Origin of the sequence: Enteractinococcus helveticum (assembly GCF_001657475.1) — a bacterium.
GTDB classification, from domain to species: Bacteria; Actinomycetota; Actinomycetes; order Actinomycetales; family Micrococcaceae; genus Yaniella; species Yaniella helvetica.
Genome location: NZ_LXEY01000004.1, coordinates 1 through 57,671, shown reverse-complemented (window position 1 = coordinate 57,671; position 57,671 = coordinate 1). Strand labels below are relative to the sequence as shown.

At 57.3% G+C, this 57,671-nt stretch carries 50 protein-coding genes (1 of these 50 running past the window's edge); 20 read left to right on the top strand and 30 right to left on the bottom strand.

The annotated features are described in order from the left end of the window. Nucleotides 1-323 carry the 3' end of a PucR family transcriptional regulator gene (locus A6F49_RS00555; RefSeq protein WP_043055908.1) on the top strand. It extends 877 nt beyond the left edge of the window, so only the last 323 of its 1,200 coding nucleotides appear in the window; the start codon falls outside the window, past its left edge; its stop codon occupies nt 321-323. 17 nt (nt 324-340) lie between these two features. On the opposite strand, the gene A6F49_RS00550 is transcribed toward A6F49_RS00555, so the two are convergent. Beyond that, nucleotides 341-1,126, bottom strand: coding sequence for an IclR family transcriptional regulator (locus tag A6F49_RS00550; protein ID WP_150119315.1), 786 nt, complete (start codon nt 1,124-1,126; stop codon nt 341-343). Nucleotides 1,127-1,229: 103 nt separating this feature from the next. Between A6F49_RS00550 and A6F49_RS00545 the strand changes: the two genes are divergently transcribed. Then, nucleotides 1,230-3,179 carry an FAD-dependent monooxygenase gene (locus tag A6F49_RS00545; RefSeq protein WP_043055909.1) on the top strand — a complete coding sequence of 650 codons (1,950 nt, stop codon included), beginning with the start codon at nt 1,230-1,232 and terminating at the stop codon, nt 3,177-3,179. A gap of 53 nt (nt 3,180-3,232) precedes the next feature. Here A6F49_RS00545 and A6F49_RS00540 read toward each other — a convergent pair whose 3' ends face one another. The 10 genes from A6F49_RS00540 to A6F49_RS18670 form a co-directional block, all read right to left on the bottom strand. Next, nucleotides 3,233-4,123, bottom strand: coding sequence for a LysR family transcriptional regulator (locus tag A6F49_RS00540; protein ID WP_043055910.1), 891 nt, complete (start codon nt 4,121-4,123; stop codon nt 3,233-3,235). 89 nt (nt 4,124-4,212) lie between these two features. Further along, nucleotides 4,213-4,947, bottom strand: a complete 735-nt coding sequence (locus A6F49_RS00535) for a PspA/IM30 family protein (protein ID WP_043055911.1) — start codon at nt 4,945-4,947, stop codon at nt 4,213-4,215. Nucleotides 4,948-5,027: 80 nt separating this feature from the next. Continuing rightward, nucleotides 5,028-7,061 (bottom strand): TPM domain-containing protein, encoded by a 2,034-nt coding sequence (locus tag A6F49_RS18255; RefSeq protein ID WP_052504649.1) that lies wholly within the window; start codon nt 7,059-7,061, stop codon nt 5,028-5,030. Nucleotides 7,062-7,296: 235 nt separating this feature from the next. Further along, nucleotides 7,297-7,842 carry a hypothetical protein gene (locus A6F49_RS00525; protein WP_043055913.1) on the bottom strand — a complete coding sequence of 182 codons (546 nt, stop codon included), beginning with the start codon at nt 7,840-7,842 and terminating at the stop codon, nt 7,297-7,299. Between the two features lie 11 nt (nt 7,843-7,853). Continuing rightward, nucleotides 7,854-8,546, bottom strand: coding sequence for a hypothetical protein (locus tag A6F49_RS00520; RefSeq protein ID WP_043055914.1), 693 nt, complete (start codon nt 8,544-8,546; stop codon nt 7,854-7,856). Next, nucleotides 8,543-9,148, bottom strand: coding sequence for an alternate-type signal peptide domain-containing protein (locus A6F49_RS00515; protein WP_052500003.1), 606 nt, complete (start codon nt 9,146-9,148; stop codon nt 8,543-8,545). Before A6F49_RS00515 ends, A6F49_RS00520 begins: the two co-directional genes overlap by 4 nt. Next, the gene (locus A6F49_RS00510; RefSeq protein WP_052500004.1) at nt 9,132-9,731 is read right to left on the bottom strand and encodes a signal peptidase I; all 600 of its coding nucleotides are present in this window, start codon (nt 9,729-9,731) and stop codon (nt 9,132-9,134) included. The genes A6F49_RS00515 and A6F49_RS00510 overlap by 17 nt, the downstream gene beginning before the upstream one ends. 61 nt (nt 9,732-9,792) lie before the next feature. Continuing rightward, a complete protein-coding gene (locus tag A6F49_RS00505; protein WP_043055915.1) occupies nt 9,793-10,452 on the bottom strand; it encodes an alternate-type signal peptide domain-containing protein in 660 nt (219 codons plus the stop codon). Between the two features lie 126 nt (nt 10,453-10,578). Next, nucleotides 10,579-12,447: a DUF7507 domain-containing protein gene (locus tag A6F49_RS00500; protein ID WP_161485742.1), complete on the bottom strand. Its 1,869-nt coding sequence runs from the start codon at nt 12,445-12,447 to the stop codon at nt 10,579-10,581. Nucleotides 12,448-12,735: 288 nt separating this feature from the next. Then, nucleotides 12,736-15,552, bottom strand: a complete 2,817-nt coding sequence (locus A6F49_RS18670) for a helix-turn-helix transcriptional regulator (protein ID WP_052500005.1) — start codon at nt 15,550-15,552, stop codon at nt 12,736-12,738. A 440-nt stretch (nt 15,553-15,992) separates the two neighbouring features. Between A6F49_RS18670 and A6F49_RS00490 the strand changes: the two genes are divergently transcribed. After that, nucleotides 15,993-16,412 carry an acyl-CoA thioesterase gene (locus A6F49_RS00490; protein WP_043055917.1) on the top strand — a complete coding sequence of 140 codons (420 nt, stop codon included), beginning with the start codon at nt 15,993-15,995 and terminating at the stop codon, nt 16,410-16,412. Nucleotides 16,413-16,497: 85 nt separating this feature from the next. Here the strand turns inward: A6F49_RS00490 and A6F49_RS00485 are convergent, their stop codons facing one another. The 3 genes from A6F49_RS00485 to A6F49_RS18665 all read right to left on the bottom strand — a co-directional run bounded on the left by A6F49_RS00485 (nt 16,498) and on the right by A6F49_RS18665 (nt 21,333). After that, complete coding sequence (locus tag A6F49_RS00485) at nt 16,498-19,032, bottom strand: ABC transporter permease (protein WP_052500006.1); 2,535 nt, start codon at nt 19,030-19,032, stop codon at nt 16,498-16,500. A gap of 2 nt (nt 19,033-19,034) precedes the next feature. Then, nucleotides 19,035-19,784: an ABC transporter ATP-binding protein gene (locus A6F49_RS00480; protein WP_043055918.1), complete on the bottom strand. Its 750-nt coding sequence runs from the start codon at nt 19,782-19,784 to the stop codon at nt 19,035-19,037. A 109-nt stretch (nt 19,785-19,893) separates the two neighbouring features. Continuing rightward, nucleotides 19,894-21,333, bottom strand: a complete 1,440-nt coding sequence (locus A6F49_RS18665; RefSeq protein WP_043055949.1) for a YeeE/YedE thiosulfate transporter family protein — start codon at nt 21,331-21,333, stop codon at nt 19,894-19,896. A 233-nt stretch (nt 21,334-21,566) separates the two neighbouring features. On the opposite strand from A6F49_RS18665, the gene A6F49_RS00470 reads away from it, so the two are divergent. Together A6F49_RS00470 and A6F49_RS00465 are read left to right on the top strand one after the other, a co-directional pair. Further along, on the top strand, nt 21,567-23,006 hold the full coding sequence (locus A6F49_RS00470) for an L-lactate permease (RefSeq protein ID WP_043055919.1): 1,440 nt from the start codon (nt 21,567-21,569) through the stop codon (nt 23,004-23,006). Between the two features lie 52 nt (nt 23,007-23,058). Then, nucleotides 23,059-23,496 (top strand): hypothetical protein, encoded by a 438-nt coding sequence (locus A6F49_RS00465; protein WP_043055920.1) that lies wholly within the window; start codon nt 23,059-23,061, stop codon nt 23,494-23,496. 7 nt (nt 23,497-23,503) lie between these two features. On the opposite strand, the gene A6F49_RS00460 is transcribed toward A6F49_RS00465, so the two are convergent. The 7 genes from A6F49_RS00460 to A6F49_RS00430 form a co-directional block, all read right to left on the bottom strand. After that, nucleotides 23,504-23,758, bottom strand: a complete 255-nt coding sequence (locus A6F49_RS00460; protein ID WP_043055921.1) for a hypothetical protein — start codon at nt 23,756-23,758, stop codon at nt 23,504-23,506. A 29-nt stretch (nt 23,759-23,787) separates the two neighbouring features. Then, nucleotides 23,788-24,462, bottom strand: a complete 675-nt coding sequence (locus tag A6F49_RS00455; protein ID WP_043055922.1) for a response regulator — start codon at nt 24,460-24,462, stop codon at nt 23,788-23,790. An 8-nt stretch (nt 24,463-24,470) separates the two neighbouring features. Continuing rightward, nucleotides 24,471-25,733 carry a sensor histidine kinase gene (locus A6F49_RS00450; RefSeq protein ID WP_052500007.1) on the bottom strand — a complete coding sequence of 421 codons (1,263 nt, stop codon included), beginning with the start codon at nt 25,731-25,733 and terminating at the stop codon, nt 24,471-24,473. Between the two features lie 98 nt (nt 25,734-25,831). Next, nucleotides 25,832-26,863 carry an NAD(P)H-dependent flavin oxidoreductase gene (locus A6F49_RS00445; RefSeq protein WP_043055923.1) on the bottom strand — a complete coding sequence of 344 codons (1,032 nt, stop codon included), beginning with the start codon at nt 26,861-26,863 and terminating at the stop codon, nt 25,832-25,834. A 193-nt stretch (nt 26,864-27,056) separates the two neighbouring features. Next, nucleotides 27,057-27,368 carry a type II toxin-antitoxin system death-on-curing family toxin gene (locus tag A6F49_RS00440; RefSeq protein WP_201120190.1) on the bottom strand — a complete coding sequence of 104 codons (312 nt, stop codon included), beginning with the start codon at nt 27,366-27,368 and terminating at the stop codon, nt 27,057-27,059. After that, the gene (locus A6F49_RS00435; RefSeq protein WP_043055924.1) at nt 27,365-27,607 is read right to left on the bottom strand and encodes a type II toxin-antitoxin system prevent-host-death family antitoxin; all 243 of its coding nucleotides are present in this window, start codon (nt 27,605-27,607) and stop codon (nt 27,365-27,367) included. The genes A6F49_RS00440 and A6F49_RS00435 overlap by 4 nt, the downstream gene beginning before the upstream one ends. 92 nt (nt 27,608-27,699) lie before the next feature. Next, on the bottom strand, nt 27,700-28,848 hold the full coding sequence (locus A6F49_RS00430; RefSeq protein ID WP_043055925.1) for a class I SAM-dependent methyltransferase: 1,149 nt from the start codon (nt 28,846-28,848) through the stop codon (nt 27,700-27,702). A gap of 142 nt (nt 28,849-28,990) precedes the next feature. Between A6F49_RS00430 and A6F49_RS17925 the strand changes: the two genes are divergently transcribed. Then, nucleotides 28,991-29,452, top strand: coding sequence for a ParB family protein (locus A6F49_RS17925; RefSeq protein WP_235604790.1), 462 nt, complete (start codon nt 28,991-28,993; stop codon nt 29,450-29,452). Here the strand turns inward: A6F49_RS17925 and A6F49_RS18660 are convergent. Beyond that, nucleotides 29,449-32,271 (bottom strand): helix-turn-helix transcriptional regulator, encoded by a 2,823-nt coding sequence (locus tag A6F49_RS18660; protein WP_052500008.1) that lies wholly within the window; start codon nt 32,269-32,271, stop codon nt 29,449-29,451. The genes A6F49_RS17925 and A6F49_RS18660 overlap by 4 nt on opposite strands. Nucleotides 32,272-32,443: 172 nt before the next feature. Further along, nucleotides 32,444-33,025: a helix-turn-helix domain-containing protein gene (locus tag A6F49_RS00415; protein WP_201120188.1), complete on the bottom strand. Its 582-nt coding sequence runs from the start codon at nt 33,023-33,025 to the stop codon at nt 32,444-32,446. Between the two features lie 48 nt (nt 33,026-33,073). Between A6F49_RS00415 and A6F49_RS18250 the strand changes: the two genes are divergently transcribed. Then, complete coding sequence (locus tag A6F49_RS18250) at nt 33,074-34,459, top strand: methyltransferase (protein WP_201120186.1); 1,386 nt, start codon at nt 33,074-33,076, stop codon at nt 34,457-34,459. After that, complete coding sequence (locus A6F49_RS18565) at nt 34,419-34,958, top strand: FAD-dependent oxidoreductase (protein ID WP_201120185.1); 540 nt, start codon at nt 34,419-34,421, stop codon at nt 34,956-34,958. The genes A6F49_RS18250 and A6F49_RS18565 overlap by 41 nt, the downstream gene beginning before the upstream one ends. Here A6F49_RS18565 and A6F49_RS00405 read toward each other — a convergent pair. Then, on the bottom strand, nt 34,955-35,611 hold the full coding sequence (locus tag A6F49_RS00405; RefSeq protein WP_043055926.1) for a response regulator transcription factor: 657 nt from the start codon (nt 35,609-35,611) through the stop codon (nt 34,955-34,957). The genes A6F49_RS18565 and A6F49_RS00405 overlap by 4 nt on opposite strands. Continuing rightward, a complete protein-coding gene (locus A6F49_RS00400; RefSeq protein ID WP_082911500.1) occupies nt 35,608-36,960 on the bottom strand; it encodes a sensor histidine kinase in 1,353 nt (450 codons plus the stop codon). The genes A6F49_RS00405 and A6F49_RS00400 overlap by 4 nt, the downstream gene beginning before the upstream one ends. A 148-nt stretch (nt 36,961-37,108) precedes the next feature. Between A6F49_RS00400 and A6F49_RS00395 the strand changes: the two genes are divergently transcribed. Next, nucleotides 37,109-38,215, top strand: a complete 1,107-nt coding sequence (locus A6F49_RS00395; protein ID WP_043055955.1) for an ABC transporter permease — start codon at nt 37,109-37,111, stop codon at nt 38,213-38,215. A 50-nt stretch (nt 38,216-38,265) separates the two neighbouring features. Continuing rightward, nucleotides 38,266-39,024: an ABC transporter ATP-binding protein gene (locus tag A6F49_RS00390; RefSeq protein ID WP_043055928.1), complete on the top strand. Its 759-nt coding sequence runs from the start codon at nt 38,266-38,268 to the stop codon at nt 39,022-39,024. A 30-nt stretch (nt 39,025-39,054) separates the two neighbouring features. Here the strand turns inward: A6F49_RS00390 and A6F49_RS00385 are convergent, their stop codons facing one another. The 3 genes from A6F49_RS00385 to A6F49_RS00375 form a co-directional block, all read right to left on the bottom strand. Then, a complete protein-coding gene (locus A6F49_RS00385; protein WP_043055929.1) occupies nt 39,055-41,124 on the bottom strand; it encodes an HNH endonuclease signature motif containing protein in 2,070 nt (689 codons plus the stop codon). A gap of 575 nt (nt 41,125-41,699) precedes the next feature. Further along, on the bottom strand, nt 41,700-42,032 hold the full coding sequence (locus A6F49_RS00380) for a hypothetical protein (protein ID WP_043055931.1): 333 nt from the start codon (nt 42,030-42,032) through the stop codon (nt 41,700-41,702). Nucleotides 42,033-42,326: 294 nt separating this feature from the next. Further along, on the bottom strand, nt 42,327-42,908 hold the full coding sequence (locus tag A6F49_RS00375; RefSeq protein ID WP_043055932.1) for a HEAT repeat domain-containing protein: 582 nt from the start codon (nt 42,906-42,908) through the stop codon (nt 42,327-42,329). A 41-nt stretch (nt 42,909-42,949) separates the two neighbouring features. Between A6F49_RS00375 and A6F49_RS00370 the strand changes: the two genes are divergently transcribed. The 8 genes from A6F49_RS00370 to A6F49_RS00335 all read left to right on the top strand — a co-directional run bounded on the left by A6F49_RS00370 (nt 42,950) and on the right by A6F49_RS00335 (nt 53,030). Continuing rightward, nucleotides 42,950-43,909 (top strand): acyl-CoA thioesterase, encoded by a 960-nt coding sequence (locus A6F49_RS00370; protein WP_043055956.1) that lies wholly within the window; start codon nt 42,950-42,952, stop codon nt 43,907-43,909. A gap of 19 nt (nt 43,910-43,928) precedes the next feature. Then, entirely contained in the window at nt 43,929-45,656 is a 1,728-nt protein-coding gene (locus A6F49_RS00365) for an ABC transporter ATP-binding protein (RefSeq protein WP_043055933.1), read from the top strand. Beyond that, entirely contained in the window at nt 45,649-47,454 is a 1,806-nt protein-coding gene (locus A6F49_RS00360; protein WP_043055934.1) for an ABC transporter ATP-binding protein, read from the top strand. The genes A6F49_RS00365 and A6F49_RS00360 overlap by 8 nt, the downstream gene beginning before the upstream one ends. Further along, a complete protein-coding gene (locus A6F49_RS00355; protein ID WP_043055935.1) occupies nt 47,451-48,362 on the top strand; it encodes a CPBP family intramembrane glutamic endopeptidase in 912 nt (303 codons plus the stop codon). Before A6F49_RS00360 ends, A6F49_RS00355 begins: the two co-directional genes overlap by 4 nt. Nucleotide 48,363: 1 nt before the next feature. Then, the gene (locus A6F49_RS00350) at nt 48,364-49,695 is read left to right on the top strand and encodes an MATE family efflux transporter (RefSeq protein WP_043055936.1); all 1,332 of its coding nucleotides are present in this window, start codon (nt 48,364-48,366) and stop codon (nt 49,693-49,695) included. Nucleotides 49,696-49,723: 28 nt separating this feature from the next. After that, the gene (locus A6F49_RS00345; protein WP_043055937.1) at nt 49,724-50,314 is read left to right on the top strand and encodes a hypothetical protein; all 591 of its coding nucleotides are present in this window, start codon (nt 49,724-49,726) and stop codon (nt 50,312-50,314) included. A 186-nt stretch (nt 50,315-50,500) separates the two neighbouring features. After that, nucleotides 50,501-50,914 carry a hypothetical protein gene (locus A6F49_RS00340; RefSeq protein ID WP_043055938.1) on the top strand — a complete coding sequence of 138 codons (414 nt, stop codon included), beginning with the start codon at nt 50,501-50,503 and terminating at the stop codon, nt 50,912-50,914. 583 nt (nt 50,915-51,497) lie between these two features. Then, on the top strand, nt 51,498-53,030 hold the full coding sequence (locus tag A6F49_RS00335) for an aldehyde dehydrogenase family protein (protein ID WP_201120184.1): 1,533 nt from the start codon (nt 51,498-51,500) through the stop codon (nt 53,028-53,030). A 346-nt stretch (nt 53,031-53,376) separates the two neighbouring features. Here the strand turns inward: A6F49_RS00335 and A6F49_RS00330 are convergent, their stop codons facing one another. Continuing rightward, complete coding sequence (locus A6F49_RS00330) at nt 53,377-54,018, bottom strand: TetR/AcrR family transcriptional regulator (protein ID WP_161485741.1); 642 nt, start codon at nt 54,016-54,018, stop codon at nt 53,377-53,379. Between the two features lie 102 nt (nt 54,019-54,120). Between A6F49_RS00330 and A6F49_RS00325 the strand changes: the two genes are divergently transcribed. Continuing rightward, entirely contained in the window at nt 54,121-55,740 is a 1,620-nt protein-coding gene (locus tag A6F49_RS00325) for a GMC family oxidoreductase (RefSeq protein WP_201120183.1), read from the top strand. Between the two features lie 420 nt (nt 55,741-56,160). Here the strand turns inward: A6F49_RS00325 and A6F49_RS00320 are convergent, their stop codons facing one another. Then, nucleotides 56,161-56,499, bottom strand: a complete 339-nt coding sequence (locus tag A6F49_RS00320) for a hypothetical protein (RefSeq protein ID WP_150119313.1) — start codon at nt 56,497-56,499, stop codon at nt 56,161-56,163. 1,044 nt (nt 56,500-57,543) lie between these two features. On the opposite strand from A6F49_RS00320, the gene A6F49_RS00315 reads away from it, so the two are divergent. After that, nucleotides 57,544-57,671, top strand: a 128-nt coding sequence (locus A6F49_RS00315; protein ID WP_150119312.1) for a helix-turn-helix domain-containing protein, incomplete at its 3' end; no start/stop codon positions are given.

The following is a 57,671-nucleotide window of genomic DNA, read 5'->3' as shown; positions in this document are numbered from 1 at the left end:
GTTTAGGGACTTGGAGCGCCGTCATTTCCCCGATTGATCAATTTCGCAGTCGGAAACGAGATCTGTTGGGCACTTTTGATCAGCATGCCGAGATTTTGGAAACCGTCATCATATTCCTGGCTAATGATCTGAGCGTGAATGACACTGCTCAACAGTTATTCCTGCATCCAAATACAGTGCGGTACCGTCTAGGACGTGCCGAAAGTTTGCTAGGGGGCTCGCTTTCTTCGCCACTTGTCATTACAGATCTAACGCTAGCTTTAGAAGCAGAGATCTGGGCGCATCATCCACATGAACATCGGGCGGGCGAGGGCAGCCAGTGAAGGCCTGACTGTTGGATCTAGAGCATATCGGACCGGGGCGGCTGATCTTCCCAGGAAAAAGCTTCTCGCACTTCATGCTGGACCGTGAGCAGTGCATCAGCGATTTCTTGGCGTGTCACAGTCGAATACCTGGCTAGGGGCAGGGCGACACTGAAGGCGACGTGTTCTCCGCCGATGTGGCCCAACGAGGTCGCAAGCGCCACGAGTCCCTTTTCCGTGGCTTCGACATTGATCGCGTAGCCTTGCCTACGAATGTCGTCGAGCTCGTGGTGTAACTGGGCGAGATTGAACGCTACCGCCTGCGGGGTGGCCCCCTGAGCGGTCGGGGCGTAGCGCGCATTAACGACCGCTGGGGCGAGATCCGCAAGCATTGCCTTACCTGATGACGCCAGATGCGCCGGCAGCCGCTTACCGATGCGACTGGTCAACACCAGGGCTCGGTCGGTCGCCGCTATTGCATCACTGTGGTGCACCGTAGTGCCAACCAGTTTGGCAACGTGCACGGTTTCATGCACCAGAGAAGATAGTCGTTCCAGGTGCGGGCGCAACCGATCATGAAGTGCCGGGACCTCTGGTGCCCGCCCAAAATGCAGTGCGTTGGTGCCTGGGAAGTAGCGACGTTTCGCCCCGCGCACGGCAAATCCGTCGGCTTCGATCGTCGTCAAAATGCGCGACGCCGTCGAGGGGTTCACTTCGAGATGCTCGGCGACCTCCGTGACGTTCACTGAACCTTGGGACGCCATGAGCTTTAGGACCTGGAGTGCCCGGTGAATTGCCTCAATACGCGGTATAGATTTGCTCACACCGCAAATCTAACAGGTTTCTTTGCTTATGTCGCATAAATCTGGGTAGGGTCACCTCAGGACGTGTTGTACAGCACTTTTTGTAAAGGACGGATAGACCCTCATGCAATACCACCTCAACGGCTATACCTACGGCGATCCAAGCATCGCGCCTGCCGGCCCAAATCATCGTCACCCGGGTGAACAGATGCCAGCCGAAGTCGATGTGCTGGTCGTCGGCACCGGCCCCGCCGGTGCCGTGCTGACCGCGCAGCTGGCAGAGTTTCCGGAAGTCTCGGTGGTGACCGTCGATCGTCGCACCGAACCTTTAGCTCGCGGCCACGCCGATGGTGTTGCTTGCCGGACCGTAGAAATGTTTGAGGCCTTTGGTCTGGCCGACACCCTGGTGCGCGAAGCGCTGTGGGTCAACGAAACGGCCTTCTGGTCGGTGGAAGAATCCGGAAACGGCATCACCCGCACCGGCCTGGTCCAAGACGTGGCCGATGGCCTGTCTGAATTCCCGCACGTGATCGTTAACCAAGCACGCATGCAGGAACTGCTCTTTGATAACGCCAAGAAATCGCCGTCCCGCCACGAAGTGGATTATGGCTGGCAGTATGTTTCCCAGCTCATTGACGAAACTCACGACTATCCGGTTGAAGTGACACTGGAGTCAACCCGCGAGGCCACCGCCGGTGACACTCGCACTATCCGTGCCAAATACGTGGTCGGGTGCGACGGCGCCCGCTCCGCCGTGCGCAAGTCCATCGGCCGCCACCTGCACGGTGACGTCCAAAACCACGCCTGGGGCGTGCTGGATATTCTGGTCCACACCGATTTCCCAGACATCCGCAAAAAGGCCGTCATCAGCTCCGAAGCCGGCTCGATGATCCTCATCCCGCGCGAAGGCGGCTACCTGGTGCGCATGTACGCGGATATGGGTGCCGTCCCGGAAGACGACTCAGAATTCCGCAATCGCATCACCGTCGAGCAAGTCATCGACCAAGCCAATGCGATCCTGTCGCCTTATACCGTGGACGTCAAAGACGTCGCCTGGTGGTCGGTTTACGAAGTCGGGCAGCGCATTGCCGATGGTTTTGATAATCTCAATGACGACGAGCGCGCCGCCAACCAGCCACGCATTTTCATCGCCGGAGACGCTTGCCACACCCACTCGGCCAAGGCAGGTCAGGGCATGAACGTTTCCATGCAGGACACCTTCAACCTCGGTTGGAAGCTCGGCGCCGTGCTGCGCGGCCAAGCACACCCAAGGCTGCTGCACACCTACGCCGAAGAACGTCGCGTCACCGCGCAACAACTCATCGACTACGACACCCACTGGTCGCGCATGGTCGGCTCCCGCGACTCGGGTAACCCGGTGACGCCGCAGGACGTTCAAGATCAGTTCGTGCGCGGCGGGAAATTCACAGCCGGGTTTGCCACCCACTACCAACCGGAATTCTCACCGCTGACCGGCACTGATGACCACCAGGACCTGGCAACCGGATACGAAATTGGCACCCGTTTCCATTCGGCTCCGGTCATTCGTGTCGCAGATGCCAAACCTGTCCAACTGGGCCACGTGCACCGAGCAGATGGCCGCTGGCGGGTCTACTTATTTGCCGATCAAACCGGTGTTGGTGCCGGCTCAACCGTTGCTAACTGGTGTGAACGCATGCACGCTGACGCCAACAGTGCAATCAACCGGTTCACTGATCCGGGCGCGGCCCGCGACTCGACCTTTGATGTCTATGGCATCAGCCAGGATGACCACTTGGACGTCGATATCACCGATATTCACGAACTACTGCAACCGGCCAAGGGTAAATTCGGATTGCAGGACCTCGAAAAGGTCTTCTCGGCAGAAAAAACCAACGGTCGTTTGCTGGGCAACATCCCAGGACTGGAAGCCACCCAGGACCTGTACGATTTGCGCGGCGTGGACCGTGCCAAGGGTGCAGTCGTCGTCGTCCGACCTGACCAGTACATCGCGCAGGTGCTGCCATTGAACGAATTCGATACCTTCGATAAATACTTCGCAACCTACCTGCTCGACACCAAAGTCAGCGCCTAACCCCGCGAACCTCATCTTCAGCCCGGGACCACACGCGTGGCCCGGGCTGAAGGCTATCCAAAGAGATCGGTAGCGGTGTCAATGACGGTTTGCAGGACTGGATTCAGCGCATCGCGTCGCCACACTAACCGCAGCGGCATGGGCTTATTTGAAGGGTCCTCGACCGTCAAGAATTTCACGTCATCGGCCGGTACTGCCGACGCGACCGATGCCAGCGTCAGCGATGCTCCCATACCCAGGCCTACGAGTAACATTACGGTCCAGGAATCGGGTACGGTTTGTTGACGTCGTGGCACAAAGCCGGCATTGAGTGTGAGCTGGCGGAATCGATTCTGCAGGGCGGAGTTATAGCCGCCGGGCAGATTAATCCACGGATCGTGGGCCAGTTTGGCCATTTGGATGCTGTCGTGTTTGGCTAGCGGATGGTTTTTTGGCAGTGCAACGAGTGCCTCGTCGTGGCCAAGGTGCAGGGCATCCAATTCGGAGGGCAAGAACTCCCAGAGCCCAATGGCGAAATCCAACGACTGATCGAGGACTTTTTTCAACGAGTCATCAGCAAACTGGGATGACTGGACTTCGAATCGTAACCGCGGTGCTTGGATGGCTAATTCGCGGGCCAGGGCTGCGACTTCGGCATTGGATGAGGCACCGGCAAAGCCCAGGGAGACGGTGCCAATCTGGCCCGTCATTGTCGATTTCACGGCTTCAACCGCGCGTTGCGACGCTGCCACCAGATCACGGGCCGGCTCGATCAGTGTCTTGCCGGCAACCGTGAGTTCGACCTGGCGGGAAGTGCGCTTGAACAATTGGGCTTCCAGGGAGCGTTCGAGCCGTTGAATGAGCCGCGACAGGGGAGGCTGGCCCATCTGTAAGCGCTCGGCAGCACGCCCGAAATGGAGTTCTTCAGCGAGCACCAAAAATGCGTGAGCTTCCGAAACTTCCATAACTCTCCTCAACGACCGTCCGACTTAACGTGCTGGCCGCCAAAACCCGTGATGGGAATTGACGGCCAGACTCCTACAGCTGCTGTGCGTTAGCTATCGAGCTGTTTTGGTTGTTGTCCGGCTTTCAGGGCTGCCAGACGTGCCTCAATTTCGGTTTGTTGGCCGAGATCTTCCAGCTCTTCAAACTGGGCATCCAGGGTGGAAGCGGCCAGTTCTTCCTGACCGCGGACGCGCGCTTCTTCGCGACGAATCTTTTCTTCAAACCGTGAGATCTCAGAATTTGGATCCAAGATGTTGATGGACTTCACGGCGTCTTGAACCTGAGCCTGGGCCTGCACAGCCTTGGAACGGGCCACCAATTGGTCGCGGCGGCTGACCAGTTCCTGGCGCTTTTGCTTCATCGTCTCAAGGCCCTGTTTTAGCTTGTCAACGACTTCATTCTGGGAAGTAATGGCCGGTTGGGCGGTCTTGGCTGAGGACTCGGCATCCATCTGGCGTTCAATGGCGACACGGGCGAGCTTATCGAATTTTTCGGCACCGGCGGCGTCACCGCTGGCGCGTAGTTCTTCTGCCTTATTCGAAGCCGCCAGGGCCTTATTGCCCCAGGTTCTGGACTCTTCGAGGTCTTCGCGGTAGTCATCTTCGGCCAGACGCAGGTTGCCAATGGTTTGTGCGATGGCAGACTCAGCGTCAGCAATGTTAGATGTGTAATCGCGAATGAGCTGGTCGAGCATTTTCTGAGGATCCTCGGCCGAGTCCAACATCGCGTGAATGTTGGCTTTGGCCATTTGTGTGATGCGCCCCAGGATGGATTGTTTCTCCATATTCGGTACCTTTCGTATGGTTCCGGCTCGCCGCCGGTTCGTCTTGGGTTGTTGCTACGTTATGGGATGTTTATGAACAATTAGAAACTTCCGCCGCTTCCACCACCAAAGCCTCCGCCACCGCCAAAGCCTCCTCCGGATCCGCCGAAGAACCCTCCGCCACCGCCGGATGAGCCACCACTGAAACCACCGCCGCTGCCCCAGGAGGAGCCGCCTCCGCCACCGCCAAGGATATGGCCCAGCAGGATTCCGCCGAGCATGGCACCCATATTCGAGCCACCTCGGTTGCCGCCACCGCGGTGATAGTCATCAAAATCGTGATAGTTCTGTTCGGCCAGTTGTTGTGCCAGCCGCCCGAGCTGTGCTGCTTGCTGTGCTTCTGCAACGGCTTGGACAGGGTCAGTCTTTTGTATGCTTAGCGCGGTATTAAAATGTGTTTGGGCAGCCGACAGTTTGGTTCGGGCATCATGCCGCACGGCACCGCGACGACGGCGAATATAATCATCCGCGGCATCAATGGTTGTTTTTGCTCTGGCCATCAGGGGGTCAAAATCTCGTCGTGCGGCGTCGACCTGCTGTTGTCGATCGCGCAGCGGCTGCAGCTGTTCTGCCAGCGGATCCAGCGTTTCATCGAGTGTTTCAAGGTCCTTGACCGGACGTCGACTAGGGCTCTGGGCTGCGATACGATCCACGGCCTGCTCAAGGGCGGCGATACTGCGCGGCAGTGCCGAATCTGTTCGGTGCTTGGCAGCAAACTCTTTGGCCTCACCCAATAAGGACTGGGCTTGTGCAAGTTCGACGCTCAATTGACGCTGGGCTTTATCCAACTGCGAGGGCAGCTGCTGGATTGAAGCGAAGAGTTCTTGGAGCTCTTGAGTCGTGTTTTCGGCTTCGTGGATATTCCAAGCAGCCTGGGACCGATCAGCTTGTTGTAGAGCGTTCTGGGCGGACGCGATTTTTTCCTGCCCAAAGGCCAACAGTCGCTTGGCTTGGTCTAAGTTCTCCACACCTTCTTCAAACGCTGGGCCGTCATAGCTTGCTGACAAGCCCTCGATCGTGGCCGAAGCGGTCTGAATCTGTGCAGGCAGCGGAGCGAAAACCGATGTCACGCGCTCCAAGGCTTCGGGCGCATTCTTTTCCAGATCGCGCAGCGTGGCGAAATCTTCCTCATGGGCCTGCAGCGACGACATGACCTGTGCCGAACGGTCCAGAATCTCTTTCAACCAAGCTCGCTGGTCTGCTTCAGTATCAGGGATGTGGTCATCGAGCTGATGTTGCAGCTGGAAAGACTGTTGCATGTGGTCTTTGGCCGCCTGCAAATCCTTCTGGAAGACCTCGACTGAGGCATCCCCATAGGAAGCCTGAGCGAACCCGATCTCTTGTTCTGCAATCTTGATGGCGTCATCGGCTTGGATCAACGCCGAACCGGCCTGGGTGCGCAATTCGTTAACCGGGATCGTATCCCTGGGATCGGAGGGACCAGAAGGCGCCGGCCCGCCCCGCTGCTGACGATCCTTGTTCTTGGACGACGAACGCCAGATCAGAAACGCCACGAAAATACCAATAGGTAGTAGCAGCCACCAGAACCAGCTCCCGCCACCAGATGCGTTGTTTTGCGCGCCGCCGGAACCCACATCACCGCTGGCTGCAGCGGTTAAGCCCTCAATGGCACCTTCCCCGGCACCAAACCAATCGCTGTCCGACAGTGCCGGCAGAATGTATTGGCGGTCAATATCGGACTGATACTGCCGAAACGGGCCCGAGGAATGGGCCACGAAATTATAGAGCCGATCCTGGGTGGCAATCGCCAAAATGTTGTCGTTGGAACCCAGCTGCTTTTGTTCGGCGACTTCTTGGACCCAGTCTTCAGGTTCTGCGGGGTTTTCGAAGGTTGGAACATAAATAATGAATAAGGTGGCACCGTGTTCGGACTGCAACTGGCGCACTTGGTCTTCGAGTTCGTTCTCTTCGCTATCGGACAGCACATCGGATTCGTCCACGACAAACGTTCCGGGCGGAATGGTCACCGGGTCAGCAGCTTGAGCTGGCGACAGGAAACCGAAAATGAACAGGGACGCCGTTACCAGTGCCATCCCAAATTTTCTGAAGGTCATGAACCCACCTATATCGTGGACCGGGTGAAGAGGCTATGTCTTGTGCCTTCTTGGAGTTTACCGGTTTCATGCCCTCAATGCGCGCCTGGGCCCACTGGCTGAGGTGTTTTGGTCACAATTTTTCTCCCACCGGCCCTACCCTGTCGCGGTTGTGCTGTCAGCGGCATCCCGGCACGTCAAACTGCGAATGCACAAGACAACTTCTCGACTCTCGCGCTAGACCCCTGCGGCAGGGTTAGTCGCTTCCCGGGGTGGACATCCCGGCAAGATCCAGTTCCACATCAAAACCGGCAAGTCGCGCAGGCCCACCTCGACGATTCCCCTCAACCGTGTCTTCTGGGAGGTGATACCCAATGGTAATTTCGAATTCGGCGCCTTGTGCCAGTTGCACGTCAACGATGGTCGTTTCACCGTTGGCGGCCAGCTGGCGCATGGTGGTCTGCCCGGTGCTCCAATCGATCAGCAGCTTGTCGTAAAAGCCATCGGATCGATCGTGGGTGAGATCCACGTCGGTAATTCTGGCGCGCAGTATCGCATCTGAGGGACCATCATTGCGCACCAACAGCGTCCGCCGCGCCGAATCACCCGGCACAATAACCGGGGTGCCGAAAAACGCTTCGGACGTCGATGAACTGTAATGCACGCCGTCCCACGATAATTGCATGGCGTTATTGCTCCCCTGACTGAGGGCAGCCGCCGACATTCCAAGGGCAAAAATCACCAGCCCGCTACCCGCAGCAGCGGCGATTTTCCCAAGCACGGGACGCAATTGTCGTTTCACAAATCATCTACTCACGGTCGGAAGGTTTCATAGCTAACGGTCAGCTGGTGGGCTGGCTCTTTGGCCGGGTCTAAAACGGTGGTGACTTCCGCGTGCCACTCATCGGTGGCGTCAACTGTCACATCCGCAGGGTCCTTGGCGGTGGCCTGGACCGAGTTGTCAAAGGCCCCTTCATCGGAGAATTCATCGACGACGGCGACCAGGCACCAGTGCTCAACCACTGGCTCAGCAGAAGCCGAGTATGTGGCACCCACCGGCGTGGAGACCGGTTGGGCATCTGCACTCGGGGCGGCATCAACCGTACATGCTGCTGCGGAGGAGACCCGGAACAGTGTGGTGGACGCGGCACCAAAAATATTGTCGCCCCAGTCGGGTTCGGCAATCTGATAGCGCAGCCCCGTATTACCCTGGCTCACCGACTGGGTCTCAAATGCGATGGCCACAGCGCGCTGTTCTTTCAGGGTGGCAGCCGTGTCAGTACCGATGGGCACGGTGACCTGTCCATCCACCGCAGTCTTGGTGGCTCCGGGAGTTCCTGCGGCAAAGTATTCGTAACCGCTGTGGGATTGGGCAGAAAAATCGATGCCGGTATTCCACAGCGCCAGGGTGGTGCCACCTGAACCGATGAGCACACCTGCAGCGCTCGCCACGGCGGCCAGTTTCAGCGTGCGCTGCCAAGGTGGTGGCGCTTTGCGGTGTTTCATGATGCGCCACCTGTCGACCGGACCTGATGTACGGCAACATCAAAATTGCCCAATTCGCTCAGCGGGTCTGGAGACTCGGCACCAAAACGCGTGTCTACCTCGGTCAAGTCCAGCTCGACTTCTACCGCGTAGTGCCCGCCGTCGTGGGCGGCAAATTCCATGGCCTCACCAAGTTCAACCGGTGTCTTATGCAGCGGGTTCCCGCGGCTGTCGACCAGCGTGTAGGTGCCGGTCACGCCGTGCGGCAGGCCCGACTCAGCGGACCAATCCACGCTGAGCTCAGTATTCAAATTATCCCCGCGCAGGGTGGTTTCAAACGGGATGGCCACCGTAATTGAATCTCCGGGACGAAGCAAGAACGTTGCCGGGTCAATTACGCGAGGAGTAGCCGTCACATCCGGGGAGGTCTCATGCCAAGTGGGGGCTGACAGGCTCGAGATTTTGAGGTCACCGGAGGACACGAACTGGGCTTGGGCGGTGTCGTGGTCGCTCCACAGCGCAAACGTGCCACCGGCTGCGCCGATTCCGGCAAGCACTGCCACACCAATCGGCAGCAACCAGTTGTGCTGTGCGGCGCCGTCGTCATTAGGCGATGAGGTCATGGTCCTCCGTTCGTTTCTGGCGCCGTGAAGACCTCACTCCGGAGGAAATCGCGTACACGGCATAGCCAAACAGCCCGATTGCGACAAGCACTACGATGGTGGTCCGGTACTGGCCAAAGAGATTCGAAACGTGACCGATATAGGGCACGTGATAGATCACTTTGCCCATGACTTGTTCTTCAATGATGGGGTTATCGTCCTGGCCGTTGGCATCGCCGCGGGTCACATAGCTGACGCCGTCCTCACCGGTGCGGTGGGCGACAACCCGGTGGGTTACCAGGGTGGGATCACCGGAGACGGGTTGGAATGTGACGACGTCGCCAATGGCATAGGAGTCTTGGGGAATGGACACGACCATATCGCCGGGTGAATAGGTGGGTTCCATTGACCCGGATAACACGGTCAGCCCCGCGCCGCCCATAAGTTTTGGAACGACGACGACGGCTGCGACAAGGAGCAGTAAACCCACCAGCGCAGTGGTAGTGATACCAGAGATCACGCCATGCAGCACACCCGGGTCTTTGGCCCGAGCTGCGCGGTCAGCTTCCCTGTGTGAGCGACGAGTGTCTGACCTGGTTTCCATGGTGCGTTCCTTTACTGCGCTGGTGGGTCCTGCAAGTTATGGATGAGTAGTGGGTTATGGGTTAGCGAGGGCCACCGTGTCCGCTGCCTTTATAACCGTAAGCACCCGCGCGAACCTGTTGCAGTTCGAGTTCCGAGTCTTTCAAACGAGCTTGTGCCCGAGTGAGATCACGGTCAGAGGTGCCTTCCTTGAAGGTCACGGTGACAGTCACAGTGAATTCAGCACGGCCGTCGCCGTCTGCGTCAACGCGTGGCAGGTTGCCTGCGTTGCCGTTGTCCTTGGACGCCAGGAAGATCTTCGAACCGTCTTTGCCACTGGTGTCTACGGTCCTACCCCAGCGGTCTTGGACTTCGTATTCGATGTCCAGACCTTTGGCCAAATCGTCCGAAGCGTGTTTCTTGCCTGCTTCGGCCAGTTTCAGCTGCGCGACCATGTTTTCACCTTCAAGGGCGACCTTGATCGGGTAGCGAGCCTGGATCTTATCTCCTGGAATGATGCGGAAGCGTTCCAGGTTAATCTCGTGACCATTGCGGCCTTTATCAGTGCGGTCAGGCGAAATATCCCGCCAGTTGACCTCATTGACTTTGACCTCGAGATTCCCGGACCTGATCCGTTGATCATCTAGGTCGGCACTGTCGCTCCACAGAGCAAACGTTGACCCACCCAGGAGCAAGCCCAGTCCGGCTGCGCCGGCCAGGAAGCCTTTGGTTGTCTTCTTCATGATCTCTCCTTGTAGTGTGACCCGGTGTTTTGGGCCGGGGTATAGTGATTGGGTGTTTGATGAGAAAGTGCTACGGATACGTTTTGTCGCCCGTGTGCACGACACATAAGAGCCCTGCTGCAGCGCTTAGTGATCGGCCGTCACCGCCCCTGAGGCAGTGCACGTCATCGACTCGCCCACAGCCAAGGTGTTTCTGGGGCAGGTAATGGCGTCATCGGGCAACTGGCTATCTGTGACGACCACGTCGTCCAGCGGAGTTTCCCCCGTATTTGTCACCAGGTAGGTCCAGGTGACAGTCGTGCCGGCGGATATCGAACTGCCGCGAGGAATCTCGGGTGCATCAGCCAATCCGCCAATATTTTCTGTACCCCAGGCCTGCTTGGAGATCTTCAGCGCAGGATCCAGGGTTTGGACGGCGTGGAAGGTGCACTCCACGCGATCACCGCGTGCAATCTTCAACTCGGCTGTGGCCTTGCCACTGGCCGCCTTGGTGCCGTTGACTTCACAAGTGCTGTCCTTGGCCACCCAACCGTCGGCTTGCTGCTGGTCGGTGAGCATCGAGTTGAGCGTCAGCCCGGTGGCTTTCGCCGAGTCCAGATCGAGTGTGTACGACACGGTGCCTTGCTCGCCGGTCTGCTGGGTGGCCTCGGGTGCGACCGCAGCATGTGTGGCCTCGAGGCTAAAAGTCCAACCGGAACCGGCGGTTGCAGCGTGCTGGCCATAGGCGCTGAGTTTTTGGGTGACTTGCACGGTAGTTTCACAGGCCAGCTGGTCGGCAACCGAGTCCAACAGCATGGGGAGTCGACCCAGGCCGATCGTGTGCACATCTGCACCGGTATAGGACACAGAGCTGGAGGTCTGCGATCCGGCGATTGCCCGTAGGTTCGCCGTACTGCTTGATCCCATGCGGACCGCTAAGATGCGGGTGCCCTGGGCTTTGACCGCATTGGCCGAACGAATAGTTTGTTCAACGTCGGCAAAGCTGCTGGCCTTGGCACCGGCTCCCACCACAATGGCCAGATCATAGGATCCCTGTGCTGTCTGTCCCAGGTCACCGTCCAGTACGGTGACCGTCGAGTTGGTACCCGCCAGGCGTCGCTTCATGGCTTCGGCTGCGGCGGTGAAGTTGCCCGCCGCACCGGACCGGTCTAACACCAAGGCAATATCGGCCCCGGGTCGGCAGTTCAGCGACGCCGACGGATTGGCCCGAGAATTCTGCCAGGTGCCCGAGGAACCCTGGGTGCGCATAAAGTCACTGCCGGAGCTGTAGCTTGCACCTGCGCGGAGGGCGGGGCCGGTGCGGAACCGGTACGGGGTCTCGGAGCTCAAGCCCACCGTTGCGTTGGCGTACCAACCAGAGGGCGCCGATTCTTGTACGACCCAGAAGCGCTGATCGTAGTTCTCCCCTTGCTCATAATCATCCGTGGCCGGGTGCGTATCGGGGATAGTAAAGGAACACGTGCCGGAACCATTGGACGTACACTGTGCCCAGGCGCCCGACACGGCCGACGACGGACCGGATTCACCACCGGTATATAACCGCAGCGAGGCCCCGGCCAGCCCGGACTGATTGCCCCCGACGTGCACCGTGATGGTGGCTTCAGTTTCTTCCGGTTCAACCTCGGTGTCGTCTTCTTCCTCGGCAGTTTCAGACTCTTGGGTCGTAGCCGATGGGGAAGAGCTCTTCTCAGACTTCTTCTTGGTGCTCGGGGATTTGGTGGTCGACTCCTGCCGCGGTTGTTGTGGCGGCGCAGGTTTGGTGGCCTCGGCTGGTGCGTCGTCGGCGTCATCATCACTGCTTGGTGTTGCCGGAACCGTGGAAGTCTGCCGGGGCGTCTCTTGGATTGTCACCGACTCAGATTCCGCTGCGGAAGCAAGGACCGTACCACCTGTCAGACCGGCGATCACCAGGGCTGCACTGAACAGGGTGGCAACTGATTTCCGGATGGGTTTCCGGTTGTTGCACACCCCAGTGTCCCTCTCAGGTAGTCGCACGCGGTGCCACCTCTCCAATCGGACATGCATGATGATGAGCCCTGAGGATCCGCAGTCGGTGCACATTGAGCGATAAGTGAATATCGACTGAAATCCCAGATGATTCACAGACTATGAGCCGCAAGCGGACAGAACACTAGCTCTATGACCAGTCCGATGTTGGTTCTCATGCACGAGCCGTGGGAACGGGTACTAGGTTTGCCGCGGGAAAGCGTGAGGACAGCGTGCGGGGGTGTTAAACACAAAAAACCTGACCCACCATTGGTGGGTCAGGCTGAACACGGGGTGTTAGTCGGTGGCAGATTCTTCGGTGGCACGGGCTCGCAACGACTCATGAAACAGCATTGCGACCTCCGCCCGCGAGCTCAATTGCAGTTTCCGCAAGATATTCGACACGTGAAAGCGCGCGGTGGATTGCGAGACCACTAAACGTTCTGCAATTGACCGGTTGGAGTGGCCGTCCGCCAATAAGGCGGCGACTTCGCGCTCGCGTTGGGTCATGCTCGTCAAGACGTCATTGCGCGACTGACGATTCTGTTCGATAGCGGCGTCCAATTGCTTGCGCGCAGAGGCCAGATAGGCGGTCGCGTCAATGTCTTCCAACGTCGTCACCGCTTGGCGCAGGATGGTGTCGGCCTTTTCAAAATCGTGCTGTTCCAATAAGAAGACGCCGTAATCACGGTTGGTCAGAGCCCATGCCAGCGGATACGTTTTCTGCTTGAGGGCAGCTTTGTAATGTTGCTGGGCTGCATCAAGTCGGCCGTGCGCCTGGGCCAGGCGAGCTTTGAGCCAGTCCAGGCTGCCCCAGTGCTCAAACCAGGTGGTGCCACGACGTCGTGCTAGCTCCTCGATGAGGTCTTCGGCGGCATCGAGCTCACCGGAGTCAATCAGTGCATGCACCCGGTAGGTCAAAAAACCGCGCAGCGTCGTGGCAATATTGAGCACCTCGGGGCGCGCGGTGATCTCCAAAATGGCCTGATCATCGCCCACGGCCCGAGCGTGCTCCAATTGCGCCATGGCTGCCAGGTCCCGGCCGTAGTGTTCCCAATCGAAATCCCACAGGCGCTCGGCTTGGCTAATATAGGCTTGCGGATCTGACTGCTGGGTAATAGATAGGACCTTGGCACGCAGTGCTGCACCGGTCAATCGGGCCTCCAGATCCAGCGAATCGTGGCTGATTTCGTCGAAATGATCCAGCGCTTCGATGGCCTCGTGGTATTTGCCGAATAGGAGGAAGCAGTGGGCCTGAATGATGCGCGGGGTCGCATTGGACCAAGACTCTAAGGCGCCGCGATCCAACAGATCAATGGCTTGGCTGGCCATATCGTGGGCTCGAACCGTCTGGCCAATGGCCATAGCCAGACCCGACAGCGTGGTCAAACAATCAATCTTGGTGCCGTTGGGCGGCAGGGTGGCTACCCGGCGCATGAGTTCCGGCAGCGCCATGCGAATGTCTTGCTGACGGCCATCAAGATTCCACTGGACTAATTCCATGCAGTCTAAATGCAGGATGAAATCTTGGGGAGCCACCATCCAGACATACCGACGATCCAGCAGTTCCTCGGGACTCTGCGGTCCCTTGGCGATGAAGTCTTTCGCCACCGGAATCGTATCCAGCACCCTGCGGCGTTCTGGACTGCGCATCATCATCATAATCAGTGTGAAGAGCAGGTACCCTTGCAGTGCGGTCTCATCCGGAGTTTCACTCGTGGCCTCCAGTACCGCTCGAGCTCGGTCTTCGGGATAAGGGTCATCCACGATGTAGACCCGCAGCATCAACGCCAAGAACTCACGCAGCATGCCAGGTGGAAAGGACTCGATTTCGGGCAGCAGATCTAAACACCGGTAACCCGATTTGGCTCGGATACTGATCAATACCAGATCAGTGATCAACCGCTGACGAACGTTGGAATCCTCCGCGAGGTCCAGTCCCATGCGCAGAATCTCGGTGGCGTGGTCGAACTGGCTTAGTTCGGTGGCCTCGGTGACGTATTCTTCCACCCGGGCTTCGAGGGTGTCATTCCAGGACTCGGCCCCCATAAACATGTGCCACACTGATCGATACCCATCCGTGAGGTCGGATAAGACTCGGTGGACTTTGCGCCGAAATGGTGGTTCCACCACGCTGCGTACCGCGGAGGCGATGAGCTCGTGTTTGGGCACAATGGATTTGCCAAATCCGGATTCTCGAATCACCCCGGCCTGAATCGCATCGTGAATCTTATTGGGCAGCCCCAGCTGTTCCAGCGCGGCCAGTAGCATTTCGCGCGGTAATTCATGCTGAGCCAGGCACACGATTTGCGCTACGGTTTGAGCCTGCGTATCCAACTCATAGAAGGAGCCCAGGAGGGGATTTTGGACTTCGATGTCGCGTATCGGAAATTTCCAGGTGCGGTGGAGCTGTTTGACCTCTTCGGGCGTGACCTGGCTGAAGATGCTGTCCACGCCAATAAAAGAACCACCGGTGGCGCGCTGCAGTTCGGCGGCGTTCTGGCGCGAGATCGTCATGCCGAAACGGTCCATGGCCAGCGCCCGAATCTCGGCTTCCTGCAGCGGTCCAATGTCGATGTGCTGGTCTTGCGGATTGGCGGCTGCCGCCTGGGCTAAAAACTGGCCGATCGAGGAGGGTTCGTGGGGTGTGCGGGCACTGCAGACAAAGACTATATTGCGACGGTTCACCCGTGGAATGAGGTGGCGCAGTACGCGAGTGGAATCGTCGTCGATCCAGTGGGCGTCATCAATGAGAATGATGTGCCCCTGTCCTGGTCCGGTCGCGTCGCTGAGCAAATGGCGAACACACGCGCGAGCCACCGAGAGCGGTTGTTTCTTACTTTCGGTTTCAAAATCCCAATCGGGAGCGAAACCAGCGGCCAAGAAGCGCTCGATGAAGCTGTAGGGTTCACCGCGTTCGATCCGGTCGGCGGCAAGGAACGTTACCGGCCAGAGTTCGCGCTGTCTAGCTTGTTGGGCGAGTTCGCGCAAGAAATAGGTTTTGCCCATTCCGGCCAGACCATCTACCAAGACGGTACCGCCACCCTGCGAGAAAACATTGTCGAGCACATCCGAGGCCGTTTGACGTCGAAAAGTGATGGGGTTTCCGGACAATGTTCTTCCCCTTCCTCAGGTGCAAGTTTCGGTGAAGAGTGTTTTTAGTCAACGCGGATCGTACTGCGGTTTCAGGCCCCAGTGCAGCCTGATGTGTAGAACTTCATCGCCCGGCTGGCGGGCCGTTCTATCGCATGTTGCGAGAACTCTCTGCGTTGTATGTCAAGACTAGTGGCAATCTGTTAATAAGGGGAATGGTTCAGGGCGATTTTTTAACGATAAAAGATTCAACTAAGCCATGAACATGCGGAAGTTGAAGATTCAAGCGCACGGGTTTTGGCGGTGTTTCAAGGGGTCAATATAATGGGTTACTTTTGAGTAACTTTCGTATTTTGTCTAGACATTTTGTCGCTCTCTCATTCCACGGGTCAGAGGGCCTGCCCGAGCGGACTAGGGTAGTGTCAGTCCCAAAATTTTCTTGCCAAATTTCAGGAGTCTCTGTGTCGAATGCACCGAAGAATGCGCTGCCCATCGAAATCCAACTTCGCTGGTCAGATCAAGATTTATTGGCGCATGTCAATAACGCCACGATTATGACCTTGGTTGAAGAGGCCCGTATTCGAGCGATCACTGATCTGCAACAGCGCGGGGAGCTGAATGGCCCCTTGGATATGGTGCTGCGAACGGCGACGACAGAGTTCTTGCGTCCGGTCATGTATGAGGACAGTGTGACCGTCAATGTGTGGGTATCACGCATCGGAAATACCTCGTATGTGCTCCAGCATGAGCTGATGCAATACGGCGAAATTTGTGTCACCGTCGAGGCCGTCGTCGTCCTATTTGATGTCGAAAAACAGGTCTCGAAGCCCATTCCAGACCCGTTACGGGCCGTTTTGGAAACCGTTTTGGCGTCCTCCTAATCAAAAGAAACGATCTCACCGGCGTCCGAATGATGGTTCGTGACGCCGGTGAGATCTTGGATAGAAGCCCTGGGAATCGCGGTTATTAGGTTGTGGCGAGACCCTCAACGGGGGAGAGTTTTGCTGCCCGGTGCGCCGGAATGACCGAGGCGATGAGCCCTGCCAATACCGCAGTGATGGCGATACCGCCGATGGCTGCCCAGGGCCAGGCCATTTCGAGGCTGCCGGGCTGGTATTCAAAGGCCGTGGAGAAGATCGCGACCGAGCCAGCCCAACCATAAAACATGCCCAGGCCACATCCCAGCAGTGCACCAACGGCGCAAATGATGGCGGCTTCCCAACTCAACATGGCCCGCAGACCGCGCTTGGTCAGGCCCAGTGCTCGCATCAGGGCGTTTTCGCGGGTGCGTTCCAAGGCTGACAGCGCCTGGGTATTGCCCACCCCAACGAAAGCGATCAGCACCGAGATTGCCAAGAGTCCGACGACGGTCAACATGACCGTATTAATGGCCTGTTGATAGACGCCGCGCATCATGAGTGGGGATTCAAAATCGGTTGCCGACACCCCGGTGTTAGCGGCTAGTGCGGCAAGCAAATCTTGTATCTCGGAGGCATGCATCTCCTCTTGGTCGACCTTGATCCACACGGTTGCCGTCCCGGCTGGCTCGGCCGCCAACTCTTGGGCCGTGACATCTGAAACCAGTGCTGTCACGGAGGGCAGATCTGACTGCACAGCATTGAGCTCAACGGGTCCGTCAGTCGTATCGACCGTGAGCGTATCCGACTGATAGCCACTTGATACCAACACGGTGCCTGGTTCTTGCAGGGCCGCGACGTCTGCATCGGTCAGGCCGGCAGATATCTGGGCCAGTTGGGCTGGGTCGCCCGCCAACACGGCCTCGTTGTCATCCTGCACGGTGCCGACCGGTTGCAATGGTGCCGCATTTTCGACCCCGGTGATGTTGCGCATCGCGGTGACAATTTCCTCAAGGCGTTGCGAATCGTTGGCATCGATGTTGGTCAGGTCAGCATAGACGTCGACCGGGTAATTGGTGGCTAAAAGTTGATCACTATTGTGCTGGAAGGTTCGGCCGCCGGTGAGGATCATCGCAACCAGCGTGGTGCCGATGATCAGTGCTGCGGCAGTGGCTGCGGTGCGTGAACGATTCCGGGTGGAGTTCAGCTGTGCCATTTTGCCGGGGACCCCGGTGGCACGGGTGATCCAACCCAGCCCGTAGGCTGCGGCAGGCACGAACAGGATACTGAGCAGCAGCACCCCGATAAAGGAGACGGCTCCGGCCACAATGGCCAGTGCAATGTCGCCGTGTCTGGCGAAGACCACCATGACCGTAGCGCCACCGACGAATAATAGGGCGCCGAAGAATACCCGGACGATGCCCGCTTTGGATTCGACCGTAATGGCTGCCACGGGGCGCATTGCCTCTAACGGGGAGACCCGCATGGCTCGGGCGGCTGGGAGCCACCCGGCAATCACGGTGATGACCACGCCGACGACACCAACCCACACCAGGTTCGCATCGATAGCAAACGTTGCTCGGTCCACCCAGTTCTGGGCTAGCAGGATGAGCCCGAAGATCAGTCCCATGGCGGCGGCAATGCCTAGTAGGGAGCCGATCAGACCGATCATCAGAGTTTCGGCGAGCACGGATTTACGAATTTGGCCGCGGGTTGCGCCGAGAACGCGTTGCAGCGCGTATTCTTTGGTGCGTTGGGCAACCAGCACTGAAAACGTGTTGTTGATAACCAGCATCATGACCAACAAGGCGATGGCCGCAAAACCACCCAGGACAACCGTGATGGCATCGAAGCCGAACGTATCGACTAAGGATTCGGAAATTTCGACGTCGGGGGTATTGACCGTGGCCACCCCGGACAGCGCATTGGTGAGTTGCTCTAACACGGCGTCCACATCGCCGTCGACACGCACCAGACCCATCGAGTACATGGGATGTTCCCCGGCAAATGCGATCAGTGCCTCCGGGGTCAGATAGGCGGTCATCGCACCGATCGCGGTTGGATCGCCCGAGGTGTCGATCATGCCCGAGACGGTGAAATCCTTTTCGCCGTCGTCAGCCATGCCTCGCAGGGTGACCGTATCGCCAACGGCCAGGTCGTGACGGTCTGCGGCCGTGGTGTCGATGGCGATTTCGGAGTGTGCTTTTGGCAATGAGCCGTCGGTAACAGGGGTGGCCATCAGTGACGTGTCGGCCGGGGTATTGGTTGCCAACAGGAAGTCGGCGTCGGCGTCAAATGTGCCGCGCTGTGCGGACCCTTCGGGTAAGACCAAACCGGTGGCCACCTGAATCAGCGGATACACTTCTGCAACCCCAGGGATCGCTTCCAAATTCCCGGGTTGCTCCAGGCCGCCGAGGTGATCATAGAACGCGGATTCCGGGTCGGTATAGGCGTCCTGTGTTGCGTTGATGAGCAGATCGGCATTGGCATAGGTGGCGCCGAGCATCTGCTTGGTTGTTTCTTTGGCCGAGGACGTGACCAGTAGCGCGCTGGCCAGGAACATGGTGCCCAGCGTGATGGCCAATAACACGGCAACGTAGCGGCGCGGGTGGGTTTTGAGTTGGCTGAGGCCAAGTTTCCACATGCTTAGGCCCCCAATTCTGCCAGGGCGGCCAGCACGGCGTCGGCGGTTGGGTCCTCGACCCTGCCCACAATCGCACCATCTTTGAGCAGGACGACGTTGTCGGCGTAGGCGGCGGCGTGCGGGTCGTGGGTGACCATGATGATGGTTTGGCCCATGTCGCGCGCCGAGCCTGCCAACAGTTGCAGCACTTCGGCACCGGTTGTCGAGTCCAGGGCGCCGGTGGGTTCATCTGCAAAGACGACGTCGGGCCGTGTGAGCAGAGCCCGGGCAACGGCGACGCGTTGTTGTTGTCCACCGGATAATTCGTGGGGGTGATGGGCCAGACGGTCAGCCAATCCCAGGGTGGCAACGATCTGGTCGAACCAGGGCTGATCAACTTTGGCGCCAGCCAGATCCAGCGGCAGCAGAATGTTGTCGCGCGCCGAGAGGGTGGGCACCAGGTTGAAGGCCTGGAAAATAAAGCCCACGTGTTTGCGCCGCAGGATGGTCAGTTCGTGGTCGCTCATCCCGGTGATCACGGTTTTACCGATGGCCACCTGGCCGGAGTTGACCGTATCGAGACCGGCCAGACAGTGCATGAGCGTGGATTTTCCAGAACCCGACGGCCCCATGATCGCCGTGAAATCTCCGGGCCGAAATGACACGGAGACGTCATTGAGCGCGGCGACCTTCGTGGCGCCAGAGCCGTAGGTTTTGGTAATGGACTGGGCTGCTACGGCAGCCGGGGCAGTTGGAGCAAGGCGTGTTTTCATACTTTCCAGTGTGCCCCGTACCGCGTTTATGCACGTCAGCTTCTGGGACCATCTTGGGATGATGCGTATCGTCCCAAAGGATGACAGCACACTCCTGCTTGGCGCCGAGTTAGCCGGTCGGTTCGCCCTTTTTGATGGTGATCTGCCAGGATGCTTCGCCGGTCTCGCGGAAGTCGGTGACGTAGTGACCGTCGTCCACGGCCCACTGCGGGATGGTTTCGGTGCCCTGAGTGCAGTCAAAATCGATGACCAGGTGTTGGCCGGCGTCCAAATCAGCCATGACGTCCTTGGCTTCGATCAGCGGGAATGGGCAGACGGCTCCGAGTGAATCCAATGCGAAATATCCGTTGCCCAGATGTCGGGCTTTTTCCTCGGCTTGCAGACTGATCAGTCCGGTCGCCATGGACATTCCTGCCAGTCCGGCGTTGGTGGTGACGGCGGTGTTGGCTGCGGGTGCGGTGCTGAAGGCAACGGCGTCGGGGGTGTTGACGGTGCCGCCGACGCTGTCGTTGGTGGTGTAGGTTTGCGGGGCCTTGGCGGGTTTGGCAGTGGCGGGCTTGAGCCAGAATTTCGCGCCCACCGCGATCCCCACGGCAATGAAGAGCAGAGCAACCCAACCCTGAAAACTAAACAGACTGGTTTGGACCATACCGTTGCCCACGGTGCAGCCGCCGGCCAGGGTGGCACCCACACCCATCAGCAACCCACCACCCACAGATCGCACGGCGGTTGTGGCATCCGGGATGCGGATACGAAATTCCCCGGTTGACTTGGCGGCAATGAACGCTCCGACGAACAGCCCGAGCACTAACAACACACCCCAGTCGATGAAGCCCTCATCCCCGGTGACCGTGTATTGCAAGGTGTTGGCGGTTGGGGTGGTGATGCCCAACCCACTGTTGCGCCCGGTGGCCGCCGACAGTGGCCAGGCAATCACTCCGATCAGCCCGATGAGTGCCCCGGCGGTATAGAGATTCAGTGGACGCTTCCACACCGGTTGGTTACTCAAGCGTGCGGCTTTGGGGCGTTTGGCATCCTGAGCGCGGAAGTGGCGCACCAGGAAGAAGGTCAGCACAGATAAAGCGATCGCGAACCACCACGGCGATACACCCAGCAGTTCCGGGATGGTGGTTAACCCGGAATCCCAGCTCTTCATCCAGCCATCGAATCCGGCCAACGCGCCGTACTTCATGGCCGCAGCCGAGACCGCGTACATGGCCAGCGCAATCCAGGAACCCACCAGACCCTCGGCCGAGCGGAACCAGGTTCCCGAAGCACAACCACCGGCCAGAATAATGCCCAGACCAAATACAAAGCCACCAACGATAACGGCGGCCGGGGCAAACGTGCTGTCGCCCGGGGTGATCACGCCGGTCGAGGTTAGGGCAGCGATGCCGACCGCGTGTACGGAAATGACCACTAGCAGCGCTACGAATGTGCGCCAGGTGCGTTGCATAAAGATGTCACGCATCATGGCCGTGACACAGAACCGGCCGCGCTGCATCACAACCCCGAGCACGGCGCCGATAGCTAAACCTGTAAGAACCATGACGGCCCAACCTTCAAAACGCTTCGTTGAAGCGAAACTCATCAGTCAAATGTTGCAGTGATAGAGCCTAGACCCCTGGGAAATCGACGCCAAATGTGCTGACCAGAATCTTCACGGGACGTCATAAACGTTCATCTACCCCGGCGTAACTTCAGCGGCCGTTCACTGAGTATGGGCATTGCGTGGGCGGACGTATGATGGTGTGCTGAGTGTTTTGTGAAAGGCAGGCTTTTGTGACCGTGGTGCTAGCAGCCGTCCCGATCCTCGTGGTGATTGGACTTTTGCTGACCCGTCTGCCTGCCTGGGTGCCACCGGTCGTGGGCGTGCTGGCCGCCATCGCCATCGGGCTGTGGGTGCTCGATGCACAGACCACCGAATTGACCGAAGCCGTGGGCGGCTCAATGACGACGATGCTCCAAGTCCTCGCCATTATTGGTGGCGGCGTCACGTTAGCGCGGGTCATGGATTTTACCGGTGCCCAGAAACAATTCGCCGACTGGCTCTCCGCCGGGGGCGCCTCACTGGGTTCCGCTTTGATGATGGCCAACGGCGTGGTGCCGTTTATGGAATCGGTCACCGGTTTCGGGGTCTCGCTGCTCATCGGGCTCCCGCTGACTCTGGCATTTGGGTTTACCGCCTACCGAGCCGCATTGATCACGCTCATGGGAATTGTCATTGGCCCGTGGGGATCCATGGGCCCCGGCACCCTGTTGGGTGCTGAACTCGCGGGCCAGCCACTTACCGAATTCGGCCTGGCCACCGCCGTGGTCAATATCCCGGCGGTGGTCATCTCCGGGATCGTCACAGCCTTCATCGCGGCTCGTCACGCCGGTGTGCGCGGCCCCAAACTTGCAGGCTATCTGGCCGTCGGCGCCACCTCGGGCATCGTCCTGGCGTTGCTGGTTCTGGTATCCAACCTCTTGCTGGGCACCCCGGTTGCCGGTGCCGTCGCTGCGGCGATCATGACGATCCTGTGGTTGCTAGTAGTGCGTAAAGGCAAACTGCTCCCCGGCCCCGGCGGCTCCATCGCACCCTATGCGGTGTTGGTCTTCGGTACCATCGCCGGTCAGCTGATCTCCTCACCATTTGAATCCGCCTGGTGGACCGAAATCATCGCCAGCCCCGCCGTCTACGCATTTGCCGGTGTCGGTGTCGCGCTGCTGCAATACCGACAACCCGCCACCGGCCTGGCTGCCAGCGCCTTCAAACTGTGGCTCAACACCGGCATCCCCACCGCCCTGTATATCCTGTTCGGCGTCGTGATGCAGGGCGGCCACATCGCCGAAACCCTGGCGCAATCCCTGGCAACACTGGGCGCCGGGTACCTGTTCCTCATGCCGATCGTCGGCGCGCTGGGTGGTTATATGACGGCGTCGGGCACCGGCACTAATGCGATGTTTGGCCCAACCCAGGTCGCCGTGGGCACCCAGTTAGACATTCACCCGCAATGGTCCATGGCCATGAATAATGCGGCCGGCTGCTGGGGGACCATCGCCTCACCGGCCCGTATCGAACTGGCCTATCAACTCTCGCGCGGTGCTTCAATGCAAGACACCGGACCAGCAGTCACCCGCGCCCGACTGCTCGCAGTCACCCTACCGGTGCTGGCGTTCAGTACCCTCATCTGGGGCATCATGGCCTACTTCCTGCTGCCCGGCCTGTCCGCACTATGATGAAAGACACCGACATCGCGAGACCGGTGAGGTCAGAGCGGGGGTCCTCCTTATGAAGACTAAACAATTTCGCATCTGGGTGTTTGCGGCGGCGATGCTTTGCGCTGGGGCACTGGCCGGATGCTCCACTGAACGAACCGAGCCGCCGAGCGAGCCAGACGCTCCGGTGACTCACACGCCGTCGCCGGACGAGACCACCACGGACGTACCAGACCTCTCAACCCGAGCTGTACTTCTTGACGAGCAAACGATCGAGCTGACCACCTACGGGTCGTCGAGTTGCCCAGACGAAGCGATTGACGTCGACCCCGTCGATGCCGCCACCATAGCGGTGCAATTAGACAATGAGACGGACGAGCGACCCTGCACGGCGGATTATGCGCCCGTTGAGCACACCGTGGACATACCAGCCGAGGTGACTGAACGTCCGATCACGCTGGAGTTACACTGGCAAAACTCATCCGATTCGGCAACCATACCGGTTGAATAAACCGACCTCAACGCGTTGAAGTCTCGTTGCCGGCGTCGTCCTTAAACGCATTGACCACCAGATAAGCAACCGCAATACCAATCAGCACGACGCCGACCACGAAAATCCACACGTAGAACTCACCAATAAAAAAGTTCAGCGCCAGCGATGTGCCCATGATCATGCCGCCGATGATCAACATCAGCATCATCCCAACGGTGGCCGGTTTGGCGCGGCGTGGGTTTTCTAAATCTTTATCGTTGAGTCCTCTACGTGGTTCCATGCGATCATTATGGCCCGGAATGCTTGGCGCTACACAATTCCGGTGCGGTAGGCGAACACGACGGCTTGGACGCGGTCGCGCGCACCGAGTTTTGTCAGCACCCGACCCACATGGGTTTTCACCGTCGTCGCCGAGACGAACAGTTTGGCCGCGATCTCGGCATTCGACAGCCCCTCGGCCATGGCCTCTAACACTTCGCGCTCGCGGGCCGTCAGGCTGGCCAGTGCTGCCTGCTCGGCGTTGTGGTCGTTGGACGAGGCCGCGCGTTTGGGCTTGACCAGGTGTTCTAGCAGGCGCTTGGTGGTGGACGGCGCGATAACCGCATCTCCGTGATATACAGAGTCAATTGCGGCCAGTAGCTGCTCGGGCGGGGCGTCTTTGAGCAGGAACCCGCTGGCCCCGGCGTCAATGGCATCCAGGGCGTATTCATCGAGGTCAAATGTGGTGAGCACAATGATTTTTAGGGCATCGTTTCGCTCCAGCAGTGCCCGGGTTGCGGCAATGCCATCCATCACGGGCATGCGCACATCCATCAGCACGACGTCGGCGGCCACCACATGCGCGGAGTTCACCGCGTCCTGGCCGTTGGCAGCCTCGCCGGTCACGCGTAAGTCCTCGCGCGAGTTGATGAGCATGGACAGGCCCGAGCGAATCAGCGCTTGATCATCGACAATGGCCACGGAAATTTCTTGCATGGTTTCCATTGTGCCTGCTAAGCGCCGTTATAGGGCAAATGGGCGTGGACCCGGAATCCGCCACCGGCTTTGGGCCCGGCGTGCAGCGTGCCATCATACAATGCGGTGCGTTCGCGCATGCCCACCAGCCCCTGTCCGGCGTTATCGGTTTCGGTGGTGCCGGCGCCGTCGTCGTCAATGGTTACCGCAACCCCGGTGTCGCGCCAGTGCAGGGTGACCGTTGCGCTGGCATGGGGCCCGGCGTGGCGGGCCACATTGGTGAGAGCTTCCTGGATGACGCGGTAGAGCACCAGTTCAGCACCCTCGGCTAGTTCGTGGGTGGGTTGACCGGTTGTGTGCAGATCCACCTGCAGCCCGGACAGGCGCACGGTTTCGATCAGCTCATCCAGATCGGCCAGGGTGGGTTGGGGCGAGGTTTCGGCGTCGTCGGTATCGCGCAGCACGCCCAGTAACCGGCGCATCTGATTGAGTGCATCGCGGCCAGTGTTGGCAATGGTTTCTAGGGTTTGACCAGCGATCTCGGGTTGGGCCTTGGCCGCATACCGTCCACCGTCGGCCTGAGAAATCATGACTTGGAGCGAGTGGGCAACAATATCGTGGAGCTCACGAGCAATGCGGTTGCGTTCATCGGCCGCAGCGAGTTCGCGCTCCTGGCGCGCCTCGATTTCTAGTTGCTCGGTGCGCGCCTGCAGGGTTTCGACGCGCACACGCCGGGTGCGCTGCACATTGCCGATGGCCCAGGCTAACACCACCAGCGCGATAACCGGGATACTGATCGGCAGCACGAACATCGGAGTGCTCACCGGGCCGAAAATATCGGCTTCGCCGCCGGCGCGGTGGCCAAAAAAGTGCGGCATGAGCGTAACCGACGCGGCATACAGCACCGCTCCGATCAACGCCGTCACAAATCCGGCGATGGAGGCCCAGGACGGTGCTAGATGCGCCAGGTTTTGCACCGTGAGCAAAACCATGACCATCGACGGTATGACCTCCGGTCCAAAAAACAACTGCACCAGGGACCCAACGACGACGACCGCCGCCGACGCCACCGGATTGGTACGCCGAAACACCCACGGCGCCATGTGCAGTACCAAGATCGTGATAATCACGGCCTGCAGCGCCCAATCAGGCCAGTGATACACGAGGACCGGGAACGTCGCCGAGGTCATGGCTCCGCTTGAGGTCAGCAAAATCAGCCCCAGCAGCGGCAGGATGATCAGGCCGTCAGCGATGCGCGGGTAGGTGCGCCACAGGTAGGCGATCCGGTCAAAGAACTTCACGAAGCCCCATCTTAGGGCCACTTCCGGGCTCGCGCGTCCTCCTCGAAGACGATTTTGCCCGTCTATGTACGTCGTCCAGCGGTGCAGCGAGCGTTGAGTTAGGCTCGCTCGCCCGCCAACCAGCGCACAATGTCAGCGGCCGGGCCGGTTCGGGCTTGTAAATACCCGGTCCCGGCAAATAGGTGGGTTGAGCGCGGGTCCATAACCTGCGCTGCAGCCCGTTTAATGGGCACCGTCAGCGCATTGACTTCGGGATACACCGCCGGCGCGTCCAGCTCCATGATTTCATTGACCAACGAACGCGACACCCGGCCCGAGTACACGCGCGTTAATTGCGTGACCCCCGAGCGGTCTTCCTGCAGCATTTGCCGGTGCACCGGATTGGTACCGGCCTCATCCGATAGCAGCAGCGCCGTCCCCACCGATGCCGCAGCCGCCCCGTGCTCCTGCACCTCGCGCACCTGGGCGGGCGTGATGATCCCACCGGCAGCCACAAAGGGAATCTCGACGACGTCGCCCACGGCGTCCAGCAAATCCAACAGGGGGATGTCTTCGGGCTCGGCCTGTGGATCATGTACCGAGCGATGCCCGCCGGCTTCTGGGCCCTGCACCACCAGAAAATCCGCGCCGTGCTCAACCGCATTGCGCGCCTCGGCCACGGAGGTGACCGTTACCCCGATCTGGGTGTTTGACCCGTGGAGCTGTTCAAATACCGCCGGGGCCGGTAACCCGAAGGTAAACGACACGATTGGCCATTGGATTGCGGCATGAAGCTTGGCATCCCAGTCATCTGTCACGTTGGCCCCGGCCTGTTCTACCGTTGGGATTTCAACGCCCAGCCGGTCGCCAAAGGGCAGGAGCTTTTCTCTGAACTCGGTGAGTTTCTCGGCGCGCCGCTGGCGACTGGCCACCGGGTCCACCGCGGTATTGGCCACATCGGGAACAAATAGGTTGACCCCAACGCGTCCGGCGTCGGCCACCGAACGATAATCCTCGGTCAGCTGGGCTGCGGTCTTCCCGCCGCCAGCCAGAAATCCCATCGCGCCCGTGGACGCAACCGCTCGAGCCAATGCGGTTGACGACGGTCCTCCGGCCATTGGCGCTGCCACGATCGGGTGCTGAAATTCCATGGGGCAATCCTTTGCTGTTGGTTGACAGGATTTTTCAACTCTAGGACGATCCCTGCGCAAACCGAAGAGCTGAAGAATCGAAAGATAGTGGCCATTTGCCCCGGTGGGAACAAGGCCTCTACCTATTTGTTCTTCTGATGTTGCTCAATCCATTGCAACAGGTCGGTGTAACCTGCCCTGTTATTCGCGATTCCTAAGAAATCTCAGATAATGAGGCTTGTGTATACTCCAAATGCTCTTCGTTAAGTTCGAGGAAGATAAGCATTGAGTGCGCCCCGATGCGTTTATTTCCATCCATGAAAGGATGGTTACTAACAAGCCCAAATCCTAATCGAGCGGCTTTCTCTTGAACCGAAGGGAATAGCTCAACGTCGTCATAGCTGTGGAATGGTGCTGCAAGAGCAGCGTCCAGCAAACTTTCGTCGCGAAGACTCGAATCTCCACCGAATACCTCAATCAAGTTCGCATGGAGTTTGAGTATCTGTCTTTTGCCGAGATGAATCATTTGGCTAGTTCTGTATAGGCTTCTCGGTTCTGGCTTATCAAACGTTGAGAAATTTCAATCAGGTCCTTTTCGGTTGCTTCTTGCTCGTGTTCGACCGATGAGAACTCTAGGAGGATATACTTCGGCTCGTTATTTTTTAGAATGACGACCGGGCCATCCTCGTCCACTTTCCGGGCTACCTTAGAAAAGTTTTGATTTGCTTCGGTAATTGAAACTAAGTTTTTGGTGTTAACTTTCACGACTACTCCTTGTAATTTATCCTCTAATTATAGGTTGAATTTAGCCTATTTCGAGGCTGTTGATCCCTGCGCAAACCGAAGAGTTCCCAGCGTTAGATTCGCTCCAGCAACACAGCGGTTTCTGCGTGCGGAGTGTTCGGATACATGTCAAAAAGCCGTGCTGCAATCGGTACGTAATTGTTCAACTTCACCAGGTCTTCTGCCAATTGTACGGGGTATGCCGAGCAGTAGAGCAGGTGCTTGGGCCCGGTTTCATTGAACTGCGCAGCCAGCGCGCACAGCCCCTCGGGGGTTGGTGGAGTGACGACGGCGAGATCTGCGACGTTGTATCGATCCAGTCGAGCCGCATCCCCTAAGACGAACCGTGCAACATCGCGGTAGCCCATGTTGTGGGCGGTGATATTGGCTGCGCGCACCGATTCTTGGCAAGCATCAATGCCCCAGATCGTTCGCGGCACCCGGGGATTGGGCGTATCGCACCGCGCCATCGTCAACCCAAAACCACCCACTCCGCTAAATAAATCCCAGACATTATCGGCACCGACCTCATCAGCCCAGGCTCTGGCCTGCCGGTAGAGGTACTTGGTAACGTGCGGATTGGTGTTGAACCGCGATGTTGACGCCACCTGCAGCGGCAGGTCGTCAATCTGCAGGGTCAAGTATTTGCCGTGCAGTGCGTATTCGCGGTCGTCCTCAACGCACACGCTCACGACCCGCGCTGGGAGCCGTTGCTTGGCGAGTGGCTTCAGCAGGATCGGCAGGTAGGTGCGCAGCGGCGTCAGTGCCGCCCCGGTGCGAACTACGAACCGCAGCATGAGTTCGTTGGCCGGTGAGATCGTCACTTCGATGGTTTTGAGTTCGCCGGTGTTTGTGGATGCTTGGTAGGGCTGAATCTCTGCGGCAGCCACCATGTTCTGGATCGCTGCGAAAACGAATTCCATTTCCTTGGGGAATTGCGGGCACCCGGTGATGTCGACGCCGACGTCGTCATGATCGGGCAGCACACCCAGAATGGGGATTTCTGAGGTGCCCGACACGGTCATGGTGGCTTTATTCTTATAGCGCCATCGGGGTGAGGTGACGGGTTCAAGCCACAGCGCATCGGGATGTTCGGTGCGGAAGACGGGATGCAGGAGTTCCTTGGTGGCGTGAATCTTGAGGATCATCTGTTCTGAGTAGGCAGAATCGATCCAGGCGCACGCGTTGCAAAGGCCTGAGGTAAAGTACTCGCATTCGAGCATGGGTTCCAATGTAGGGCAGATTACTGGCCGGTAATAGGGTTGATATGCTCACCACACCGGCTTCGGTTGGCCGATTCGTGCCGGTTCTGGCTCTAGAGTGTTAACCGATCACGTCCGCCGTCGAGTTATCAACAGGTGAATTATGTCTGAGCCGCTTGAACATGCAATGCTGTTCGATTTGGAGCCTACCGAATTGGTCGAAGAACCGGTAGAGCAGACCGTCGTCGAACAGTATGACGACGCGGCAGGCCAGGGTGCACTCGACATTGGCATTGCGATTCCGACACCCTTTGCCGAACCCGAAGTTGATGAGGAAGTTGAAGCCGAAGCCGAAGAGGTCAACGAAGAGGTGCTGCAACATCCCGAGTCGGCACCGCGCAAACACCCTAATAAGGTCAGCTTCTATCAAGAGCCCGAAGACACTGCCCGCCTGCGCGGAGCGGTCCTGCACACGATGGTGGCTGAGGGGCACCGTTCACTGAGCCAGTTCATTATTCGTGCGGTCATGAAAGAAGTCCAACGCGTTGAGGATAAATACAACGACGGCAAACCGTTCCCGGCGGTGGCCGCCAACGAAATGCCGCAGGGCCGTCCACAACGCTAATGGTTCTTTTTGCGACTCGACCCGGTGGTTTCCTGCGGGCTGAGTTGTTGCAAAAACAGTGGAACTTCTGCGCGCGAGCTCAATTGGAGCTTGCGCAGAATATTCGACACGTGGAATCGGGCGGTGGACTCCGAAATGACTAATCGATCCGCAATCGCCCTATTTGAATGACCATCGGCGAGCATTGCGGCAACTTCTTGTTCCCGATCAGTCATCGTAGTAAATACCTGCGATGTCATATCGCGATTCGTCTGCGTCGCGCGTTGTAAGAGGTCTTGTGCACTGGCCAGGTAGGCCTGAGCACCAATTTCTTCCAGTGCGGTGATAGCTTTTCGCAGTACCGCTTCGGCTTGTTGAGACTGTCCGTACGACAGTAACAACTCCCCGTAATCCACACTGGTGAGCGCATGTGGCAGTGGGAAACGGCGCTGGGCCAGCGCGGCTATAAAATGCGCGGTAGCATTTTCGACGTCGCCGGTGGCACGGGCAATCCGAGCTTCCAACCAATCGAGACTGCCCCAGTACTCAAACCAAGAGCTGCCACGTTCCGAGCGCAGCTGGTTAACTAATGCCCGTGCTTTATCGAGTTGCTTCAGCGAGATCAGGGCATGCGCCTTATACGTGAGATAACCGTGCTGAGTGTTTGCGAATGTGACCAGCTCAGGCTGGGACGCTCGAGCAACGACGTCGTTATAATCTTGTTGCGTTCGGGCAATCTCAATCTGGGCCATCACATTGAGGTCCCGACCGTAGTGTTCCCAATGCAGCTCGGCTGAACGCGTCGCGTGGGATAGATATTGTTCGTATTGTTGACCGCCGGTGACGACGTCGATGATCGCTCGGAGTGCTGCTGCGGTGAGCCGTGATTCTAGGTCGAGCGCTTCGTGGCTGACTTCTTCGAGATCATCCAGAATACGGGTGGCCGATGTGTAGTTGCCAAATAGCACATGGCTATGCGCCAGAATGATGCGCGGTGTCGCAGCAGCCCACGGATCACCCGGAACGCGTTCCAAGAGATCAACAGCTTTTGCGGCAAGTTCATGAGCGAGCACAGCATCGCCGGTGGCCATCGCAGCCCCGGCTAGCGGGACGAGGCAATCAATTTTGGCAGGGCTATCGTTGAGTATCGTAACGCGTTGGATGAGGTCGGGTAGCGCCTGGACAGTGGCCTCAATGTCCCCATTGAGGTGCCACTGCACGATCTTGTAGCACTCCAAAAGCAGTGTGGTTTCTTGCGGTGTGACCATCCATGAGAGCCGTTGGTCGATGAGTTCTTCCGGATGATCCGGGCCGTGGGCGAGGAGTCGCTGCGCCATGGGGATGAGCTGCAGTAAGCGAGTGCGGTCGGGACTGCGCATGGTCATCATAACCATCATGAATGTAAGAAATGCTTGGACCGCCATCTCATCGGGGGTTGTGGCCGGTGCGGCAAGGATTGCTTGGACTCGTTGGTGTGGGAATTCCTCTTCTACCAGATAAACCCTGAGCATGACGGCCATGAATTCGCGCAGGATGCTGTGCGGCATGGCTTCGATTTCGGGTAAGAGATCCAAACATTGGTAACCGGTTTTGGCACGAATATTGATCAGCACGAGCTCGGTGATCAGCTGCTGCCGTTCTTCTGGTTGGTTGGCTAATTGCAATGCCATGCGCAGGATCTCGGAGGCATTGGCATAGAGCAGCTGGTCTGTGGCTTTGGTGAGGTATGCTTCGACGTGTTCCTTGAGCTGCGGGCTCCAGGTCTCCGAACCTTTGAGTAGATGCCGAACAGAACGGAATCCATCGGTGAGATCTGCCAGGACCTGATGGACTCGACGAGCAAGTACCGGATCTACGGTCTCACGTATGGCCGCTGCTACCAGGTCATGGCTGGGGACTATGGATCGTCCGAAGTCAGATTCTCGGATGATCCCTGAACGAAATGCCTCAGCAGTCCCATCGGCTACATCGAGACGTTCCAGGGCGGTCCGCAACATCGCCGGTGAGATTTCATGTCCAGCAATGCATACGATGTGGGCGGTCAATCGAGCAGCCTCGCTCAAGTCTCCATATTGACGAAGTAAAGGATTTTTCACTTCGACATTTCTGATCGGGATGCTCCAGGTGGTGTGTAGCTTTTCGATCTCTTCTTCAGTGACTTGGTTGAAGATCGCATCGACGCCTAGAAATGAGCCACCAGATAATTCTTGCAGTTTGGCCGCGTTAGACCTCGAAATACTGACCCCGAAGCGCGCAAATGCAAGCCCTCGAATATCATCTGCGGTCAAGGGTTCTAGCGTTATGTGTCTATCCTGAGGCCCTGTTGAGAAGTCGAGCAGAAATTGTCCGAGCGAAGACGGGCCGTGCGGTGTTCGCGCGCCACATGCGATGAGGACATGGCGACGATTAAACCTTGGGATCATATGGCGCAGCACTCGAATGGATTCCGGATCAATCCATTGTGCGTCGTCGATAATAATGATGCGGCCCGAATCTTGGGTGGGCAGTGTCTTCATGAGACGCCGGATGCAGTCTCGTGCCACCACGATGGGCTGTTGCTGGATATCTGGCTCAAATTCCCAATCCGAAGCGATACCGGCTGCTAAGAACCGTTCAATGAAGCTGTATGGTTCGCCGCTTTCGATGCGATCGGCGTTGACGAAAGTCACTGACCAATGATTGCGTTGATGTGCTTCGGCAGCCAGTTCTCGAAGAAAATACGTTTTTCCCATGCCGGATAGACCATCAACCAGGAGTGTCCCGCCGTGGTGTTGGTGGGCATCATCGAGGATCAGATGAATTTGATCGAGGCGTGAGATCGGGGAGCGGTGTGCGTGCATGGAGCCCTTCCAAATGAAAGGCGCAGAGCATTCCGGAGCATTGTGCAGGCTGATTATGGTGTGATCAGCACGCCGGAAAGTTAATCGTTATTGCTCTATCGGCACCTCTCAGGATGAGAATACCCTGAACGAGACTCGAGGGGAATAGTAAGTTCAACGCATTGATCATGCATCATTTCTTCGGGGAGCGTCGTCGGCCGGGAAGGTGGGCTTGTTCGCCGTCCTGGTCAAAAATTGTGAGCAGTTCAGCCGGACCTTGGTGCGCTTCGAGCAGGTGGGGGACCATGGTTGAAAACTCCACTGCTTGGCCGGGGTAGACGAAAATCGTTCGCGTACCCAGCTGCAGTCGAACGACTCCGGTGAGTACGGTAAACCACTCATAGCCGGGGTGTACTTGCGGGCCCTCGAGTGTGCGTTCTTCGGTGATACGCATCTTGGCAATCGTGACACCTCGGCGATCGCGTTCGCGCGAAAGCAGCCAGAACGTAGTGCCACCCATGACCTCCGGTTCTGGGCGAATGACCACATCGTCATTCCCCTCAGGTTCGACAAGTTGATCCAGTGATGTCCCTAAGGCTTTTGCTATCGCAACGAGCTGTTCCAGCGCCAGACGCTGACGACCAGTCTCAATGCGGCTGAGTGTCGAGGCAGACACGTGGCAACGTGCCGCGAGCGTATCGAGTGTCCACCCACGTGCCAATCGCAGCCCTCGAATACGGTGGCGGACGATGGATTCAGTATCTTCTTGCATCATATGCAAAAGTGTATGCGAATATCGGGTTTTCGCACTAGTGTCGTGGTCATGACACACCATGAGCTTCATTCCGACCATCACCATCGACCCGATCACGACGTTTGGCAGGGGATGCCAGAGGGCTTCGCTGACTACCTTGAATTAGAGGCACAGTTGAGCACGCCGGTTGTCAATGCCGCAATTGACCGGGGTACTGCCGCATTGGACCATGCTCCATCCACCATTGTCGATTTAGGTTCAGGGACAGGCGGGGCGACGGTCGCACTGGCAACACGCTTTCCTAACGCCCGGGTGCACAGTCTGGACGTTTCACCCCAGTTATTGGACAAGGTCTCAACTGCTGCCACGGCTGCAGGGGTCAATGATCGGGTTGAAAAGCACCTGATTGACCTGGATGATGACTGGGCCGCAGACGTTGCCGAAAGTGTAGACCTGGCTTGGGCAGCCTTGACCCTGCACCATGTGGCCGACCCTGCACAATCACTGCAACAGATATTTACCGCATTACGACCCGGTGGGGTGCTCGTCGTCACGGAGCTCACGGGCAAAGCCGCATTTGATCCGGAAGATCTGGGCAGTGGCAGTGCACGCCTGGGCGAACACCTGCGCCGGGCACTGTCTTCTCACGAACATCACGCCAATACCGAGTGGACAACACTGCTGACTGAAGCCGGTTTCACTGCCGTAGAAAGCCACGAAGACGAGTTTGTAGTTGCAGCGGACAGCCTCGAGGGCAGACGGTACCTCGCCAAACAACTGCAGGCATATCAGCAACGCCTGATCAACGACCTCACCGACGACGACCTGACAGAACTCAACTACGCCATAGAATCGTTGCAGACCAGCAGCTCCACGCTCGCGTTTCGTTCAGGCCGTGCCATATGGGTCGCGGTGCGCCCTCACGTCACTGCTGACCCCGATCAGCCAAGTGGTGCTGAGCAGAGTCTGCAGGACCAATCGATCGAAGAGCCCACGAGCCCTGGTCCTCGTGCCGGCCGTGACCACGCAAGCTTTGACGCCGAAATAGCCGTCGTTGGTGGTGGGGCGGCGGGGCTTGCTGCCGCGACTGCATTGGCCAGGTCTAGGCGTCAGGTCGTGGTAATCGACGCCGGCAACCCCCGGAACGCGCCAGCCGACGGCGCACATAATGTCCTGGGTCAGGAAGGCATCTCGCCGCTCGAACTGTTAGCCCGCGGCCGTCAAGAAGCTGAAGCCTACGGTGCTCAGATTCTTTCCGGGCAAGCCACCGGGGCATCAGGAACCATCGACAATTTCACGATCGAAATCGACGGCGGAAAACGCAATATCCAGGCCCGCCGGATTATCCTCGCCAGTGGCCTAGTGGACGAGCTTCCTGCGATTCCCGGAGTGGCTGCGGGGTGGGGGACACAGTGTGCTGCACTGCCCGTTCTGTCACGGGTGGGAGGTCCGTGATCAGCGCATCGCCATTATCGCCAATGATGAGCGCGCCGTGCACCAGGCGATGCTGTTTCGTCAGCTCAGTGATCAGATCACGGTGTTCCTAAACGAGACATTTGAACCCGCCGACGACCACATGAAACAACTGGCAGCGCTCAACGCCACCATCGTCAAGCCACGCATCAAACGCCTGGTCGTCGAAAGAACTCAAGTCCAGGCGGTCGAGACCGGGGATGGTCGTGTATTTGATGTCGACGCCGTGGTTGTCGCACCACACTTCAATGCACGAACTGAGCTCTACGAAGCACTGGGTGGCACTGAAGAGGTAGTGCTTTTTGGTAAACAGATTCCCACCGACGCCCGCGGCATGACCAAGGTACCCGGAGTCTGGGCTGCAGGTAACGCCAATCAACCGATGACTATGGTTTCCGCAGCTGCCGCGGCCGGTGTTGGCGTAGGCACTGCCGTCCACGGGGATCTGTTGGTTGCCGACCTCAATCAAGGCCTGGCTTAGATGAGCCGCTGTGCTTTGGCAGCATTAATGGCTGCAGTCCGGTTGGTGACATGCAACTTTTGGTAAATATGCACCAGATGGGTTTTTACGGTCGCTTCCGAGATGAACAGTGACTGGGCCAGTTGTTTATTTGTTGCACCCGTGGCCAAGAGTTCTAGCAGTTCTATTTCTCGGCCGGAGAGGCTTTCTTGCGGCTGCTGCATGCGGTTCATCAAGAGTGCAGCAATTTCGGCAGACAACGTTGGTTTGCCTGCAGCAGTGTCGAGGATCGCCTGCCGCAATTTTTCGGGCTCGGCATCTTTGAGTAAGTAGCCTTTGGCACCGGCATCCACGGCGGCCATGACATCAGACTGCGTATCGTAGGTGGTCAAAATCAGCACCGGCGGACCGTTTTGCTCTTGGAGACGCCGCGTCGTGGTAATACCGTCCAAACCGGGCATCTCGATATCCATCACCACCACGTCGATTGTTTCGACGTCCGGGTCATTTTGCTGCTGGGAGGCTGTCACAATATCGAGTGCTTCTGCGCCATCGGCCGCTTCGCCTACCACCCGGACACCGCCCAAGCCCTCTAATAATGCTCGTAGCCCACTTCGCACCACCGGGTGGTCGTCAACGAGAAGCACTCTGATCGTTTCGGGGGATGGGGTCACAAGTCCTCCTGGACGGCGGGGTTCGTTGAGGCACTGGTCAGTGGAATGCGCGCGGCCACCACGGTGCCTTCACCCGGAGCCGACTCGATGGCGAGGCTTCCATTGAGCACGGCCAAGCGTTGTCGTAGACCATAGAGTCCATATCCGCTGGTTTCGCCGTCTGAATGCTGTCCTGGTGTCGCCGTAAATCCGGGATAGAACGCGTCAGGCACGGTAAAGCCGACGCCGTTATCAAAAATGTCGACGGTCAATTCGTCGTCCCAAATTCCCACCGTGATGACCACTTGAGTGGCCTGGGCGTGGGCGGCAACATTGCCCAGCCCCACCTGGACCGTCCGCAGGACAGCAGCACTGATCGGTGAGGGTAGTTGGGCCGGGGATTTTTCTCCCTCCCACCGCAGGTGCATGTCCACCGGTTGGTGGCGCACCGCCAGCTCGGTTTCATAACGCTTGGTCAACTGTTGCAGTTGGGTTCGCAGGGAGTCTGCTGGATCAGCTGTTCCGAGGTGTTGGATTAAACCACGAGCCTCAGTCAGATTGGCTGCCGCCGTTTCTTCAATCAACTCTAGGCTCTGTTGGGTAGACGGTGAGAGTTCTTGCGACTGCCGGGCGGCACGACTGACTAGCACAATCGAAGAAAACCCTTGGGCTAACGTGTCATGAATTTCCCGCGCTAGGCGCTCGCGTTCCTCGAGCTGTCCGGCTCGATGTTCTGTGGCGGCCAAGTCAGTTTGAGCCGCCTGCAGTGCTGCAGCAACGCGTTGATGGTGCACGGCCTGGGCTAATAAGTGCCGGTAGGCAGCCGAAATGAGCACGGCTAAAACGGCCCCGATGCCAGGACCAATAATTGTGGCCAGATCCGGTGGCTGTGGACCGGTCGCGCGAACTGCATCCCACCACGGCAATAGCCAGGTTGCCGCCCACAACAGCACAACGGCTACCACTCCGGCAACAGTTGTCAATAAATAGAGATAGAGAAACATCAACGGGAACGCGACCCAGACGAACGTTGGACTCAAAAACAGCAGCACGAGCCACAACACGGTGATAGTACTCAGCCATGCCCAGCCCAATATTTTGGCGCGACCATGAGCAGGTTTGGCATCGTGACGGTACCACCGATATTCACGTGAAGTGCCCAGCACATAGACCAGCGCCAGCACAGCAGCCAATAACGTGATTACCAATATCCGATGCATTGGCGGGGCGGCCACCGCACCGGATGGGAGGAAAGCGCGCACCAGGCCCAGCCCCAGCAGCACCGCGAACATAACGTGCAACCCTACTCGCAGTACGCGCAGCACCGGAGAACGTTCTGGTGCTGCAAGGGAGGTGGGCATGGCAGTCATACCCTCTACCGTAGCGATAATCGGGTCAGGCGGAATCAACCAAAAGGTTGACTACCAAATCAACCCATTCCACGATGTAGTTCTATGCGTGAAAAAGCAGACTGGAATCAGTACCGAAAACCACCAAATTTTCAAAGGACAGGATTCCATGTTTGTAGGCTTACGCGAAATACGAGAGGCCAAAGGGCGGTTCACGCTCATGGGCGCCGTCGTAGGGATGATCACCCTGTTGCTGGTGATGCTCACCGGACTCACCGCCGGCTTAGGCGCCCAAAATACGGCGGGCCTCGCCGCGCTCAACCCAGCCGGCTACGTTTTCGGCAATGCTGCCACAGATGAGGCGCCCGAAGACCTGACCTTTGTTGAATCATCGGTCACCAGCCAAGATCAGCAGGCCTGGGCCGCAACCGAAGGCGTCGACGACGCCGTACCGGTGGGCATGGCGCAGACCCTCCTGACCGCCGAATCCTCTGGGTCAGTTGCCGTCTGGGGCATACCGGAAGGCTCCGGCCTCGTTGAACACACCGCATCACCCGCACTGCACGGCGCCACCGAACCCAGCGCGGACGGCGTAGTGCTGTCTGAATCCATCGCCGAAGACCAGAACCTGCAAGTGGGCGACGCCGTGACGATCGGTCCCGTTGATCTGACCGTTGAAGGCATTGTGGAAGACCAATGGTATTCACACTCCGCCATTGTCTGGGTGACCACCGAATCCTGGCAGGCCATGACCCACGCCGAAGACCACGTACTTGGCAACGTGCTGGCCATCTTTGGAACTGAAGACGCCACCGCCTGGGACGCAACAGCCGAATCCACCGCAACCGTGAACACGAGCGTTTCCGAATCATTCCAAGCACTGCCCGCTTACTCATCAGAATCCGGCTCGCTGACCATGATGCAAGGATTCCTCTACGCCATTTCAGCCCTGGTCATCGTTTCCTTCGTCACCGTCTGGACCATCCAGCGCACCCGAGACCTTGCCGTCCTCCGAGCCCTGGGCGCGTCAAGCGGCTACCTCATGAAAGACTCCCTTGGCCAAGCCGCCGTCATTCTGGCAGTCGGAGTTGTTGCCGGCGCAAGCTTGGGCGCCGGACTCGGTGCGCTCGCAGCAACCGCGGTACCGGTGAGCCTCTCTGCGCTAACCGTCATCGGCCCTGCCGTAGGCATCTGGGTCTTAGGAGTACTCGGTTCTGCCATTGCGGTACGCCGTGTTTCAAAAGTCGACCCACTCTTAGCCCTCGGTGGCAACTAATTCCCGCAGCGCACTGTGCTGAATCTCTTGTGCTTTCGAAAGGACCAATCATGACTTCCACAACTCAACCCAACACCACCCTTGCAACAGCTATCGACCTGCACCGGGTGAGCCTGCTGTATCCAGACGGCCAAAACCCGGACGGCAGCCCCCGAACCGTCGCAGCTCTGGATCACGTGAACTTCAGCGCCGCCAAAGGCGAGCTCACCGCCCTGGTCGGGGAATCCGGCTCAGGAAAATCCTCCCTGTTGTCCGTCATCGGAGCCCTCGTGCAACCAACTTCCGGCACTGTGCTGGTGGGCGATACGAATGTTGAAAAACTTGACGACGCCGAACAGGCTCAGCTGCGCCGCGACACCGTGGGATTGATTTTCCAACAGCCCAACCTGCTCAGTGCACTAGGCGTGCGAGACCAACTGCTGGTAACCGACCACTTGCGCGGCCTGCGCGGTAAGGAACTCAAACACCGCAGAGCCCGTGCGGATGAGCTGCTCGACGTCGTTGGTTTAGTCGACATGGCCGACCGGAAAATCCAGGCCCTATCTGGTGGGCAGCGCCAACGAGTGAACATTGCGCGGGCACTCATGGGGACCCCGCAAGTGCTGTTGGCCGATGAGCCAACCTCCGCACTGGATCAGTCGCGTTCGCATGACATCATGCAACTGCTGAAAACGCTCACCCAGGAGTTCTCGGTCGCCACTGTTGTGGTGACCCACGATCGAGGGTTAGTGCAATATGCAGACCAAGAAGTGACATTATCTGATGGTCGTGTCGTCTCCGCAGAACGGGTGGTACCTCAAGTGAGCTAGTACGCTGATCTTTATTTGGCGCGGGTCGCTTCAGAGTGCCCATTGAATATTGCGAAGTAGCGGTTGATAAGGATCTAACCACGGGGCTGGTTGGAAGTAGTGGGTGCCGTCAATAGTGCGGATCGTCCACTTGCCGTTATGCACTTGGCCATGGTGGTAGGTGCAGAGGCAGATGCCATTGTCGATATCGGTTTTACCGCCAAACTCCCACGGTTTGATGTGATGGATATCGCACAGGGCTGCGACGATAGTGCATCCGGGCGCCTGGCACCCGCGATCGCGGGCGAGTATGGCTCGTCGTTGTGCCCGGTTGAAGAACCGTTGGGTGCGGTGCTGATTTAAGACGCTGTGGTATTTGTTCCAGATCTTTCCAACGATTTCGGAATCACACGTCAGGATATTAATATCCTGGGGACGGACCGAGCCGACGTTCATGACTTCAGAGATGAACCCCGTCCATGGTGGTGGACTCTGGCCAGCCTGGTGTGTGGGGTCATGACAGAGCCCTTGCTTGACATGGTCCGGACCAGGATGTCGAATATGCGGTGGCATGATGCCACTAGGGTCTCGGGGTCTTCGGAGTTTCTCGGGGAGCATTCCGATATCGAGTGACTGATACGCCGTTTCAATGTCTTGAACGATATGCAGTGTGGATGCAGCTCCGTGAGCACGTTTGATCTCTAGTTCTTTGGGTGGGAACTTACGAATAGCGCGGAAGAGGCCGATGAATATTGCTCCGAGCATTTGACCGGGAGTTAGCTTATCCAATTGATTGAGATCTTCTTGCGTGACAGGATTACCGTTTGAGTCTTCGGCTATGACCGATTCTGGATCCTGATCGAGTGTTAGATCTTCTAAATTCGATGCATTTGGATCGTACAGTGGCTCGGTATCGAATTCTCCGGCATGTGGTGCCTGGTTGGACGCTGTTGAATCATCATCGTCGATGGTATTCCGAGCATCTGATGAATCGTCATCCGGTTTTGTTTCTTGTTGCGTGTTGTCGAAAAGATATGCTTTGAGATCGTCGTCAACTTTGACCGGTGACCCATTCTTATTGAGCTGTTCGACCGCGAAACTCTTATATTCAGCAAATACAGCTGGAGACATATGCATCCATGCTTTGCCAGAACCGTCAGAGTAAGCCTGATCACGCAGTACATTGTCGCCCTGCTTGCGTAGGGCATCTTCCACAGATGGGCCGTCAGGGCAGATGTGATGAGCGATGGTGTTTGTCCAACGTTTGCGGGCGGTATTGAGCGCATCTGGATTGGAAGTCTCCGCTGCTTCGACGAGCGTCGATTCAAACGCTATTAGCGCGGCATCTTTATACCCTAGGTCAGCGCCGACCTGTCTGGTGTATCTGGTGAGCGTGGCATCCATCCGAATGATACGATCTAAGTTTTCTCCCGAGATCTTCCCATCTTGAAACGCTTCAGCAACCTTGGAAAGCTTCGGTTTGTTTTCATCCGCAGACGGATTAATGCCTGGTTTCCATGTCACATACTCTATGCGTGTGTGAATTTGCTTGGTCTTATTCTGAGAGAACCGTAGGACCTCTTTGAAATAGTCCGTACTGTTTTTATAGGCCACGACTCCCACAGGGCTGCCGAAATATTCAGGTTGCGAAGAAAACGCTGGCTGAATCTGGCGACAGAAATGAGTAACGACGGCTTCTTGGCTATTTTCCAATTGCCGGGTGATTTCAGCGAAAACCGGAATGGTGTCCCAAATATTTTCCGGGCTGTGTGGAATTGGTGCATTCGGGACCGCAGTACCCTGTTGTTTGGCCGACTCAGGATATTCGGCCGGTTCATCCGAATGTTTTTCATCTGTCGGGGCGTGACTACCCGTGGGGTCTTTTGATTGTGCAGTGGATGTGCCGTTGAAGCCGGACCAATCTTCACCAGCCGCAGTAGTGTACTGTGCGAATTCGTTAAAGGTTGCAGGTTCTGCAGCACGTGAGGCGAGATGCTTCTTGAAAAATAAGGTTACGTAAGCCAGTTGTGTGAAACTCAGGTCATCTACAAATGACAGGTCCGCCTGGTCAGGGAGAGGTACTTCGACGCCAACGTCGGGCAATGATGCGGTGACATCCATGACGCAGTCCTCTCAGCGAACAACAGTTAGTGAGTTTGAGGTAACGGTGTTCCTCGACCGCATCTGTAGCATTCAGTCAGTTTGCATCAGTGACTTTTCAAGATCTCTATTTGACACCATTTTATCCAAGAAATGCATCTAAGGCAATGACGTATCTATGTTTGTTTAACATTTTTAGATAAAAGAAGAAGGTCTATATCACTTTCAATGAATATCATGAAGGCCTATGAGTTTTGGTGTGGATATCATCCCATGTATTGAGAGTTTTCCACATCTCTAGACGACACGGTTGCAAGATACCTCTGCATCAGATATTCGTTCTGCACCTTCCAGCGCACCAGACATTTACATGCCGTGTCGCGGCTGTAGTTCATGGTGCGTTGATGATTAATAGTGTGGAGCAGCTGCCAGATCATGGCGCTGATACGCCCAGTCCGATACATGTTGCCGGGGGATCTTCAGGCTGTCATCGGCACTGCGTTACGGACTGTAAGCCTCATCTCGACGCAAAAAAGAAGCGGTACCCATCGGTGGGGTACCGCTTGTGCCTCGGGTAGCAATATAGCCCTGAGCTTTTATGCATATTGATATTCGTGTGGATTGGTCGCTGACCGGCCTGAGCGGTTTCGGTACGAAGCAATCACTGCCAGGATGACCAATGCGGCTCCAACCATCCAGGAGGTCAACATCGCCGTACGTTCCTCTACGTGCGCGCCAAAGAGGGCCGAGAGGAAGACCATGACGCCGAGTACCATTTTCACGAACTCAGCCAATGTGGAAGATGCGGTGGTCCCCGCCCACAAGGATGAGACGATGACCAGAACGCCTAGCGTTACCCACAGTGCTGTCGGTGCACCCGGGATCCATAGATGTGCCAGGGCTAGGTAAATGCCCAGTCCAACGCTCAACCAATCCTGCCACGCTGCCCAGCGCCGTCTGTTTCCAATAGTGGCCTCGTGGACTAATGGATGATGGATCGTACTTGTACTAGGGGAGCCCGTCTTCTGCACCGAGTAAGTGGTTTTCGATTTTACGGGTGGGTTAGCATATTTCTTCGCCATCATAATCGCCTCCAAAATCTACAGAGTTTTGCGGTCGGCTCTTCAAGCAATGGCGCTGTTTCTATTGTAGCCCTAGTGCTTCAGGGCCACCATGGGAAGTAGCGAACACTTTATGTCGATGAGACATCGACCGGTTGCGTTTTAGTACCGGGGCGCGGTGGCGAGGTCAGGTCGGTTGTGGCGGTTAGCGATCTCACCGAGGGCATCTTCGGCCGCAGCGGCTAAGAAGGAATTCGGATCCATAACTAACCGCTGCAGACGGTCAATGGCCACATCATGCTGTGGGGTTGCGGTAACGCCAATGGCCCGAGCGGCGGCCATGCGCACGTGCGGGTAGGCGTCGTCGGTGAGCAGTTCGACGAGTTTATCGACGTGGGCAAGTTCGTGGTGGCCAACGAGTTGGACAGCAATTTCACGGACCTGCCAATCGTCGTCGTTCAAAGCAATAATGACGGCGTCCTCGGCTTTGTGATGCCAGGCGTGGAGTAGGGCTTGGCCGGCCCAGACACGCGCCATGTAGGGCTCGATGGCGTCCATGCCGCCGAGTAGTTTAATGTCGGGATCGTGTTCGGCGTCGGGCGTAGTTTCCTGCGATAACAGGCGCATGGCCCAGTCGACCAGGGTCGTATACCCCAGGGTTTCAACGGCCGTTGCAATGCGTGTCGTGACGGCTGTGGAAAAGTGATCTGGGCGGTTAGCTGAAGGCGATGCAGAATAGGACATGTCTCTATTGTGCACACATTGCAGGTGGTAGTTTAATGGTTATGCGCTCGCGAAGTTCGATTACCCTCCACTTCCGGGCTGAAGCGTATGATCATCCTTCGGGTTACGTGGACGCCGGTACCGTCATGAGCTGGCTGGATAAGGCCGGTTATGCTGCCGCAGCCACTTGGGCGGGCTCGAATGTGCAGGCCACATATATTGGCAACATGAAATTCGGGCACCCGGTGCCTGTGGATACTCAGATCACTGCGCAGGCGCGCCTGATTTACACTGAGGGTACGGAAATTCATGTGCAGGGTCGGTTGACCTTGCCAGACGTTTTGGATGACGACGGCGAACCAACCGTGGCCACGTGGGTGGTCATGGTTTATGAGGCCGTGGATGCCAAGGGCAAGCCGAAACAGATCAATCCGTGGGAGCCGCGTACCGACGCCGGTCATAAGCGCCGCGAGGTGGCCAAGGCTCGCTCGATTGAACATGCCCGCGGTGAAGACGCGTTGGGGCAGGTGTCGTTTCCGGATCCGGCCGAAACCACCGCAGAAGTCGTGTTGCTGTGCTTTATTGCCCATGCCGCCCAGGTGACGCCCGGGTTTCGGCTCCAGGGTGGTACGCTGATGAGCTGGCTCGATGAGGCCGCGTTTGTGTGTGCCTCGCGCTGGGCGGGTAAACAGGCGGTTGCGGTATTTGCGGGTGGGGTGCAGTTCTACCACGGGGTGTACGTGGGCGACGTCGTCGAAATTGAAGCACGTATTGTCCACACCACGGAACGCTCAATGTACCTGGTGGTGCGCGCCTGGAGTGGTAAACCTGAACAGCGCGACCTGCGTCCGGTGGCCCAATCGATTGCGATTATGGTGGTGGCCGAGGAAGGCAAGGCCGAGCCGATCCCGAGCTGGCAGCCGGCCACCGAGGCAGAAAAACAATTGCAACACCACGCCATTGAGCTGGTATCGATGCGAAATAAGAACGTTTATGAGTGGTCGACGGTAGAAGTACCCTGACCGGGTAGGAAAGACTCCTTTGCTCAAACTCCTGGCGCGTTTTGCGCGCCCATATAGTGGTCACCTGGTGGCCGTAGTGGTCCTGCAACTGGCAACAGTGGGCGCCATTTTGTTTTTACCGGCACTCAATGCCCAAATCATTGACGACGGGATTGCCACCGGCAACACCGACGTGATCTGGGGCCTGGGCGGTGTGATGCTTGCCGTCGCACTGGTCCAATTGGCTGCATCCGTTGGTTCGGTGTGGTTCGCGGCGGTTGCTTCGATGTCGATCGGACGCGATCTGCGCGCCGAGATTTTCCGGCGCGTCTCGAGGTTCTCCAGCTACCAAATGTCCCAATTTGGGCCCGCAACCCTGATCACGCGCGCGACCAACGACGTCCAACAATTGCAAATGGTCACGCTGATGGGCATGAGCCTGTTGGTCATGGCGCCGATCATGGGGATCGGCGGGGTGGTCATGGCGATGCGTGAGGACGCCGGACTGTCATGGCTGGTGTGGATCGCAGCTCCCGTGGTCATTTTGATCATGATCTTGGCCGCGTTGAAGATGATGCCGCTGTTCCGGCAAATGCAAGAGGCCATTGACGACGTCAACCACACTCTGCGCGAGCAAATCACCGGGATGCGCGTGGTGCGGGCCTTTGTGCGCGAGGAGTATGAAACCGCCCGGTTCACCAAGGCCAATCAGCACCTGACCGACCTGGCGATCGGGGTGGGTAAGATTTTCGTGCTGCTGTTCCCGCTCATTTCACTGGTGCTGCACGGCGCGACGGCCGCAGTGCTGTGGTATGGCGGGTTGCGCGTGGACGCTGGCCTGGTTGAGGTCGGGTCGCTGACGGCGTTTATGCAATACCTATTGCAGATTCTGATGGCCGTGATGATGGCCACGATGATTTTCTTGATGATCCCGCGCGCGATGGTTTCGGCCAAGCGCATCAACGAGGTGCTGGCCACCGAACCCGAACTGACCGAAGGCACCTTTGAGCCTGAGGAGCCGGCCGGCAATCTTGAGTTCCGCAACGTGACGTATGCGTATCCGGGGGCGGATATGCCGGTATTAGAGGACATCAACTTCAGTGCAGCACCCGGCCAGACGGTAGGCATTATCGGCTCCACCGGGTCGGGCAAGACCACGCTGTTGAACCTGATTCCGCGACTGACCGACACTACCGCTGGCGACGTGTTGATCGACGGGGCGCCCGTGAGCGCCTACTCGCGCGAGGCCCTGTCCAATATCGTGGGGATGGTGCCGCAAAAGGCCTATCTCTTCTCGGGCACGGTGGCATCTAATATGCGATTCGGTGCACCGGATGCAACCGAAGACGACGTCTGGGCCGCCCTGGACACCGCCCAAGCCGCAGATTTTGTGTCCGTGCGCGACACCAAGGACGACGTCGGACTGCACTCCGCGATTGCCCAGGGCGGCACCGATGTTTCCGGTGGGCAACGCCAGCGGCTGGCTATTGGCCGTGCCCTGGCCGCGAAACCAAAGATTTACCTGTTTGACGACTCGTTTTCGGCACTGGATGCCACCACGGATGCCAAACTGCGCGCCGCACTGACCGACCAACTGGCCGATGCGACCATCCTGATTGTGGCCCAACGCGTGGCCACGATTCGTGATGCCGACCGCATCTTGGTGCTGGAACACGGCCGCATCGTCGGCGACGGCACCCACGACCAACTGCTGAAAACCAATACCGTGTACCAACAAATTGTCGAATCGCAGGTGGGCCATGACTGAAACCACCGAAACCACTGAAGTCCAAGCCGGCGCCGATCCGGGCCGCAAACCCAAAGCGTTCTGGCCCGCCATGAAGCGCCTGGCCGCGGTATTTGCGCCCTATAAACCCAAGCTCATCCTGGCCGTAGTACTCACCGTCATCTCCGTCGCCTTGCAGGTGTGGGCGCCGCTGGTGCTTGGCGAGGCCGTCAATGTGATCTTCCACGCCGACGGCATCGACCTCGCGCTGCTGGGTGAACTGATCACCCGCGTGCTGGCCATGTACGTCGTCGCCATGGGCCTGATGTGGTGGCAGGGACGCATTCTGATCATCATCGGTGTGGAAATCACCTACCTGCTGCGCCAGGATGTGGAAAATAAGCTGCACCGGGTGCCCACCAACTGGTTTGATGGAACCCAACGCGGCGACCTGCTGTCACGAACCACCAACGACGTCGACAATATCCAAACCGCCCTGCAACAAACCGTGTCGTCGATTCTCAACGGCGTGTTGACGATCATCGGCATCACGATCATGATGTTCTCAATCTCCTGGCAGCTGGCGCTCATCGCGCTGATTGCGGTGCCGATCGCGGCCGTCGTCGTCGGGGTGATCGGCCAGCGCGCCCAGAAACTGTTCTCCGCCCAGTGGGCCAACACCGGCAAGCTCAACGGGCACATTGAAGAGGCCTTTACGGGTCACGACGTCATTACCCTGTTCAACCGCCAGGATGCGATGATCGCCGAATTCGATGACCGCAATGACGACGTCTACCAGGCCAGCTATAAGGCCCAGTTCGTCTCGGGCATGATCCACCCGATCATGCAGTGGGTAACCTACCTGGGCTACGTTGGCATTGCCGTGGTGGGTGCGCTGCAAGTCGCCGCCGGGCGCCTGCCGCTGGGTTCGGTCACCGCGTTCATCCAGTACTCGCGCGAGTTCAACCAGCCGCTGGGACAGCTGGCAGGCCTGGCGAATATGATTATCTCGGCGGTGGCCTCGGCCGAGCGCGTATTCGAATTTCTCGACGCCGAAGAAGAAACCGACACCGACGGCGCCCTGCCCGAAGTCACCGGTGCCGTGGAGTTCCGGGACGTGCGGTTTGGGTATGACGACGGCGCCCCGCTGATCACCAACCTGAATCTGAAGGTCGAACCGGGTCAACTGGTGGCGATTGTGGGCCCAACCGGCGCCGGGAAGACGACGTTGGTCAACCTGCTGATGCGCTTCTACGACGTCGACGCCGGGCAGATCCTGATCGACGGGACCGATATTTCCACGGTTTCACGGGCGCAGCTGCGCGAACCAATCGGCATGGTGCTCCAAGACGCGGTGCTATTCTCCGGGTCCATCAAGCACAACATCGCCTACGGCAATCCGGATGCCACGCACGACCAGATCATGGCTGCCGCCCAGGCCGCCCGTGCCGATTACTTCATCAACCAGCTACCCAACGGCTACGACACCGAGGTCAGCCTCGACTCGGATGCGATCTCCGCGGGGGAGCGCCAGCTGTTGACCATCGCCCGGGCGTTTTTATCCAACCCGCGACTGCTGATTTTGGACGAGGCGACTTCATCGGTGGACACCCGCACCGAGGTGCTCATCCAGCAGGCCCTGGCCAAACTCCAACAGGGCCGGACGTCGTTTGTGATCGCCCACCGATTGTCCACAATTCGCGCGGCCGATGTGATTGTGGTGATGGACGCCGGCGACGTCGTCGAACAAGGCACCCACGCCCAGTTACTTGCAGCCCGTGGAATGTACCATGACTTATACACGGCCCAAACCCAACAGCACATTGAAGGAGGCCGGTGAGTAACCCGACCTACGGCACCAATCCGCCACAGCATCCGTATCCGGTTGGCTGGCCGGGAAAATATCCCACCGGCTGGCCCAAAACCCCGCCCGGAACCAAACGCCGGCGCGGACAAGCCGACCCCGAAGACCCCACAGCATCGGATCCGGGCAAATTTCACTGGGGCGATCTGCTCGGGCTGATCGTCTACATCGGCGGGTTCCTCTTCGGCGGCATGCTGTTCGTCTTCGCGATCCCGGGCGTGACCGAATTCGGCGCGGACGCCTACGGCTACGACCCGATAAGTTTCCAGGAAGTCTTATCCGCAGACCAGGTGCCCGGCTGGTTCTTGATGTATTCCAATGTGGTGCTCTACGGAATAGCCGGCGTTGTGCTGCTGGCGGTCTCCTGGCGCGCATTTGCGCGTTCATTCCGCTGGTTTGCCACCTGGTGGTGGCTCAAAGTCCTGCTGCTGCCGGTCATCTGGCTGTCAACCCTGTTGTTCACCGGGCTGGTGCTGATGGCCTCCGGCCAAGAACCTGATATCTCCGCCAACCAGCAAGCCGTGCAAGAAGCCGCGGGCGAATCCAGCCTGTGGATGTCCATTCTCATCCTGGGGCTCGTGGGCCCATTCGTCGAAGAATACATTTTCCGCCACATCCTGATCGGCAAACTGTCGCGTTATATTTCAGTGTGGATCACCGTGCCGATCTCGATCATCGCCTTTACCCTGCTGCACTTCATCTCCGACCCGGAGACCACGTTTGCCAGCATGGTGCCCTACCTGTCCATGGCCATCGCCTTTACCGCGGTGTACCTGCTGTCCAAAAAATCCTTTGCCTACGCGTGGCTGGCCCACGCGTTTAACAACGTGATGTCCGTGCTGGTCATGGAACTGCAATTTATCGAAATGGGCACCATCATCTGACATGACGACGACGTCGCCGCGGCCGTTATCGCGCCAAATCCTCTCCCTCGCCGTGCCGGCCTTCGGCGCGCTGATCGCCGAACCGCTCTTTCTGCTCGCCGACACCGCGATGATCGGACGTCTCGGCGCCGCAGAACTGGCCGGTGTGGGCCTGGCCGCAGCTATTGTCCAAACCGCCACCGGGCTGTTGATCTTCCTGGCCTATTCGACCACCCCTGCCGTCGCCCGATTCCTGGGCGCGGGCCAACTCGGCAACGCCCTGGCCCGCGGCCGCGACGGCATCTGGCTGGGCATAGGCATAGGTGCGGTGCTCGCCGTCATTGGGTGGTTCACCGCCCCGCTCCTAGTGCACATCGCTACCCCCGACGCCGCACCCCACGCGATCAATTACATGCAGTACTCGATGTTCGGGCTGCCTGCGATGCTCGCCGTGCTGGCCGCAACCGGGGTACTGCGCGGCCTGCAAGACGCCAAAACCCCACTAATCGTGGCCGGCGCCGGTTTCGGGCTGAACATTGTGGGCAACTACATCCTCATCTACGTGCTTGGCCTGGGCGTCATCGGTTCGGCCCTGGGCACCTCGGTCATCCAGTGGCTGATGTTCGCCGTCTACGCCGTCATCTTAATCCCGCGCATGCGCAAACACCACGTTGGTTTTGCCCCGACGACGGCGGGCCTGCGCGCCACCGCCCATGTCGGTTCCTGGCTGTTGGTGCGCTCGGCTTCGCTGCGCGTGGCGATCCTGGCCACCGTGCTGACGGCCACCACTCTGGGCACCGAAGTGCTGGCCGCCCACCAGATCGTGTTCAACGTGTATTCGACCATGGCCTTTGCCCTGGATGCGCTGGCCATCGCCGCCCAAGCGCTGATCGGCAAGGAACTTGGGGCATCCAATGTGCCCACGGTGCGAGCGCTGACCTCCACCATGATCCGCTGGTCATTTGGCTTCGGCGTCATCACCGGAGCGCTGCTGGGTGCCACCGCCGTCTGGCTGCCGTATGTCTTCACCACCGACCAGGCTGTCATTGAGGCCACCACCGCCGGGCTGATTGTCCTGGCCGTGTCGCAACCGCTCTCCGGATATGTATTTGTGCTCGACGGGATTCTCATGGGCGCAGGCGACGCTAAATACCTGGGCCTGATCGGCATCGCCAACATTGTGATCTACCTGCCGGCGCTGGCCGGATTGGCCAACCTGGCCGCCAACGCAACACATATTGGTGCGGTGGCCTACGTGTGGATCGGATTTGCCGGTGTTTTCTTGGCCGCCCGAGCGTTGGGCCTATGGTTACGCATCCGCAGGGACACCTGGATTCGTCTCGGCACCCACTAAGTGTTCGCGTGAGTAGAATGGAGCAGCCATGAGTCAAAAAATAGCCCCCGATATCACCGCCGTCATGTACCGTCCGGTCCTTATCCGCGCCGGAATCGCCCTGATCTTCGGTATCGCCACGTTCATTATTCAAGAACCCACCGACGCCGTCGTCAACTACGGTGCCACCATCTTCTTTTTATTCTCCGGTTCCGCAATGTGGGAATACCTGCGCCGCGAACCGGTGCCCGAAGGTATGCGTACCCCGTTGTCGCTGGTCGCCGCCGTGTGGATGCTTGCCGCACTCACACTGGTCGGCGTGCAACTGGGTGGACTGTCGCAGACCGTTACCTGGGCTGTGATCGCCGCCGGGCTCGGTCTGTCCGGGGTGGCCGAACTGTGGGCCTTTAGCTGGCAGAAAACCTTCGCCCCGGCCCGCGATCACCTCATTGCAGGCATCACCGGCGTCGTCATGGCCATTTTGTTGATCACCCTGGACGTCGACTACCACCGGATCTTTGGGATTACCGGAACCTATGCCCTGATCACCGGTGTGCTGTTTGGTATCACGGGGCTAGGCTACTGGCTCGACACCCGCAAAGCCATCAAAGAAGACGGTTTCCAACCACCCGCGCCATAGTGCCACGCACACTGCGCCACCGCAGCCCGTTTCCTGTCCCGGTTCCGCAACCGCCTATGCCTCACCTCACAGCGGGGCAGCCAAATTTCGCCCACAGCCCGGGAGTTCTACGTTGAGTAAAACAACCGACTAGAATACACCTGATTCGAGATTTTAAAGGAGCATCTGGGATACCCGGAACACACCATGACAGACTCACCTAAAAAACCACGCGGCGGATTCAAAGGCGGCATCAAGGGCCCCCTGGTCTTTTCCTTCGTGGTGGGGATCATTGCGTTCGTCGTGGCCACCCTAACGTCTACCGGCGGCCTGAATAACCCGGACCACCCCTTGCGCGTTGACATCGGACTCATCTCATTCGGCATCGCCTTTGCGTCAACCCTGGTTGTTGTTGCACTGTTGCAACTGACCGGTCGCGAAAACCCCGACCACATCTCCGAAGGCTCCGGAATCAACCGCTCCTCAGAAGAACTCCACCGCGCCGCCGTTGCCCGCGCCCGCGAACGCATGCGCCGCGAACGTGAAGAAGCCGAAGCCCAAGGCCACACCACAGATCAGCCTGGCGACGACGCCGGCACCTTAGAAGACGAAAGCTACTAATCTCTCACGCTCTGTCCCCACGTGAAAGTTCACAAAACTTCCGCGATCGCACAAGAAGGACGTGCTGCTGGCAGCCCAGGGCTATCTATCGCTGCCTTAGGCGAGGCCCAATACTTTTTGCCGCCATCAAGCCCAACGATGACGCACCCGCACGCTGCTGGGCGTTATCCCGAACCGCATGTGTTGTCGTGAACCCGTCGACGAAATGTTCGTTGTCAGAGCGGGCACCTCTCTGACGTCTGGCTAGGTGGACGGGACTGAGCTCATTGTTCTTCGTGTTTTACTGATTCCTATTACTTGGTGCTGGATAGCGGCATTGGGCTGTGAATTGTTGGAAGTCGTGGTTCAAATATTTCAGGTTTCCAGTTCGTAAACTATCCCTGTCAATGAGCTATTGAGGTATTCCTTGGAGTGCATGCTCCGCGCAGCGTAGTTGGCGATCCGACCAGACCCCTGAGTTAGATTCGACTTGTCCTGCCTAGCCGTACACGCGCGCGATGCTAACGGGTGTACGTTGTGCAAGTTTCTGGCATTGTTTGATTAAACATAGTTTTGTCCTGCTTCGTGGTTTACTATACCTACTATGGAACTGTTGCACAGTTCACAAATAAAGTGGAAAGGTAAACAAGTGGCCAATTTTTTTGATCCATCATCACTCCTTAAGTACGGCAATTATATTGACGGAGAATGGAGCCAACCAGGGGAAAAGGAACTTATCGATATATTTAACCCCACCTCTGAAAAGTTAATCGCCCAAGTTCCAGAAGCTACTATTGACGACGTCAATCGAGCTGTTTACGCGGCTAAACGCTCATACGAGTGTGGCGAATGGTCTATGATCACGCCTAAAGAACGTCAAGCAGCCCTGATGCGCATGGCTGAGATTATGGAACAGAGAAAGTCTGAACTAGTTGAGATCAATATTGCTGAGTGTGCTTCACCGCGGTGGTTTGCAGAACAAGGTCAAGTGAATGGGGCTATCGCCCATCTAAAATCGACAATCGAAGCAATGGACCGATTTGAGTGGGAGAAACCTTCGCCGATTCATTTTGGAAATGGAATCGGTCAGGGTCAAGTTGTTCGAGAAAGCTACGGGGTAGCAGCTTTGATTAGTGCTTATAATTTCCCTCTGTGGCTCAATATCACAAAACTAGCCCCTGCGTTGGCTGCCGGATGCTCGGTCGTGCTGAAACCGGCGTCCACAACACCCTTAGAAGGTCTAATACTGGCCGAGATAAGTGAGCAAGCAGGAATCCCTCAAGGAGTGCTTAATGTCATTACCGGCGGTCGCACCCCCACTAAAGCTCTAACTACACATCCTGATGTGGATATCGTAAGTTTTACGGGGTCTGATACCGTCGGGGCAGACATATACCAGCAAGCTGCGGCCTCCATTAAAAAAGTTGTACTCGAACTCGGGGGGAAGAGTCCAAACATTGTTTTGGAAGACGCAGAGATCGATGCGGTGGCGGAACAGGTTGTCACCCACACCACTATTCACGCGGGGCAAGGCTGTTCGCTGCTAACCCGTACCTTAGTCCATCGCAGTCGTTACGATGAGCTCGTAACAAAAGTGGCTGCTGGATTAGAGAAAATAAAAATCGGAGACCCATCTGATCCAGAAACGCAAATGGGACCACTCATTTCTCGTGAACAACTTGCAAAAGTAGAAGCGCTAATCCAGGTTGGGCTCAATGAAGGCGCCAAGCTAATCACAGGAGGGAAGCGACCTCAGGGACTAAATAAAGGACACTTTATCGAACCCACCCTTTTTACAACCTCAGATAATAGAAGTAGAATCTGCCAGGAAGAATTCTTTGGACCAGTTAACGTAATTATCCCGTTTGACACTGAAGAAGAAGCCATAGAGATGGCGAATGATTCAATTTACGGGCTCTCCGCGGCGGTCAATAGCGCGGATCCCATCCGTGCATACAACGTAGCTCGCCAATTACGAACTGGAGCAGTCGTTATAAACGGTGGCGGGGGGCACTTCCCAGATATCTCAATGCCGTTTGGTGGCTATAAAGCATCGGGTATCGGGCGTGAATACGGGGCAGCAGGAATCGAGGAGTATCTGCAGACTAAATCTATCGGATGGGCTGTAGGGCGCTAAATTAAGTACGCTCTGCCGATTCCTTCGATCAACTTATCTGTAGTAACCCTCAGAGCCAAGTAGGCTCATTCGGCCAGAAATCAGATGATGTGGCATGCTGTGTATTCATTGAGTGCATAGCATGCCGTGTTGATTGTTTGTCTCGTCTTGTAGGAGACAAACAGCAGTTTACCGCTACGTAAATCACATTCGGATTAGAAACGTTATTTTTGATGCGAACCTACAATAAAGCCATGGAACTGTGGGCGGACAACAAGAGCTACAACCCTGATGTCCCATGGACGGTAGATCACGCTATTCTGACAATATTTCTGCATACTGATGCTCAAGACGGAGAAAAATTATACTAACTGTCTAAACCACCAGGGTCGCGTAACCACTGAGGCATCAACTCATACATATAGTCTCCTATTTGTTCGCTCTCTAGATTTGAGTCTCTCGTCACCCAGAGAGTCAAGATTTGCATATATGCTGCCGCTAAAGCGGAGAGAAGAAATTCAGTATCAATGCCTTGAGGAGCTTGGATGTTATTCGAAACTACGCGTTCATATAGGGCCTCAGTAATGCTCTGTGCTGCGCGTTGCCGAACTCCCGCTGCCTCCGGCAAGTTGAAAATTGTAGAATATAATTGTCGCTTTTTCGCGAATGCTGCGGCAAATCGTCGAAATGACTCTCTTTGAGCATCCGGCTCGCTCCAAGGCGGATTAGCCTGCAACATAGTGTGTTGCCATCGAGTAACCTCTCGCAATCCTTGCTGATGCATATACACCGCGAGTTCTTCTAGCCCCGCGAAGTGTGTGTAAAACGTAGCGCGACTAATCCCTGCAGTGCGAGCCAAGGAGCTTACTGTAATATTTCGTCCTTTGTCGCTCAGCTCAGAAGCTGCTTGGACGATATATTGACGAGTCTTTTCGGCACTGGCGTGCTTCGATACTCGCCGTAGCCGGCGGAGACTATCACTGGGTGCCTTATCTGCAGGATTCAACATATCCCTAGCGTAAATCTTTTTAAGACCCATTGCTTATAGAATGGACAGTTGTCTACTCTATAATGATGTTCGTCACGTTACTCTAGAAAAGGAGAAATTCAAGTGGTCCAGAATGTAATGCCGTTTGATTATGTAGTTGTCGGGGGCGGCACCGCTGGTGCAGTGGTTGCTTCACGATTGACTGAAGATCCGAAGGTAAGTGTCTTGCTTCTTGAAGCTGGACCAGAAAATAATAGTTATTGGTCAAAGGTACCGCTAGGATTTGCAAAAATTCTGTTTAAACCCAAATACATGTGGCTCGACTGGAAAACCCAGCCCGATACCTCTCTTGGTGGGAAAACTTATGCTCTGCCACATGGCAAAGTCTTAGGGGGTTCTAGCTCGATCAACGGCCTTGTCCATGTGCGCGGAAATCCTGGGGATTATAACGCGTGGGCCGAAGCAGGCGCAACAGGTTGGGACTATCACAGTGTGTTGTCCTATTTTAAAAAAAGCGAACAGGATCATCGCGGTCAAACAGAATTCCATGGTGGTTCAGGACCATTCAAAGTGGAACTCGCTCGCTGGAAAAATCCACTGGCCGATGCTTTTGTCGAAGCTGCTCAACAAGCTCTCGGCATTGCTCGCAATGAAGATTTCAATAGAGACCAGATTGAAGGTGCAGGGTATTGGGATCTTGCCACGTGGAACGGGGTACGCTCTTCAACAGAAAATACCTACCTGAGAAATGCTCGCAAGCGGCCAAACCTGCATATCATCACCGAGGCGACAGTGACTAAGATCGGCTTGGAAGGTAAACAAGCCACGTCAGTCACTTACCGACGAGATGGGAAACTCTCCACAGCATCAGCTCGCCGAGAAATCGTTCTTAGTGCAGGAGCCTTACACACACCGCAATTACTCCAGGTGTCAGGAATCGGGCCTGGCCAACGCCTGCAAGACCTCGGTATCCCGGTAGTGCACGATCTACCAGGGGTCGGTGAAAATCTCATGGACCACGCCCAATATGGAGTGAAGTTCACTACGTCAAGCCCTGATACCTTTAACAAAAAAGTAGGCAACTGGTTTACCCAAGGTTTCCAAGGTATCAAGTATTACCTACTACCACGAAACGGTCCGATAAATATCGGTGCCTCACTTGCCGGAGCATTTCTCAAAACTGATCCCAAAGCCACGGAACCTGACCTGCAACTGCATTTCTTACCTTTCATGCCCGGTGAGAAGGGATGGGATCTGGCTAACTTCTCTGGCTTCCGGCTGGGAATGTATCAGGGTAGACCACTCTCTCGAGGCCATGCACATATCACCTCGCCCTCCGTTGACGACAGCCCAGATTTCATTTTCAACCATCTATCCCACGAAGCTGACCAACAAGTTGCCGTAGCAGGAATGCGAGCAGCAATGAAAATCGCCGCAAACATGCCAGCAAAGTTTAATATTAAGCAACTCGAACCAGGGCTCAATATTAATGATAACGAGTTACTGAACTACATAAAAGAAACCACTGACACCGCGTTTCACTTCGCTGGCACCACCCGTATGGGCTCCGATGACCAAGCAGTAGTAGACCCAGAGCTACGCGTTCACGGCATCAAAGGACTGCGCGTTGTGGATGCTTCCGTCATGCCAAGTCAGATAACCGCAAATATTAACCCTGCAGTCCTCATGATCGGCGAACGCGGAGCCGACCTTATTAAGGCTGACGCACGAAACAAGTACTGAAGATCCACAGCTGGATGATGCTCCACTTTTATTCCAAAAAAGTGGAGCATCATCTAGATAGCATGTTTCTTGAAGTCTTGAAGTGTAGTGCTATGGATTTTTCAACCAACACGGTAAGTCCGCTCCAACCCATCTACTTCGCAGAAGCTTCAAGTTGTCAACCTCAATCCACATCATTGTCTTTGCGGTTTTTGATCGGACTCACCGAGGCGTTTGGCCAGTCGGAGGGCTTCAACGCTTGCGGTGGCGGGGCCAGCGATTTGTGGCGGGTGCGTCACTGTGCCACGTGAGCGATCAAACGTTCGCCCCGTTCTTGTCGGGCATCAATGCCCACAACGGTCGTCCGGACCGAGGCGGTCAGCAGGTCGACTGCCCGGGTACGTTCACGTCCCATGGTATCTGTGACTGCTAGCAGCGTTCTCAGAGCCGTTTGAACACCGCTGTTGTCTCGGGGTCCGTACTGCTGGTCAGTGGTGAACGACAACACGGTAGAGGCATGCGGTGTGTTTCGATGGCATCGTTTTTGCCTAGCCCGCTGCTGTTTCTCTTAGGCATGTGGGCAGCTTCCACAACCGCGTATCCGGTAGATTCGACTGCGTGGGCTAGCTGGCCGCCATAGCTGCCGATGCCTTCGATGACCCATAATAAGGCCAGGTCTTCAGCGGTGCGTTCGCCAACCCATGCCAGGGCCCGGCACATTCCTGCTGCGATGATGGGGGAGACTTGCGTAGCATGGGGCACCCCAGTGCTATCGAGCACTGCGTAGGTGTGCGTTGCCGGGTGGGTATCGACGCCGATGAGAGAGGGGTAGTGACGTGATATGACACGACAGGAGACACGGCGATGGTTTCCTTCGATGCTGGTGGCAGAGTATGTTTTCGTTTGCTAGGGCTGACGCCGAGCCTGGTAGGCAATCACTTAGAAGGAAAACCGTGCGAAGTCACCGCGGCTGCATTGCACATGCTTTGATCAGACCACCAGGGTGGACTCCGGTGGTGTCGGCCCACCGTGGTGATTAGATGGTTCATGGGCAAAGCACTACCGTAGCGGCGGTCATTTAAATCATTAGACACCACGCTGCCGGTATACCAGAGAACCGACCAGACCAGCCAGTCCAGGACTAGCTGCCTCTAGCTTCACAGTAAAAATCAAATCGTTTGCGAACATTGTCGGGAGCTACTTGGTGGAAGCTCCCGTCTGAGCACATCACATGTAGCACGTTAATTCGGCAGGGGTCTTCGGCGGCGATGGTGGTTCCACGCTGGAACATCGAAGCCTGGGTGCCATGGCGAGTATTGCTCATTGCTTTCAACTCAGGGGCTACTTCTATTCGTCTTGTATTCGTTGAGCGCCTGGGTCCGGGCTTTTCACCCAAGGAATAAGCAACCCCACGGTGGGGCGCAATCTCGAGTCAACGCAGACTGAAAGAGACTTTAGAGGTATCGCAACCCAGGTAGCAGAGAACTCCTCAAACATATTCCCGCGACTAATCTCACCGAAAAGATCCATGCCGGACCTGACGATGCCACGGTGTTGTTCGTTGCTTTAGGCAATCCACCTAGAACCCTAAGGTAAGGCACCTCGTAGAGTTCATAAAATCCGTCTATACCGCAATATCCAGTGCCATCAAATGAGTTTAACGCTACTCTAGGCAGCCTTAGAAGATGACTTACTTCTGAAATACTTCTCCGGGCCAAGCTAACAGGCCCGGACGGTCTCGGCTCAGTTATGTCGACGACGCGTGAATAATGACCCTCTAGGGACGGATGAATGTTGACCCCTCATTCGTTCAAGCTAGGAGGCATGATGAGTGTGGAAGATTGGGCAGAGATCCGTCGGCTGCATCGCGCCGAAGGTGTTGCTATCAAAGAAATTGTCCGCCGGATGGGGATCAGCCGGAATACGGTGCGCAAGGCGTTAGCGTCTGATGA

Coding starts and splice junctions, on each gene's coding strand:
- A6F49_RS00370 (WP_043055956.1), top strand. CDS start 42,950: ATGCGCTCGCGAAGTTCGATTACCCTCCACTTCCGGGCTGAAGCGTAT.
- A6F49_RS00395 (WP_043055955.1), top strand. CDS start 37,109: ATGTTTGTAGGCTTACGCGAAATACGAGAGGCCAAAGGGCGGTTCACG.
- A6F49_RS00375 (WP_043055932.1), bottom strand. CDS start 42,908: ATGTCCTATTCTGCATCGCCTTCAGCTAACCGCCCAGATCACTTTTCC.
- A6F49_RS00480 (WP_043055918.1), bottom strand. CDS start 19,784: ATGAAAACACGCCTTGCTCCAACTGCCCCGGCTGCCGTAGCAGCCCAG.
- A6F49_RS00335 (WP_201120184.1), top strand. CDS start 51,498: ATGGAACTGTTGCACAGTTCACAAATAAAGTGGAAAGGTAAACAAGTG.
- A6F49_RS00350 (WP_043055936.1), top strand. CDS start 48,364: ATGACGACGACGTCGCCGCGGCCGTTATCGCGCCAAATCCTCTCCCTC.
- A6F49_RS18250 (WP_201120186.1), top strand. CDS start 33,074: ATGACACACCATGAGCTTCATTCCGACCATCACCATCGACCCGATCAC.
- A6F49_RS00340 (WP_043055938.1), top strand. CDS start 50,501: ATGACAGACTCACCTAAAAAACCACGCGGCGGATTCAAAGGCGGCATC.
- A6F49_RS00330 (WP_161485741.1), bottom strand. CDS start 54,018: ATGTTGAATCCTGCAGATAAGGCACCCAGTGATAGTCTCCGCCGGCTA.
- A6F49_RS00455 (WP_043055922.1), bottom strand. CDS start 24,462: ATGGAAACCATGCAAGAAATTTCCGTGGCCATTGTCGATGATCAAGCG.
- A6F49_RS00540 (WP_043055910.1), bottom strand. CDS start 4,123: ATGGAAGTTTCGGAAGCTCACGCATTTTTGGTGCTCGCTGAAGAACTC.
- A6F49_RS00385 (WP_043055929.1), bottom strand. CDS start 41,124: ATGGATGTCACCGCATCATTGCCCGACGTTGGCGTCGAAGTACCTCTC.
- A6F49_RS00390 (WP_043055928.1), top strand. CDS start 38,266: ATGACTTCCACAACTCAACCCAACACCACCCTTGCAACAGCTATCGAC.
- A6F49_RS00520 (WP_043055914.1), bottom strand. CDS start 8,546: ATGAAACACCGCAAAGCGCCACCACCTTGGCAGCGCACGCTGAAACTG.
- A6F49_RS00360 (WP_043055934.1), top strand. CDS start 45,649: ATGACTGAAACCACCGAAACCACTGAAGTCCAAGCCGGCGCCGATCCG.
- A6F49_RS00505 (WP_043055915.1), bottom strand. CDS start 10,452: ATGAAGAAGACAACCAAAGGCTTCCTGGCCGGCGCAGCCGGACTGGGC.
- A6F49_RS17925 (WP_235604790.1), top strand. CDS start 28,991: ATGTCTGAGCCGCTTGAACATGCAATGCTGTTCGATTTGGAGCCTACC.
- A6F49_RS00400 (WP_082911500.1), bottom strand. CDS start 36,960: ATGACTGCCATGCCCACCTCCCTTGCAGCACCAGAACGTTCTCCGGTG.
- A6F49_RS00345 (WP_043055937.1), top strand. CDS start 49,724: ATGAGTCAAAAAATAGCCCCCGATATCACCGCCGTCATGTACCGTCCG.
- A6F49_RS00415 (WP_201120188.1), bottom strand. CDS start 33,025: ATGATGCAAGAAGATACTGAATCCATCGTCCGCCACCGTATTCGAGGG.
- A6F49_RS00430 (WP_043055925.1), bottom strand. CDS start 28,848: ATGCTCGAATGCGAGTACTTTACCTCAGGCCTTTGCAACGCGTGCGCC.
- A6F49_RS00535 (WP_043055911.1), bottom strand. CDS start 4,947: ATGGAGAAACAATCCATCCTGGGGCGCATCACACAAATGGCCAAAGCC.
- A6F49_RS00545 (WP_043055909.1), top strand. CDS start 1,230: ATGCAATACCACCTCAACGGCTATACCTACGGCGATCCAAGCATCGCG.
- A6F49_RS00485 (WP_052500006.1), bottom strand. CDS start 19,032: ATGTGGAAACTTGGCCTCAGCCAACTCAAAACCCACCCGCGCCGCTAC.
- A6F49_RS18665 (WP_043055949.1), bottom strand. CDS start 21,333: ATGGTTCTTACAGGTTTAGCTATCGGCGCCGTGCTCGGGGTTGTGATG.
- A6F49_RS00465 (WP_043055920.1), top strand. CDS start 23,059: ATGAAGACTAAACAATTTCGCATCTGGGTGTTTGCGGCGGCGATGCTT.
- A6F49_RS00515 (WP_052500003.1), bottom strand. CDS start 9,148: ATGACCTCATCGCCTAATGACGACGGCGCCGCACAGCACAACTGGTTG.
- A6F49_RS00460 (WP_043055921.1), bottom strand. CDS start 23,758: ATGGAACCACGTAGAGGACTCAACGATAAAGATTTAGAAAACCCACGC.
- A6F49_RS18660 (WP_052500008.1), bottom strand. CDS start 32,271: ATGCACGCACACCGCTCCCCGATCTCACGCCTCGATCAAATTCATCTG.
- A6F49_RS00440 (WP_201120190.1), bottom strand. CDS start 27,368: ATGATTCATCTCGGCAAAAGACAGATACTCAAACTCCATGCGAACTTG.
- A6F49_RS00510 (WP_052500004.1), bottom strand. CDS start 9,731: ATGGAAACCAGGTCAGACACTCGTCGCTCACACAGGGAAGCTGACCGC.
- A6F49_RS00445 (WP_043055923.1), bottom strand. CDS start 26,863: ATGGAATTTCAGCACCCGATCGTGGCAGCGCCAATGGCCGGAGGACCG.
- A6F49_RS18255 (WP_052504649.1), bottom strand. CDS start 7,061: ATGACCTTCAGAAAATTTGGGATGGCACTGGTAACGGCGTCCCTGTTC.